Below are 54,654 nucleotides of genomic sequence, written 5' to 3' on the forward strand. Positions count from 1 at the left end.
CCGGGCTGGGGCGAAGCTGTCGGAACATGCCAAGGGCCGGGCCATCGACATCTCGGCCTTCACCCTGAGCAACGGCCGCCAGGTCACGGTGCTGGGCGACTGGGGCAAGGGCAGCCACGGCCGCGCGCTGGCCAAGGCCCATGCCGCGGCCTGTGGCACATTCGGCACCGTGCTGGGGCCGCGCTCGGACGGTTATCACCGCGATCATTTCCACCTGGACACCGCCAATTACCGCTCGGGCGCCTATTGCCGCTGATCCCGGTGCGCCGGACGTCACAGGGGGCGGCGCAATGGGTGTCGTCTGGCCGGGGCGCTGGCCGTCACCTGAGCCGAACCAACGGCCGGTGTTTGGGCCGGCGCAATGACCGTCGTTGAGGTCCTCGCAATGGCTGTTGTCAGGTCGCCGCTCTGAGCGTTGTCGGGGGCGCCCCACCACCTGACCCCGGGGCAGGCAGGGTCAACCTCGTTGACGCCGTCACGACAATCGGGGCCGACCCTGCAGCCGTTCCCTAGACCGACCCGCGGGCCATCCGCCGCCTAGCGCAGGATCAGGCGGGGCGCCGGGCCCAGGGGCAGCGGACCCAGGGCCACGACACCGCCGGTCACGTTGAGCTGCACGTCGATCGCCTCGCGGTTGCCGCCCAGCCCGGCCAGGAAGCCGAGCGCCCGTTCGGCCGATTGCACCGCCGCCTCGGGCAGGGCGCCCGCGGCCTGGGCCATGCGCAGCATCTCGCGCCAGTTCTCGGCCCGGATCGAGATCTTGCCCTTGGGCACGCCGGCCTCGTCGACATCGAACCCGCCGGCCGCCGAAATCCGCAGCGGACCCCAGGCGATTTCGGCCAGGCGCAGGTCCAGCCGGCGCGGCTGGGGCCGGCGCTCTTCCAGCGCGCGGCGGTCCCAGGGCCGGTCAAAGGCCACGTCCATCTGCATTTCCAGCGCGTCGAACGTGTCGGGCAGGTTGTCGCTGCCCATCAGCCGGCGCAGCCGCTCGCCCGGGGCGAAATCGGGGATGTCCAGCGTGATGGCATAGTTCTCGGGCCGCCCGGCATCCTGGGTCATCGCCATGGCCAGCCCGGCCCCGGCGGCCAGCGTGGTCTCGCCGGCAGTCAGGGTCCAGCCGCCCGCGCTCAGCCCCATCGCCCGCAGTTCCAGCGCCAGCCCGGCCTGCAGGTCGAGATCGGCCACCATGTCGGCGGCGGTCAGCACCTGGGTGTTGTCGAAATAGGACAGGTATTGCGGCCCCTCGGCAAAATGCAGGCTCTGGCGGCCGGGCCAGATGGCCGGGCTTTCAAAGCTGATCTGCGGCGCGCTCCAGGCCCGGCCGGTGCGCGGATCGGCCAGCGCCGGCTCGTGCAGCACGGTGACATGGCGCAGGGGAAAGCCGCCGGTCTCGACCCGGGTGTAATCGGCCTGCCAGCCTTCGGCGGCCCGGTCATCGAACCAGCCGGTGATGCCCGTGCGCAACAGGTAGGCCAGCCCACCCCAGGCCAGCGCCCAGAGCACCGCCAGCGTTACCAGAACCTTGATCAGCCGCATGTCACCGCCCCTTTAACTTGGCCCGAGTTTACGGTTTATAGATGCGGATTTGTCAAAGGGTGCAAGATGACGATGTGGGTCTTCGGCTATGCCTCGCTGCTTTGGAACCCCGGCTTTCCGGTTGCCCGCCAGGCGCTGGCCACCTTGCCGGGCTGGCACCGGTCGTTCTGCATGTATTCGATCCACCATCGCGGCACGCAGGATCACCCGGGCCTTGTCCTGGCGCTTGATGCCGCGGCGGGGGCGGCCTGCAAGGGCCAGGCGCTGATGGTCGAACCAGGGACCGAGGCCGCCTCGCTGGCCTATCTGCGCGAACGCGAGCTGGTCTCGTCGGCCTACCTGGAAAAGACCCTTCCGGTGCAGCTGGACAGCGGCGAAACCGTCGAGGCCGTGACCTATGTGATCGACCCCGACCACGTGCAATATTGCGGCCATCTCACGCTTGAGGACCAGGCCCGCATCATTGCCACGGCCCATGGCGGGCGGGGGCCAAACACCGAATATCTCTACAATACGGCCCGTCACCTGGCCGAACTCGGCCTGCCGGATGCAGATCTCGACTGGCTGGCCGAACGCGTTCGCTGCCTTGCGGCATAATATCTTGGATCAAGCCTTGATTTTTCTGTAGGTTCTCCTTCAAGAGCAGTCGACTTCCAGGAGCAGCGCATGGCGCAGCCGGGCCGCGAGGCCAGACCCCATTTCTCGCAACCCATCCGTCAGATCTTCCTGATGCTGATGGTCATCGTCCTGTCCGGTTTCGGCGCCTTCCTCGCGCTGCCCCAGGTGCTTCCGGTCTTCCAGGCCAACCCGTATCTGAACGGCTTCATCGTCTTTGTCTTTGCCATCGGGGTCATCGCCTGTTTCTGGCAGGTGCTGCAGCTGATCGGCTCGGTCCGCTGGATCGAACATTTTGTCTCGGGCGAGATCACCGACACCGTTCGCCCGCCGCGCATCCTGGCGCCCCTGGCCACGATGCTGCGCTCGCGCGAGGCGCGGATGCAGCTGGGGTCGTCGTCGACCCGGTCGATCCTCGATTCGGTGGCCACGCGGATCGACGAACTGCGCGAGATCACCCGCTATATCGTCAACCTGCTGATCTTTTTGGGTCTTCTGGGCACGTTCTATGGGCTGGCCACGACGGTCCCGGCCGTGGTCGACACGATCCGCTCGCTGGCGCCGCAGGAAGGCGAGGCCAGCACCGACATCTTCAACCGGCTGATGACCGGGCTGGAAAGCCAGCTGGGCGGCATGGGCGTGGCCTTTGCCTCGTCGCTGCTGGGCCTGGCCGGGTCGCTGATCGTGGGCCTGCTGGAACTTTTTGCCGGCCATGGCCAGAACCGGTTCTACCGCGAGTTGGAGGAATGGCTCAGCTCGATCACCCGGGTGGGCTTTGCCAGCGATGGCGAGGGCCCGGCCGAGCTGGGCGCGGTGGGGGCCATGCTGGACCAGATGAACGAGAACATGACCACGCTGCAGGAAATGTTCGCCGAATCCGATGCCGGCCGGGCGATTGTCGACGACAAGCTGGGCAACCTGGCCGATGCCATTGCCCGGATGACCGAACGGCTGGACCGGCGCGACCAATCGGCCGAGGCGCTGGCCCGGGTGGCCGATGGCCAGGACCGGCTGGTCGAATTGCTGGCCCAGCAGGGCAGCATGGCCGGCGAGGGCATCGATGCCGAAAGCCGGATGCGGCTGCGGTCGATCGACGTGCAGATGCTGCGCATCCTCGAGGAAATGGCCGCCGGCCGGCAGGAAAGCATGACAGAGCTGCGCCGCGACATCGACATCCTGGTCCGCGAACTGGCCCCCCGCAAACGCGGCGGTGGCGGCGAGGGCAATGCGCAGGCCGCCGGTCCGCGGGCGCTGCGCGCCGGGCGCGGGGCGAAACGGGCCGAAGGGGACGGCTGATCCATGGCCCTGTCGCGCCGCACCGGTCAGCGTTTCCAGGCCTCGATCTGGCCGGGGTTCGTCGATGCCATGACCGGCCTGCTGCTGGTCCTGATGTTCGTGCTGACGATCTTCATGATCGTGCAATTCGTCCTGCGCGAGACGATCACCGGCCAGGAGACCGAGCTGGACCAGCTGTCGTCGCAGGTCGGCGCGCTGGCCCGGTCGCTGGGCCTTGAGGAACGGCGCAACAGCCAGCTCGAAGCGCGGATGGGCGCGCTGAATGCCACGCTGAACGACACCCAGTCCGACCTGTCGCAGGCCGAGGCGGCGTTGCAATCGGCCCAGGCCAATATCGCCGCGCTGACGGCCGAACGCGATGCCCAGGACGAGGCGCTGCAATCGGCGCGCACCGAGATCACCGCGTTCGAGGCCCAGGTCGCCGCGCTGATCGCCAGCCGGGACACGGCGCGTGACCAGGTCGCGGCGCTGGAAGGCGAGCGCGCGGCGTTGGCCGACCGGCAGGCCGAGCTGTTGTCGGAGCAGGAGGCGCTGAACCTGGCGCTGGCCAACAGCCGGACCGAGATCGACGCCCAGGCCGAGGCCGCCCGCCTGGCCGCCGCCAGGCGCGAGGCGCTCGAAGCGCTGGTGGCCGACCTGGAAAGCCGGGCCGAGGACCAGACCGACCGTGTGGCCGATCTCGAGACCCAGTTGAGCGAGGAAGAGGCCGCGCGGCTGGCCGAATCCGAAGCCGCCCGGGCCCTGCGGGCGCGGCTGGAAGACGCTGATGCCGAGCTGACGGCGATGACCATGGCGCTGGAGGCGCAGCGCCGGGATGCCGAGGAGACGCTGACCCTGCTGGCCGCGGCCGAGGCGGCCAGGAAGGATGTCGATGCCCGGCTGGCCGATGCGCTGGGGGCGCTGGATACGGCCTCGACCCGGGCCGAGGAACGTGACGCGCTGGCCGACCGGCTGGCCGTGGTGCTGGCCCAGATGGAGGCCACCCGGAGCGAGAATGCCGATCTTCAGGCCGCCCTGAGCGAGGCGCGGGCCGAAGCGGATGCCGAAGCGGACAGCCAGGCCAGCGTCGAGGCGCGGCTGCTTACGGCGCTGGACGCGCTGGAACGCGCCGAGGCCGCGGCCTCGGATCGCGAGGTTCTGCAATCGCGCCTGATGGCCGCGCTGGCCGCCCAGGCCCGGGCCGAAGAGGCGGCCGAAGAACAGTTGACCCTGGCCGAGCAGCGCCAGGTCCTGCTGGCCACGGCGCGCAAGTCGCTGTCCGAACAGGAGGAGATTTCCGGCGAGGCGCAGCGCCAGACGGAATTGCTGAACCAGCAGGTCGCCGCGCTGCGCACCCAGCTGAACCAATTGCAGGGCCTGCTGGACGAGGCCCGCGACCGCGACGCCGAATCCCAGGTCCAGTTGCAATCTCTGGGCACCGAGCTGAACACCGCTCTGGCCCGGGCCGCCGCCGAAGAGCGCAAGCGCCGGCGGCTGGAGGAAGAGGCCCGGCTGGCCGCCGAGGCCGAGGCCGCGCGCCTGGCCGAGGAGGCCCGGCGGCTGGAAGCGGAAGCGACCGACCTTGAAAAGTACCGGTCGGACTTCTTCGGCCGTCTGCGCGACGTGCTGGGCAGCCAGGAAGGCGTGCAGATCGTCGGCGACCGGTTTGTCTTTTCTTCCGAGGTGCTGTTCCCCTCGGGCGGGGCCGAGCTGACGCCCGAAGGCCGGTTCGAGATTGCCAAGATCGCGCGCATCCTGCGCGACGTGGCGGGCGAGATTCCGCCCGGCATCAACTGGATCATCCGGGTCGACGGCCATACCGACAACGTGCCGATCTCGGGCAGCGGCCAGTTCCGCGACAATTGGGAGCTGAGCCAGGCCCGGGCGCTGTCGGTCGTGCGCTACATGGTCGATTTCCTGGGCATCCCGCCGGAGCGGCTGTCGGCCAACGGCTTTGGCGAGTACCAGCCGCTGAACCCGGAGGACACGCCGCAGGCCCGGGCCCAGAACCGACGGATCGAGCTGAAATTCACCGAGAAATAGGGGCGGTCAGTCGATGCGCAGCTGCGTGGCCATGGTGGCCAGCGGCAGGCCGTCGCGCAGCAGGGTGACCCGGCCGTCATAGGTGCCACGGGGCCAGGCGGGCGCGGTCAGGCGGCGGCCGCTGGCGCGGAACAGCTGGGCCTGGGCGCGGGTCAGCTCGACCTCGCGGGTGTGAAAGGGCTGGCCACCGGGGCCGGTGATATCCAGCCGCAGGACATCGCCGGGCTGGCCGCCATAGGCAAAGCCATAGATCACCACGGCCGGGGCGTCGTCGGGCAGGGTGGCATGGGCCGCGCGCCCGTCCTTGATCGCGTCATACTCGGGCAGGGCGGGGGCGAAACCGACCTGGATCAGCCCGCCGGGCGACAGCGGCGGGGTCCGGGCCCAGAGGTCATCGGCGGACAGGGCCGCGCGCCGGTCCGGCGACCAGGGCGCGTCGGGCTGGCAGGCGTCGGGCGCCTCGGGGGCAAAGGGATCGACCGACCTGCCGTCATGGCGCACGGCGAGATGCAGGTGGGGGAACTGGGTCTGGCCCGACAGGCCGACCTGGCCCAGCCGGTCACCGGGGGCGACCGTGTCGCCGCTGCGCACAGAGACCGAGCCCTGTTTCATGTGGCAATACTGGGTTTCCCAGCCGTCCGCATGGCGGATCACGACGCCGTTGCCGCATTCGCGCCCGTCGATCGCGGCACTCTCGGGATCGTAGAGCACGTCATCCATGCCGTCGCGGATCCCCACGACCTGGCCCGCGGCCGCGGCCAGGACATCAACCCCGGCGCGCATGGCGGCCAGCGAGGGCAAGGCGAAATCGGTGCCGTCATGGCCGTCATAGCTGAGCCCGCCGCAAAGAAAATCGCGGATCTCGGGGCCGGGCGCATGATCGGGCAGGTGCTGGATATGGCAGGTGTCGCCCAGGGTGCAGGCCAAGGGCATCTGCAAAACGACATCGCTCGCCGCGGGGAAGGCGGCGAGCGACAGGAGAGCGGCAAGTGCCGCCCGAAGCATTATTCGGCCGTCAGCAGCGGCGGCTTGTTGCCCGAGATCCGGGGATTGCCGGTGCCTTCGATCCGCAGGTCGATCTCGCCATCCTTGACGCCGACCTTGACCACGCCACCCTTGGCCAGCTTGCCGAAGAGCAGTTCCTCGGCCAGCGGCTTCTTGATGTTCTCCTGGATCACGCGGCCAAGCGGGCGGGCGCCCATCTTGTCGTCGTAACCCTTGTCGCCCAGCCATTGTGCGGCTTCGGGCAGGAGTTCGATGGTCACGTTGCGGTCCAGCAGCTGGGCTTCCAGTTGCAGCACGAATTTCTCGACAACCTGCAGGATCACGCCCTTGGGCAGCGTCGCAAAGGAGATCACGGCGTCCAGCCGGTTGCGGAATTCCGGCGTGAAGGTCCGTTCGATGGCAGCCGTATCCTCGCCCTCGCGGCGGTCGCGGCCAAAGCCGATGGCTTCCTTGGCCTGTTCCGCGGCACCGGCATTCGAGGTCATGATCAGCACGACATTGCGGAAATCCACCGTCCGGCCGTTGTGATCGGTCAGGCGGCCATGGTCCATGACCTGCAGCAGGATGTTGTAGACATCCGGATGCGCCTTTTCCATCTCGTCCAGCAGCAGCACGCAATGCGGATGCTGGTCGACCCCGTCGGTCAGCAGGCCGCCCTGGTCAAAGCCGACATAGCCCGGAGGCGCACCGATCAGGCGCGAGACGGCGTGTTTCTCCATGTATTCCGACATGTCGAACCGCAGCAACTCGACGCCCAGCGTATCGGCCAGCTGCTTGGCCACCTCGGTCTTGCCGACACCCGTGGGCCCGGCAAAGAGGTAGTTGCCGATGGGCTTCTCGGGCTCGCGCAGGCCGGCCCGCGACAGCTTGATCGCCGAGGACAGGGCCTCGATCGCCTTGTCCTGGCCGAAGACCACGCGCTTGAGCGTTGCCTCGAGGTCCTTGAGCACCTCGGCATCGTCCTTGGACACGTTCTTGGGCGGGATGCGGGCGATCTTGGCCACGACGCCTTCGATCTCCTTCACGCCGATGGTCTTGCGCCGCTTCGATTCGGCCAGCAGATGCTGGGCCGCGCCGGCCTCGTCGATGACGTCGATGGCCTTGTCGGGCAGCTTGCGGTCATTGATGTAGCGCGCCGACAATTCGACGGCCGTCTTGATCGCGTCCGAGGTGTATTTCACCGAATGGTGGTCCTCGAAATAGGGTTTGAGGCCCTTCAGGATCTTCACCGCATCCTCGACCGACGGCTCGTTGACGTCGATCTTCTGGAACCGGCGGCTCAGCGCGCGGTCCTTCTCGAAATGCTGGCGGAACTCCTTGTAGGTGGTCGAGCCCATGGTGCGCAGCTTTCCGCCCTGGAGCGCCGGCTTGAGCAGGTTCGACGCATCCATCGCGCCACCCGAGGTGGCGCCGGCACCGATCACGGTGTGGATCTCGTCGATGAAGAGCACCGCGTCGGGATGTTCCTCAAGCTCGGTCACCACGGCCTTGAGCCGTTCCTCGAAATCGCCGCGATAGCGCGTGCCGGCCAGCAGCGCGCCCATGTCGAGCGAATAGATCGTGGTATTGGCCAGCACCTCGGGGGTCTCGCCGGCCACGATCTTGCGGGCCAGCCCCTCGGCGATGGCGGTCTTGCCGACGCCGGGGTCACCCACCAGCAGCGGATTGTTCTTGCGGCGGCGGCAGAGCACCTGGATGCAGCGCTCGACCTCACTGTCACGGCCGATCAACGGATCGACATTGCCTTCGCGCGATTTGGCGTTGAGATCGACGCAATACTTGGCAAGCGCGCTTTCCTTGCCGTCGTCTTCGGGCTGGGCAGACGTCGAAGGTTCCTCCTGCGGGGAATCGGCGCCCTGGACCGGGCGGCTCTCGCCGAAAGCGGGGTTCTTGGCCACGCCATGGGCGATGAAGTTGACGGCGTCGTAGCGGGTCATTTCCTGCTCCTGCAGGAAATAGGCGGCGTTGCTCTCGCGTTCGGCAAAGATGGCGACGAGCACGTTGGCCCCGGTCACCTCGGTGCGGCCGGAGCTTTGGACATGGATGGCCGCGCGCTGGATCACACGCTGAAAGGCCGCGGTGGGCACGGCTTCGGAGCCGTCGACGTCGGTGACCAGGTTGGCCAGCTCTTCGTCGATGAATTCAACAAGGGTCGCCCGCAATTCGTCGAGATCGACGTTGCACGCCTTCATCACGCGCACGGCGTCGGGTTCGTCGAGCAGGGCAAGGAGGAGGTGTTCGAGCGTGGCGAACTCGTGCCGTCGTTCATTGGCGAACGCCAGAGCTGCGTGAATGGCCTGCTCGAGGGAGTTTGAAAAAGATGGCACCTGGCGTGCTCCTCTGATCTGGGCCGGCGGTTGGGGGATGGCTCGGGCAGGTCCCCCAAGACCAACCATGTGCTCATAGAGTTAGAGTTTGGTTGATCAAACGCCGGCTTCAAGTTTTTTCTGCGGTGGCGCGATCACATTTCCCCACCGAAAAGCGGGGGCGAACAGATTTGGGGCGGTGGTGCCGGGCGGTTCGGGGCGTGAAATTCGCCCGGAACGACCGGACCGGCGGCGTTCGAGGGATGGGAGTGTAACGCAGTATATAGGGCGCCGGGCGCGCGGAAACAGGGGGCGCGCCGGATGCCGGGCATGGGCCATTGGTCTCAAAAGCTGTCCTTGCGGCGGCGGATCTCGCCAAAGACCTCGGCCGGATCGGCGCCGGTCATGTCCAGCGAGGCGGCTAGTTCGGGCGCGCGCAGGAACGGGTTGGTGGCCTTTTCCAGCGCCAGCGACGAGGGCACGGTCGGCGTGCCGCTGGCCCGGGCGGCGCGGATGTCGGCCATGCGGGCCTGCAAATCGGGGTTGTCGGGATCAACCGACAGGGCAAAGCGGCCGTTGGCCTCGGTGTACTCGTGGCCGGAATAGACAATCGTGTCGAAGGGCAGGGCGGCCAGTTTCGACAGCGAGGCCCACATCATCGGCATGGTGCCTTCGAACACCCGCCCGCAGCCCAGGGCCATCAGGCTGTCGGCCGTGAAGGCCGCGGCGCTGTCGGGGAAATGATAGGCGATATGGCCGATGGTATGGCCCGACACGTCGATCACCGTGCCGGTCGAGCTGCCGACGGTCACGCTGTCGCCCTCGGCCAGGGCCAGGCCAAGCGGCGGCAGGCGGGCGGCATCGGCGGCATGGCCCACGACCAGCGCGCCGGGATGTGCGGCCAGGATCTCGTCCAGGCCCTGGACATGGTCCGCATGGTGATGGGTGATCAGCACATGGCTGAGGCGCCAGCCCCGGTCGGACAGGGCGGCCAGGATCGGCGCGGCCTCGGGCACGTCGACCAGCGCGGTCTCGCCCGAGACGGGATCATGGGCGAGAAAGGCGTAATTGTCCGTCAGGCAGGGGATGGTGACGATCTGAAGAGGCATGGTCTTTCCCTTTCGCGCTGCTAGTCTTGCACCAAAGAGTGACTGATCGCCGGACGGCCCGCAATGCATCTCGACGTGCAGGACCTGCGCAATTTCTACTATCGCAGCACGCTGGGCCGTGCCGCGCAGCTGTCGCTGCGTGCCCGCCTGCAGGAATACTGGCCCGAGGCCAAGGCCATGACGGTCGCGGGCTTCGGCTTTGCCGTGCCTTTGCTGCGGCCCTACCTCAACGATGCCCGCCGGGTGGTGGCGCTGATGCCCGGGCCGCAGGGCGTGATGCCCTGGCCGGCGGGGCAGCAGAATGTCTCGGTGCTGATCGAGGAAACGCTCTGGCCGCTGGAAACCGGGCTGGTCGACCGCATGGTCATCCTGCACGGGCTGGAAACCTCGGAACATCCCGCCGACCTGCTCGAGGAATGCTGGCGGGTGCTGGGCCCGGGGGGGCGGGCCGTGTTCATCGTGCCCAACCGGGCCGGGCTGTGGTCGCGGTCGGACAAGACGCCTTTCGGCTATGGCCGGCCCTACACGCTGGGCCAGCTGGAAACCCAGCTGAAGAAACACGGCTTCCTGCCCGAACGTCACACCTCGGCGCTCTATCAGCCGCCGACCGAACGGCGGTTCTGGCAGAAATCTGGTCGGCTGATCGAACGCATCGGGCGCAGCATGCCGACCGAGCTGGCCGGAGGGGTGTTCATGGTCGAGGCGACCAAGCGCGTCCATCCGCCGCGGGGCACCGTGGAACGCCGCGCGGTGCGGGCGCCCCTCAACATCTTGGATGGCATGGCCGACCCGGTCGCTAAACCTGTGTGACAGGCCATGCTGCGCCGCAACAGCCTTGCCGAGAATCACGGCTTGGGGCTCAATGCAGGCGGGTTTCAATCCGTGCCGCAGGCGCAAAGAGTCGCACCCCGGCTAAGGCCCTAGGCTACCCCGACTATTGGTCCACGACCATTTCGTTAATGCTTGTTGCGGGGTGGGGGAGGCTCTGCTAGACCCACGCTGATTTTGCTGCCCCGGTGCGAGCCGGGTCGGTCAACATGCCTATGTCCATCGGATCTGCCCGGTGGCCGGGCCCGAATGATCGGAAGGGTGGACGTGTCCGAACCAGCTTCGATTTCCGTCGGCATTGCGGCCCGCTATGCCTCGGCGATCTTCGAGATCGCGAAAGAAGATTCCAACCTCGAAGGCCTTGAAAGCGGCGTCGACGACCTGTCGTCGGCCCTGGCCGAAAGCGAAGATCTGCGGACGCTGATTTCGTCCCCCATGATCTCGCGCGAGGAACAGGGTGCCGCCATCACGGCGATAGCCGACAAGATGGAACTTGCATCGGTGCTGCGCAAGGGCCTGGCCCTGATGGCCCAGAAACGCCGCCTGTTCGTGCTGCCCCAGCTGCTGGCCGCATTGCGCGACAAGCTGGCCGAACATCGCGGCGAGGTGACCGCCGTTGTCACCAGCGCGACCGCCCTGACGGATGCGCAGTCCGAGAAACTGGCGGCCATGCTGCGCGAGAGCGCCGGCAAGGATGTCACGCTGAAGACCACGGTCGATGAGAGCCTCATCGGCGGAATGATTGTCAAGCTGGGCTCGACCATGATCGACACGTCGATCAAGTCGAAGCTCGCCTCCCTCCAGAATGCTATGAAAGAGGTCGGATAAATGGGTATCCAAGCTGCAGAGATTTCTGCGATCCTGAAGGACCAGATCAAGAACTTCGGCCAGGATGCCGAAGTCTCCGAAGTCGGCCGCGTGCTCAGCGTGGGTGACGGGATTGCACGCGTCCACGGCCTCGACAACGTGCAGGCCGGCGAGATGGTCGAATTCCCCGGCGGCATCCGCGGGATGGCCCTGAACCTCGAAAACGACAACGTCGGTGTCGTGATCTTCGGCTCGGACCGGGACATCAAGGAAGGCGACGTGGTCAAGCGGACCAACGCCATCGTGGACGTGCCGGTGGGTGACAACCTGCTGGGCCGCGTGGTCGACGCCCTGGGCAACCCGGTCGACGGCAAGGGCCCGATCGAAGCCGCCGGCCGTTCGGTGGCCGACGTCAAGGCGCCGGGCATCATCCCGCGTAAATCCGTGCACGAGCCGATGGCCACCGGCCTGAAGTCGATCGACGCCATGATCCCGATCGGCCGCGGCCAGCGTGAGCTGATCATCGGCGACCGCCAGACCGGCAAGACCGCCGTGGCGCTCGACACGATCCTGAACCAGAAATCCTACAACGAAGCCGCGGGCGACGACGAAGGCAAGAAGCTGTACTGCATCTATGTCGCCGTCGGCCAGAAGCGCTCGACCGTGGCCCAGCTGGTGAAGAAGCTGGAAGAAAGCGGCGCTATCGAATATTCGATCGTCGTGGCCGCCACCGCATCCGAGCCCGCCCCGATGCAATACCTGGCGCCCTACACCGCAACGGCCATGGCCGAGTATTTCCGCGACAACGGCCGCCACGCGCTGATCATCTACGATGACCTGTCGAAACAGGCCGTGGCCTATCGCCAGATGTCGCTGCTGCTGCGCCGTCCGCCGGGACGTGAAGCATACCCGGGCGACGTGTTCTACCTGCACTCCCGCCTGCTGGAGCGTTCGGCCAAGCTGAACGAAGACAACGGCTCGGGCTCGCTGACGGCTCTGCCGATCATCGAAACCCAGGGCGGCGACGTGTCGGCCTTTATCCCGACCAACGTGATCTCGATCACCGACGGCCAGATCTTCCTGGAAACCGAACTGTTCTACCAGGGTATCCGCCCGGCCGTGAACACCGGTCTGTCGGTGTCGCGGGTTGGTTCGTCGGCCCAGACCTCGGCCATGTCGTCGGTCGCTGGCCCGGTGAAACTGTCGCTCGCCCAGTATCGCGAGATGGCGGCCTTTGCCCAGTTCGGTTCGGACCTCGACGCCGCCACCCAGCAGCTGCTGAACCGTGGTGCGCGCCTGACCGAGCTGATGAAACAGCCGCAATACTCGCCGCTGACGAACGCCGAGATCGTCTGCATCATCTTCGCCGGCACCAACGGCTATCTCGACAAGCTGCCCGTCAACCAGGTCGGCAAGTTCGAAGCCGGTCTGCTGAACTTCCTGCGGACCAAGAAAGCCGACTTCCTGCAGTGGATCACCGACGAGGATCCCAAGTTCAAGGGCGGTGAACCGGTCGAGAAGATGAAGGCAGTGCTCGACGAATTCGCAGCCGACTTCGCATAAGGGAGAGCATCCATGCCTTCCCTCAAGGACCTGAAAATCAGGATCGAGTCGGTCAAGTCGACCCGCAAGATCACCAAGGCCATGCAGATGGTGGCCGCCGCGAAACTGCGGCGGGCACAGGAAGCGGCCGAGGATGCGCGCCCCTATGCCGAGCGGTTCAATGCCGTGATGGCCGGGCTGGCGTCGTCCGTCGGCGGTTCCGATTCCGCGCCCCGACTCCTCTCCGGCACCGGAGAGGACAAGGTGCACCTGCTGGTCGTCATGACGGCGGAACGCGGCCTGTGTGGTGGTTTCAACGCCAACATCGCCAAGCTTGCACGGGCCAAGGTGGCCGAGCTGCGGGCGGCGGGCAAGACGGTCAAGATCCTGACGGTCGGCAAGAAGGGTCGTGATGCCCTGCGCCGCGACCACAAGGATCTCTTCGTCGGTCACGTCGACCTGGGCGAGGTGAAATCCGTCGGCTACGCCAATGCACAGGAGATCGCCCAGGGCGTTCTCGACCGTTTCGACGCGGGCGAGTTCGACGTGGCCACGATCTTCTATGCCAAGTTCGTCAACGTGGTCAGCCAGGTGCCGACCGCCCAGCAGATCATCCCGGCGACCTTCGAGGATGCCGGCGAGGATACGGGCGCCGCGCTCTACGACTACGAGCCCAGCGAAGAGGCCATCCTGGCCGACCTGCTGCCCAAGGGCGTGGCGACGGCGATCTTCTCGGCTCTGCTGGAAAACGGCGCGTCGGAACAGGGGGCCCGGATGTCCGCGATGGACAACGCGACCCGCAACGCCGGCGAGATGATCGACAAGCTGACGATCGAGTACAACCGCTCGCGTCAGGCCGTCATCACCAACGAGCTGATCGAAATCATTTCCGGCGCCGAGGCGCTGTAAAAAGACAACCGGAGACGAAACATGGCTAACGCAAAAGGCAAAGTGACCCAGGTCATCGGCGCCGTTGTCGACGTTCAGTTCGACGACCACCTGCCCGAGATCCTGAACGCGCTGACCACCGACAACAACGGCAAGACGCTGATCCTGGAAGTCGCACAGCACCTGGGCGAAAGCACCGTCCGCACCATCGCCATGGATGCGACCGAAGGGCTGGTGCGCGGCCAGGAAGTGACCGACACCGAAGGGCCGATCTCGGTTCCCGTCGGCAGCGCCACCCTGGGCCGTATCCTCAACGTCGTGGGTGAGCCCGTCGACGAAGGCGGCCCGGTCGAGGCCACCGAATACCGCCCGATCCACGCCACCGCGCCGGAATTCTCCGAGCAGGCGACGGAATCGGAAATCCTGGTCACCGGCATCAAGGTCGTCGACCTGCTGGCGCCCTATTCCAAGGGCGGCAAGATCGGCCTGTTCGGCGGCGCCGGCGTGGGCAAGACCGTTCTGATCATGGAACTCATCAACAACATCGCAAAGGTGCACTCGGGCTTCTCCGTGTTCGCCGGTGTTGGCGAGCGGACCCGTGAAGGGAACGACCTCTACCACGAGATGATCGAATCCAACGTCATCAAGCCCGACAACCTGTCGGAATCGCAGGTTGCCCTGGTCTACGGCCAGATGAACGAGCCTCCGGGAGCCCGTGCCCGTGTTGCCCTGACCGGCCTGACCCTGGCCGAGCAGTTCCGCGACAGCTCGGGGACCGACGTTCTGTTCTTCGTCGACAACATCTTCCGGTTTACCCAGGCGGGTTCGGAAGTGTCGGCCCTGCTGGGTCGTATCCCCTCGGCCGTGGGCTACCAGCCGACGCTGGCCACCGACATGGGCGCCATGCAGGAGCGGATCACCTCGACGAAAGCCGGCTCGATCACCTCGATCCAGGCCGTCTACGTTCCCGCGGACGACCTCACCGACCCCGCGCCTGCCACGACCTTTGCCCACCTCGACGCCACGACCGTTCTGTCGCGTGCGATCTCGGAACTCGGCATCTACCCGGCCGTTGACCCGCTCGACTCGTCGTCGCGGATCCTCGACCCGCAGATCGTCGGTGAAGAGCATTACCAGGTGGCCCGTGACGTGCAGGGCATCCTGCAGCGCTACAAGTCGCTCCAGGACATCATCGCCATCCTCGGGATGGACGAACTGTCGGAAGAGGACAAGCTGACCGTGGCCCGTGCCCGGAAGATCCAGCGTTTCCTCAGCCAGCCCTTCGACGTGGCCAAGGTCTTTACCGGCTCGGACGGCGTCCAGGTGCCGCTGGAAGACACGATCTCGTCGTTCAAGGCGGTTGTCGCCGGCGAATACGACCACCTGCCCGAGGGCGCCTTCTACATGGTTGGCGGCATCGAAGAGGTGATCGCCAAAGCCGAGAAGATGGCGGCGGAAGCTGCGTGAGCCGACGGCGGGGTAAAACCCCGCCCTACACGGCCATGAACCGCCGGGTGTAGGGCGGGGATTTCCCCGCCGCTCCCACACAGGAGAACAATATGGCAGACACGATGCAATTCGACCTCGTCAGCCCGGAACGCCGCCTTGCGTCGCTCCAGGCCAGCGCGGTCCAGATCCCGGGGACGGAAGGCGACATGACGGCCATGCCCGATCATGCCGCGACCATCACCACGCTGCGTCCGGGCATCCTCCGGGCGGAGACGGCCCAAGGCGCGTCGGAATATGTCGTGACCGGCGGCTTTGCCGAAATCGGGGCCGAGGGCATCACCGTGCTGGCCGAAAAGGCGATCCCGGTGGACGAGATGACCAAGGCCCACCTGGACGAGCTTGTCGCCGGCGCCCGCGCCGCGCATGAGCAGGCCGAAAAGGCCAATGGCGACCACAACCTGGTGGCTGATGCCGCCAAGCTGCTGGCCGACATGGAAGCGCTCGGCGACCACATGTCGCTCTGAGTCGCCGGCCCCTCACGGCACGTTTGATCAAGACCCCCCACGCGGGGGTCTTTTTCGTTGATCATCCCCCAAACAGGGGATGCCACTTTTCTGACACCGTGTTTCGTTAACCTTGTTGAACGACCGGTGCCGTGGGGATTGCGGCCCCGTGAGAGCCGGTCGGCCCAACGCAAGCGACGTGCACAAGGCGGTTTTTTCTCCTTCGCCCCGAACGTGCCGCAACGCCGCGGAACCGGTCACTCACCCTATTCTCCGATCGGCGGGCTTTGCTGGCCTGTCCACCCTCGAAAGAGGGTGGACAGCGCGCCTCATGGTTGAAATGATGACCCGGGGACAAGTGTTGGGGGCGCAAGGCGTGGGGATCGCGGCTGGCGGGATCTCGGTTGAAGAGTACGATCGGTTGGTCGCGGCGATCTACCGGGCCGGGCTTGATGCGTCGGCCTGGTCGGATTTTGTCACCGCCCTGGACCGCCAGATCGATGGCGCCTATCTCTCGCTCTACGGCTACGACACCCGCCTGTCCACGACGATGGACCTGATCACCAGCGGCTATACCCCTGACCAGATCGACAGCTACCAGCTCTATTACCACCGCCGGAATCCATTTCTGGCCGGGCTGGCCTCGGCGGCGCCGATGGATGTGCGCACGACCGACGGCTACATCGACCGCGAGACCTTCTTGCAGAGCGAGTTCCTCAACGGCTTCCTGTCGGCCGAGGAACATGTCGGCGCCGGGGCAGGGGGGACGATCCTGAACGATGACGGCCGCATGCTGGTGCTCTGTGGCCACGTGCGCTTCCGCGACGAGGACACCAAGGTGCCCCGGCTGATGGAGCTGATCCGGCTGCTGGGCCCGCATGTGGGCCGGGCCTTTGGCATCGGTCGGCGGCTGGGCAACCAGGCCATCACCGGCGCCGCCTGCGAGGCCGTGCTGGACCGGGTGGGCAATTCGGTCCTGGTGCTGGATGGGCGGGGCCGCCCGCTCTTTGCCAATGCCGCCGCGCGCCAGCGCATGGCCGCAAGCCGGGCCATGGGGCTGGACCGCGACGGCGCGCTGTCCTTCCGCAACACCGCCACCCAGGCCGCCTTTCACGCCGGTCTGGCCCGGCTTCTGCGCGCGGATGACACCCGCCTGCCGGGGCCCTTCGGGGTCGAGCTGGACGATGGCATGCGCGTGGCCGCGACGCTGGATCCGTTCCGCATTGCCGAAACCGACAGCCACCCCTGGACCCATCCGCCCGCCGCCCTGCTCAGCCTGTCCGACCAGAGCCTGGACCGCGTGCGCACCGAACAGCGCCTGGCCGCGCTCTACGGGTTGACGGCTGCCGAGCGGCGCCTGGTGATGCATGTCGCCGAGGACCGCAGCCTGTCGGACGTGTCCGACCTGACCGGGGTCAGCATGCATACGCTGCGCAGCCAGCTAAAATCGGTTTATGGCAAGACCGGAATCAACCGCCAGTCGCAACTGACCGGGCTGGTACACAGAATGGCCGTATGAATTTGATGCAAACGCCATCATTTCGTCGAAGTTTGACGCTTCCACTGCCTGAATTGGGCGGTATAGCTCTTGTTACCGCCACCGGCATTCACTCCACACGGTCGCCATGAAAAGACTACGCAATCACCTGGTCGGCATCGACCAGGGCGACATCAACCTGTTTTCCGACTTCCAGGACGGGGGCCAGATGTGGACCGGCGTCGGTCCACGCGAACGCCGCAGCGCGGTGAGCTTTTCGGCCAGTTTCCGGCATCCTCCGACGGTGCAGGTGTCGGTCTCGTTGTGGGATGTCGACACGGCGTCGCACATGCGCGCCGACCTCTCGGCCGAAGAGGTCACCTGCGAGGGATGCGAAGTGGTCTTCCGCACCTGGGGCGACAGCCGCGTGGCGCGCATCCGGGTGACCTGGATGGCCATCGGCGAACTGGCCCATGACGACGATTGGAACCTGTACTGATCCCGCTGTTGCCGGGGGGAAACGACAAAGCCCCGGCCAATGACCGGGGGCAGGGTGGCCGGGCCGCGGGGGCCCGGATGATCATGACCAGGTGTCAGGAAATGCCCGGGTAGAGCGTTTCGTAGATCGGCGTCAGCGTGTCCTGTTCGAAGAGCGACGAGACCGAGGTGCCGTTCCAGATGTTCAGGATGGCCTGGGCAAAGACCGGGGCCGTGGGCACGATGCGGATGTTGTGCGCGGCCTTGACCGGCTCGGTCGGCTGGATGGAATCGGTGATCACCAGCGACGACATCTGCGACTTGGTGATGCGCTCGACGGCCGGGCCGGACAGCACGCCGTGGCTGATATAGGCATGCACTTCCTGGGCGCCGTGTTCCATCAGCACGTCGGCGGCCTTGCACAGGGTGCCGGCCGTGTCGCACATGTCGTCGACGATCAGGCAGATCTTGCCTTCGACATCCCCGATGACGTTCATTTCGGCCACTTCGCCGGGCTTTTCACGGCGCTTGTCGACGATCGACAGCGGGGCGTTGATGCGCTTGGCCAGTTCGCGGGCGCGGGCCACGCCGCCGACATCCGGCGACACGACCATCATCTCGTCCATCCGGCCCTGGAACCGCGAGATCACGTCCAGTGCAAAGATCGGCGAGGCATAGAGGTTGTCGACGGGGATGTCGAAGAAGCCCTGGATCTGGGCGGCATGCAGGTCCATCGTCAGGATGCGCTCGATCCCGGCGCCGACCAGCATGTTGGCCACCAGCTTGGCGGTGATCGGCGTGCGGGCCTTGGTCCGGCGGTCCTGGCGGGCATAGCCGAAATAGGGGATCACGGCGGTGATCCGGGCGGCGCTGGACCGGCGCAGGGCGTCGGCCATGATCAGCAGTTCCATCAGGTTGTCATTGGCCGGGTTCGAGGTCGATTGCAGCAGGAACATGTCCTCGCCACGGACGTTCTCGAAGACCTCGACGAAGATCTCGGCATCGTTGAACCGTTCGACACGGGCGTCGACCAGCCCGGTGTGGACGCCCCTGTGCATGGTCATGCGCCGGGCGATGGCCTCGGCCAGTGGCAGGTTGGCATTCCCGGCGATGAGCTTGGGTTCGGTCATTTGCGGCATTTAAGGCTGTCCCCCGGCGGCGACGTGAAGTCACGTCCGATTCGCTGTGTTGACACGGAGTATCACGCCCTTACCGTCGCGCAAAGACGAGCGGCGCGGGCGTTGGCCCTGCGTGACGCTGCGGCCATGTCGGGCCAGCGGATGCCATGCTGTGTCCGGGGTGCCGGCCGGGGCCGCCACCGACCAGCGAGGAGCGGAAACGATGAAGGATGTCACCGGGCCGGACGGGCTGCACGTTGTGTCGATGGGCGAGGGCCCGCGCGAGGTGCTGGCCGTGCATTGCACCCTGGCCCAGTCGGGGGCCTGGAAAGGCGTGGCGCGGGGCCTGTCGGGCCAGGCCCGGGTGACGGCCTTTGATCTGCCGGGCCACGGGCGCAGCGCCGATTGGGACGGCCAGGGCGATCTGCCCGATGCCGTGGCGCGGATGGGCTGCGCCCTGCTGGATACCGCCCTGGGCACGGCGCCCCGGATCGACCTCGTGGGCCATTCCTTCGGAGCCATCGTGGCGCTGCGCATGGCGCAGCTGGCCGGGGCCCGCATCCGCACGCTGACCCTGATCGAGCCGGTACTGATGTGCGCGGCCCGGGGCACGGCGGCCCTGGCCGATATCGATGCCCGGGCCCTGCCGATGGAAGACATGATGGCCCGGGGCGACCTGGCCGGTGCCGCCCGCCATTTCAATGCCATGTGGTCCGATGCCCGTGCGCCGGCCTGGACCGATCTCTCCCCGGCCGCCCGGGCGGGCATGATCCGGGCGATCCCGCTGGTCCCGGCCTGCAATGCCGCGCTCTATCACGACAGCCTGGGCTTCCTCGCGCCAGGCGGCCTCGATGCCCTGGCCTGCCCGGTGCAGCTGATCCGGGGCAGCGCGACCGATCCGGTCATCGGCGAGATCAACGACCAGCTGGCCGCACGTCTCCCCGGGGCCGAGAACAAGATCATTGCGGGGGCCGGCCACATGGTGCCGATCACCCATTCCTCGCAGACCGCCGCCGAACTCTCGGCCTTCTTCGCCCGCCACCCGGCCTGACACCACCGCCCCTGCCTGCGGTGGATGTGGGGCGGATATGGCGGTCTGGGATATTTTCAAAGAGAAAGAAGCCCAAATGCGGGGCCGTCCCCGCCCCAGGGCCCCGGCCGAGCGCCGGTGGCCAACGCGCCGACAGGGCAGGTGCGCCGCCTTGCTGCTTCTTTCTCTTCTTAAATATCCGGCCGCCGGCCCGCCCGAGGGCGCTTGTCCGGGTCAGCTGCGCAGCACGTCCAGGAAGCTGTCGATGCTCTCGTCGCTGACCGACCAGTCGCAGACCAGGCGGGCGGTCAACGCCTCTTCGGGGTCGGAACCGTCCAGATCGCCTTCCCAGACGTAATACTGCGCCCCGGCCTCGTGCAGCGCCTTGTGCAGGCGGCGGGGGAAGGACGGGAACAGCATGTTGGCCTGCGGCTCCCACTCAAAGCCCGCGCCGGCCGCTTTGAGCCCCCGGGCCAGGCGCACCGCGCCGTCATTGGCCTTGCGCGCCAGGCGCAGCCACAGGTCATCGGTGACATAGGCCGCCATCTGGGCCGACAGGTAGCGGTGCTTGGAAAACAGATGGGCCCCGCGCTTGCGCCGCAGCTCGAATTCCCAGGCCTGTTTCGGATCGAAGAACACCACCGCCTCGACGCCCATGCAGCCGTTCTTGGTGCCCCCGAAGCTCAGCGCATCGACACCCGCCCGCCAGGTCATCTCGGCCGGGGTGGCATTGGTCGCCACCAGCGCATTGGCAAAACGCGCGCCGTCCAGGTGGACGGGCAGGTCGAACTCGCGGGCCACGGCGCAGAGCGCGGCCACGTCGGACGCCGAATAGACCGTGCCCCGTTCCGTCACGTTGGTGATCGAGACCGGCCCGCGCTGCGGCCCGTGCACGCCCCGGGTTTCCTCGCCCGCGATGGTCGCGCGCAGGGCCTCGGGCGTCATCCGGTCACCGCCGGGCACCAGGGTCAGCTTGGCCCCGCCGGAAAAGAACTCAGGGGCGTTGCATTCGTCTTCCTGGATATGGGCCACCGGCGAACAGAAGACCGTCGACCAGGGATCGCTGAGCGTGGCCAGGGCCAGGGAATTGGCCGCCGTGCCCGTGGCCACCAAGTAGACCGCGGCCTCGGGCGCCTCGAACACCGTGCGGATGCGCTCGCGCACCTCGTCCATCAGCGCATCCGCCCCGTAGCCCGGCGCATAGCCCGTGTTGGCCGCGGCCAGGGCGGCCATGACATCGGGGTGGACGGGGCCGGTATTGTCGGAGGCAAAGAACATCAGATGGGCTCCTCGATGATGTGGTCTTCCCAGTCGTCCTGGTCGATCTCGAATTCCGGCACCGTGCGCAGGCGCATCGATACGCCGGCCGCATGCACGCTGTCAGGATCGCCGGTCAGCAGGGGGTGCCAGTCGGGCAGGCGCTTGCCCTGCCACAGCAGGCGATAGGCGCAGGTTTCGGGCATCCAGTAGGCATGGCTGTCCAGGTTGGACGGCTTCAGCACGATGCATTCGGGCACGAATTGGTGGCGGATCGGGTATTGCGAACAGCGGCAGGTGGTATCGTCGAACAGCCGGCAGGCCACGCGGGTCAGGGCGACCTCGCCGGTGTCCTCGTCTTCCAGCTTGTTCAGGCAGCATTTGCCGCAGCCGTCGCACAGCGCTTCCCATTCGCGGGGCGACATCTTGTCCAGCGGCTTGGTTTCCCAGAAACGCGGGGCCAGGCCCTTGCGGTCGATCGGCTCGCTCATGTGGCGGCCAGGATCCGGCGGGCCCGGGCGCAATCGGCATCCATCTGGGCGATCAGCGCATCAAGTCCGTCAAAGCGTTGTTCCGGGCGCAGGTAATCGACCAGCCCGACCGACAGGGTCGCGCCGTAGAGATCGCCGGAGAAATCGAAGAGGAAGCTTTCCAGGTTGGGCACGTCGCGCCCGAACATCGGGTGCAGGCCCAGGCTGGCCGCGCCGTGGTAGCTGCCGGCATGGGGCCCGTCGAGCACGTCGACCAGCACGGCATAGACCCCCGAGGCCGGGGCATGCAGGCCCTCGATCGAGATATTGGCCGTGGGAAAGCCCAGTTCGCGGCCCTTCTGCTCGCCGCCGACCACGGTACCTTCCATGCGGTGCCAATGGCCCAGCATCTTGGCCGCATCGCGCGGGCGGCCATCGGTCAGGGCCTGGCGGATGGCCGTCGAGGACACGGTCACGCCGGTTTCCTCGACCAGCGGGGCGATGGTGGCGCCAAAGCCCATCTGGCGGCCGAACCGCACGAGATCCTCGGCCGTGCCGGCGCGATCCTTGCCGAAACAGAAATCCGCGCCGACGATGACATGCGACAGGCCGAAGCCCTCGGCGATGACATTGCGGGCGAAATCCTCGGGGCTGAGATTGGCGAGGGCGGCGTTGAAGGTGATCTGGTAAAGCTTCTCGACACCCAGCTTTTCCAGCCGGTGGGCCCGGGCGGCCTCGTTCATCAGGCGGAAGGGCGGGGCGTCGGGGGCAAAATAGCTGCGCGGATGGGGTTCGAAGGTCAGCACGCCCAGGGGCGCATCGGGCGCCGCCGTGCGGGCCAGGTCGATGACCGCCTGGTGGCCCAGGTGGCACCCGTCGAAATTGCCGATCGCGGCCGAGGCGCCGCGATCCTGGGGTTCGACAAACTGATAGTCCCGGATGATCCGCATGGCGCCAGCCGTACCCCCGGCCGCGCGGAGGTTCAAGCGCCGGATGCGGCGGCGCGGCGCCGGGGGTGAACAATGGGCACGCGGGGATCGTTCGGGTGGCCAATGGTTGTCCCCGGGCGGGGCACGTAGGGCGGGGCTTGCCCCGCCGCCCCGGAGGCGGTCAGTCGAACTTGCGAGAGGGGGCCAGCACGGTGGCCTCGCCGACCAGCACCTTGCGCCCGTCGACCAGGCAGGCGCAATCCAGCTTGACCCGGCGCCGGGCCGGATCGATGTCGGTGACGGTGACCTCGGCCCGGACCATGTCGCCGGGCCGGACGGGGGCCAGGAATTTCAGCGACTGGCCCATGTAGACCGTGCCATGGCCGGGCAGCTGTTCGCCGATCACCGCCGAGATCAGCCCGGCGGTCAGCATGCCATGGGCGATGCGGCCCTCGAAGATCGTGTCGCGGGCGTAATCGTCATCCAGGTGCACCGGGTTCCGGTCGGTCGAGACCTGGGCGAACATCTCGATATCCTCGTCGGTGACAACTTTCTGCAGGTGGCGGGACATGCCCATCTCGATGTCTTCGATGCAGATCGTGCCGCGGGGGAGGTTGTCGAGCATTGCCATGGCCTCTTCAATCGGTCCGGTAATTTTAAATCCGATAGCGAGGTGTATAGTGAAATTAAATTACTTTGCAAGCGCAGAAAGATAAGGAGCGACGGAAGTCGTAGGGCGCGGGACAGCCGTACCGGGATGGAAAGGCCTCGGCCGGGGAACGTGACGGGGCGCGCGCAGAAGCGGGGGCGGCGGCATGGGTGGTGCCGCCGCGCCGGGGGCGCTGCCCCCGTCCTCCGTTGGAGGACTCCCCCGGGAATACTTGAAAAGAGAAAGAAGCAGGAGGGGGCGCCGTCCTGCCCAACCGGCCGGACTTAGCGCAGGTGGCCCATCGAGAAGGTCGGCATGCGCTGTTCGCGGGCGAGGAAATCTTCCAGCGCCCGGGGATCGGGCTGGCCGGTGGTGCGGGTGTCTGTGGCGGCCAGCCCGCCGGTGATGAAGAGCGAATCGAGATCCTCGCCCATGGCGCCGGCGACATCGGTGTGGATGCCGTCGCCGATGGCCAGGATCGAACGGTCGGGGATCTCGTGGCCGAGAGCGGCCAGGCGGCGGCGGGCCAGGTCGTAGATCGGCGGATGGGGCTTGCCGAAGTAGAGGCTCTCACCGCCCATCTCGGTATAGAGCCGGGCCAGGGCGCCGGCGCACCATTCACGGACCTCTCCACGGTCAACGACGATGTCGGGATTGGCGCAGAGCAGTTTCAGCCCACGGGTCTTGGCCAGCAGGAACTCGGGCCGGTTGACGTCCGGATCGGCCAGGGCATCGAAGGGCCCGCAGCAGGCGATGCCCTCGGCTTCGTCCAGGGGCACGCGTTCGATGGTCAGCGGATCGTCGAGCAGGGCGGGAACGTCGAAGAACCCGGCATCGCGCTCGGCATCGCCCATGAACCAGACCTTGGTGCCGATCACCCCGGTGAACATGGCCACCCGGGCGCTGTCGCCGCTGGTGGCCACGGCGTCCCAGCAATCGTCGGGCACGCCGAACTGGGTGCGGATCTGGTCTTCGACCCCGGCCCGGGGGCGGGGCGAATTGGTGACCAGGATCACCACGCCGCCCGCCCGGCGATAGGCCTGCAGGGCGGCGACGGCTTCGGGCAGGGCATGCACGCCGTTGTGCAGGCAGCCCCAGAGATCGACGAAAAGCGCGTCGTAATTGGCGGAAACCTCGGAGAGGGCAGAGATGATGCGGGTCATGGGGTGGTTCCTTGGGGACGCGTGGGACGAAGGGCGGCTCAGAGCCGGGGGGTGACGGACCAGGCCGCGCGGTGGCGCGCGCCGGGGGCCAGGACCAGGGCGCCGGGCCGGTCGGCCAGCTGGTTGCCGGTGCCGGGCCGGGCATGCATGCCCTGCCAGGGTTCGATGCACAGGAACGGCGCGCCGGGCTTCTGCCAGATCGCCAGGTGCGGCAGGTTGTCGAAGCGGAAGTCCAGCCGGGGGCCATCGGCCACGCCATAGCTCAGCGCCGGGCCGGCGCCATCGGGAAAGATCATCGCATCGGCCGCGAATTGCGCCGGGTCCAGCGTCAGCCGGCCGGCGCGGAAGGGCGAGGGCAGGCGGGTGTCGGGCAGGCAGGGCCCGTCGATCCGGGCCAGGGCCGGCTCGGCCCCGTTGGCCAGGGTGATCTCGTGGGGTTGGCCCTCGCCGCCGGGCAGGGGCCAGGCAAAGGCCGGGTGAAAGCCCAGCTGGAAGGGAAAGGGCCGGTCGCCGGTGTTGATCACCTCGGCACTGGCCGTCAGCGTCCCCCCGTCGAGGCAATAGCCCAGTTCGAGGCGGAAGGCGAAGGGGAACTGGGCGCGCGTGGCCTCGCTGTCGTTCAGCACCCAGAGGCAGGACAGGTCATCCTGCGCGGCCAGGGTGAAAGGCGATTTCCGCGCCGGCCCGTGCTGGCCCATCTCGGCTTCGAAGTCGCCCACCGAAATGCGCCCGTCCGGGCCCGGCCCGATGATCGGGAACAGGATCGGCGCCCGGCCGCTCCACCAGGCCTGATCGCCCTGCCACAGGATCTCGCGACCCCTGGCCTTCAGGCTCTGCATCTCGCCGCCGGCCGCGGTGGTGGTCACCTCGAGCTGGTCGTTCGACAGGGTCACGGTCATGGCTCTTCTCCCGTAAGAAAAAGGGGCACCCGCAGGCGCCCCTTCCGAATGCCGATCAGGATGGCACCGATCAGACCTTGAGGCTGGGGATGATCTGCTTCTTGCGGCTCATCACGCCGGGCAGGACGACCGTGTCACCGGACACCGTTGCGTCAAAGCTCTTTTCGGCCACGCCCTTGACCAGGTCGTTGGGCACGAAGAGCGTTGCCTCTTCCTTGAGGATGTCGATGACGAAGAGCAGCACCTGGTCGACGCCATCCTCGGCGGCCACGGCGGACATGCTCTCGACCAGCGAGGCCTTGCGGTCGAGGATCACGCCCGGTGCGGTGGTCTCCAGGACCGAAACACGGAATTTCGTGCCGTCGACCTCGTATTCCTTGCTGTCCATGCGCAGCAGCTCGGCATCCGAGAATTCCGACACGTCCGACTTGGCCGCGAACATCTCGGCGGCATAGGACGGGATGTCGATACCCAGGTCGGCGGCCAGTTTCTCGGCCACGGCCTTGTCATGCGGCGTGGTGGTCGGCGAGCGGAATTCCAGCGTGTCGGACAGGATGCAGGTCAGCGCCGCGCCCTTGACGGCCTCGGGCATCTTGGCGGCATCGTCACCGATCAGGTCCAGCATGATCGTCGCGGTGCAGGCCAGCGGGCGCACGGTGATGTCGATCGGGCCCTTGGTTTCCAGCCCGCCGACCAGCTTGTGGTGGTCGATGATCGCCGTGATGTCGGCCGCGTTGATCGACGCCGGCAGCTCGGCCGGGTTGTTGGTGTCGACGATGACCACCGGCGCGCCCTCGGCCACGTCGGTGATGATCTCGGGCTTCTCGAAGCCCCAGCGCTCCAGCATGAAGGCCGCCTCGGTGTTGGGCTCGCCCAGCAGCACGGGCTTGGCCGCGGTGCCCTTCACCTCGTTGAGGTACCAGGCCCAGATGATGGGCGAACCAGTGGAATCGGTATCGGGCGACTTGTGGCCGAAAACTTGCGTGGTCATGCTGAAACGGTCCTTCGGGGTTCAACGGGTAATCAATTCGCGCGCCTTATAGGCACCCCGGCTGGTCTTGTCACCATCGCGTCATTGCCCCCATGCCCGCCTGGCCCGTTTCAGCCATGCGCCTGCCGCAACCCCGCCCGTCGCGGCACCCGCTGCCCGCTTGCACCGCGGGCCCTGCGTCGCGCCACGCCCCTGGCTTCTTCTTGGTCCAAATACCCGGCGCGCCACCGGCCACGGGCGCTCCGCCGATCAAAAGCCCGCCCGTTCCAGCACCCAGCCCTTCCCGGCCAGCAGGTTCAGCAGGCCGGCCTCGCCGGGCAGGTGCGCCCCGCCCACGGCCACCACCAGCACCGCGCCGCCGGTCCGTTCGATCACCGGCAGCCAGGCCCGGTTGCGCGCGTCGATCAGCCGCTCCTGGAACCCGTCCAGCAGCCGGCGCACCTCGGCCCGGGGCACGTCCAGGTCGGCATACATCGTCCAGTCCTGGATCAGCAGACCCTCGGCCAGGCGCTCGTCGAAATAGGCCTCCGACATGGTCACGACCTGGTCGTCGAAATTCATCTCGCTGGTCAGGTCGTATTCCAGGATCCGCGCCTGGTCGCGCAGGGGCTGGGCGGCCAGCGCCTGCAGCCCGGCGGCCGAAGGCTCCAGCGAGCCGATCGGGATGCGCGCCCGCTGGGCCAGCGCCTCGATCCGGTCGTCCAGCCCGCGTATCCGCCCGCCGGTCTCGCTGCAGGGCGACTGGTCCAGGAAGAACCCGGCAAACCAGGGCTGCATCCGCGCCACCTCATCGGGCAGGAACCCGTCGCGGGCCATCCGCGCCGACAGGTAATCCCAGACCGGCGGCGACAGCATGTCGGGCAGATAGGGCGGCCGGTCCAAAAGAAAGACCGAGCGGTCGCGCATGATCCGGTCCATCTCGGCATCGGTCTCGTGCGAGGTCACTTCCAGCAGCACGGCATCGGCCGACAGGACCACCGGCCGCAGCCGTCGCATCACCGGGCCCAGCCGCCGGTCGCCGGTATGCATCGTGCCGATGACATGCAGCTGCCGGCCGGCCTTGCGCGCGATCCAGTGGTTGCCGTGGGCATAGGGCGTGCGGGCCAGCTCGGCCTCCATCCGCGCTTCGGCCGCCGGCGTCAGCATCGGCCGCAGGTCGCGTCCGGTGCACCGGGCCAGGGCCTGGTGCGCGCAAAGCACCAGCAGGGCGGTCAGGATCAGGCGGCATGCCACGATGCGAAGCTCCATATCACTGCCCCGGGCGGGGGCGGTCAAACCGGCGCGGCGCCGGTCGTGCCAGCTTAGGCCGCGGCCTGCGCCCGGGAAAGCCGCAGCGGCGAGGCTTGGCAACAGCCCGCCACAGCTGTGGCCCCCGGGTGCCGCCGTCCCAAGCCTCGCAACTCTTTCCCCCGGCGATGTGGCCACGCAGCCCAGCATGGGGGATCGCACGCCTGCCGCAGCCGCACAGCCCTTTCTCGGGCATTGTCCATGAACGCCCGCAGCCCCAATACCGGTCAGTATCCCTATGGCGGCCGCCTGCGGTATCCCGACACCCCCTGCAGCGCTCGCCCTCCCTGCCACCGTCCGCGTGGCCCCCCGCTTGATCGCCGGGCGGCGGCTGCGTACCAAGGCGGTCATGCAGCGGGAACAGGACCTCTACGCGCCGGTCAAGGCGATGCTCGAACGCCAGGGCTATACCGTCCGGGGCGAGGTCGGCGCGGCCGATGTCATGGCCATGCGCGGCGACGAAGAGCCCCTGATCGTCGAGCTCAAGCTGCGCTTTTCCCTGTCGCTCTACCACCAGGCCCTGGCCCGGCTGAAGGTCACCGACCTGGTCTACCTGGCCGTGCCCCGCCCGACCGGACGCAGCGCCCGGCGCGCGCTGAAGGACAATGTCACCCTCTGCCGCCGGCTGGGCCTGGGCCTGATCACCGTGCGCTCGGACGGGCTGGTCGAGGTGCAATGTGATCCCGGCCCCTATGCCCCGCGCAAATCGGCCAAGGCCCGGGCCCGGTTGCTGCGCGAATTCGACCGGATCGAAGGCGATCCCAATGCCGGCGGCGCCACCCGGCACGGCATCGTCACGGGCTACCGCCAGGACGCCCTGCGCTGCGCCGCCCACCTGGCCGAACACGGGGCCTGTCGCGGAGCCGTCGTGGCCGCGGCCACCGGCGTGGCCCAGGCCACCCGGCTGATGCGCGACAACCATTACGGCTGGTTCGAAAAGGTCTCCACCGGCGTCTATGCCCTGACCGGCGAGGGCAGCGCCGGGCTGGCCCATTGGGCTTACAGCTGGGGGGACGATGCGGGCGATGCCGTGGATGACACCGGTGTTGACGCAGATGCGGGCAAAGACGCGGGTTGATGACGCCGTGGCGGCCGGTGACACGGGTGATGATGCGGTCGCAGGCGATGACAGGCGCAACCACATGGTTGCGGGCGATGAGGCCGGTCGATGCGGCGATAGCGTCGGGCAACACGGCGGATCACGCTGTGGCGGCGATGACCCCGGGCGATGACGTTTCCGCAGGGGACGACACGAGGAATAGCGCAGGTGCTGACATCGACCCCGAAACCGGCACAGCGGCACGAGACGGCTGAGCCGGGCAGGGGATGGCAAGGGACAACGGAGGCCGGCCGAAGCCGCACGATCAGGACCCGGTCTGCTGCGCGGGGTTGAAGCTGCGCAGCCAGGCGGTCATCTGCCAGCGGATCAGCCGGTCTTTCTCGATCGTGTCATAGGTCACCCCGGCCATGGCCGCCGCCGTGCGGATCCGCGTTTCATAGGGCCCGACCCGCCCGTCGGTGTCGATGATCAGGATGCCCGGCCGCTTGCCCGTTAGATGGGCGGCAAAGAGCGCCTGCTGGACGCTGTCCAGCGATGATCGCTTGTCCAGCCCGACCTCGATCACCGCGTCTTCGGTTTCGCAATCGACCCGGATGCGGTGCAGGTCATAGCCCACCGAATAGCCATGCGATTGCTCGGGCATTCCGCCCAGCATCAGCACGCAATAGATCGCTGCCAGCGCAACCTCACCCATCTGTCCCTCCGGCCCCACCCGAAATCGTTACCAGAAGGTTAACGCATCCCGCGTCCCCCGTCAGCCATGTTAACGGATCGGCCGCCTGCCGGGGACGGAAAGGGTACACAGGGTTGCCAGCAAGTTATCTCGCCCCCGCCGGACAGGCAGGATTGCGGAGGTGGGGCAGGGCACGCAGGCCGTCGAGGGAGCTACCGCGCCAGGGCCGTGCAGCGGGCCGATGGGGAGCGCCATCGTGACGTCGGGGTAATAGGGTCTCCAGAGTTACCGCGCCGGGGCCGGACACGCAGGGTCGTTGAGGGGGCTATTGTGCCCGGTCTGGGCGGCGGGCCGCCATCGGGCGGGCAAGGGGCCAACGATGCAGGAACGGCGCATGCCGACTGTCGGAAAAACCTCCTCAGCGGACCGAAAGGCCGGGCCGGGACCATCGGCCGCAGGACCGGGCTACAGCGGCGGGGGGCGGCGCGTTGCACCGCGCGCGGCCTGCCGCCAACGCCGCAAGGCAAAGGGATCAGCCGGGGGACCGGAACGCCCGGGCGGAAATCTGCACGGAATTGCCAGAGGGATCCTTGAGATTGGCAAAAGCATACCCGCCGCCATCCAGCAACGGCCCGACCTCGATCCCCGCGGCCATCAGCGCCGCGCGCCGGGCGGGCACATCGGCCACGTCGAAGACCAGCTTGACCAGCACTTGGCCCATCTTCTGGGCCTTGCCAGCCGGGTGCAGCAACAGCGCCGCCCCGCCGGCCTGAGGGGCCAGCTCGGTGATCCGGTCGGCCGGGTCGCGGCGGATCTGATAGCCGAAATGCGTGGCATAGAACTCGGCCATCTCGTCCATCTTGCGCGTGTAGATGATCAGTCGACCCAGGGTCATGCCACGGCCTCCGGTCAGGACGACGCGCGGCGCAGCCGCTCGCGGTGGACGGTATAAAGCCCCGAGGCCACGATGATCGCACAGCCCAGGATCGTCCAGCTGTCGGGCAGGTCTCCGAAGATCACGAAGCCATAGAACGTGCCCCAGAGGATCATGCTGTAATGCACCGGTGCCAGGACCACGGCCTGGGCGATGTCCAGCGCGCGGATGACCAGCACCTCGCCCAGCCCGGCGCAGATGGCCAGCCCGGCGATGATGCCCCAGGTCGACAGGCTGTCGGGCGTGACCCAGACGAAGGGCAGGGTCAGCGTGATGACCAGCGACGAGGTCAGCGAGGTATAGGCCACGGTTGTCGTCACGCTGTCGGCGCCCGACAGCCAGCGCGACAGGACCTGGCGAAAGGCGAACATGCAGGCGGCGGCGACGATGAACAGGATTGCCGGGTGGAACACGCCCATGCCCGGCCGGATGACGATCAGCATGCCGACAAAGCCCGCGGCCACGGCGGCCCAGCGGCGCGGGCCCACCGGCTCGCGCAGGATCAGCGCGCCCAGGATGGTCACGACGAAGGGCGCGATGAAGGTCACGGCCACGGCATCGGCCAGCGGAACGAAACCCACGCCGACGATGAAACAAGCCGCCGAGACGGCGGCCGTCAGGCCCCGGGCGATCTGCAGCCCCGGCTTGACCGACACCAGCAAAGCGCGGCCGCGGATGGCCAGCAGGGCCAGCACGCCGATCAGCAGGCCGAGCTGGCGGAACCAGACGATCTGGAAGGCCGGCAGTTCGGCCGTGAGCAGCTTGGCCTGCATGTCGCAGGCCGCCAGCGAAAAGAACCCCATGGCCATCAGGACGATGCCCCGCAGGTTCTGGGCCTGCTGGCTGGGCAGGGGCGCGTTGATCGGGGCGGCGGGCAGGGGCATGGGCGGTCTTTCTTGCGGGCGGGGCGCCGGCGGCGCGGCCGATGGGGCGGGCGCGTCGGGCCGGAGCGTTCGTCGGGGGTTTGGGGCGAGGGCGGGCCGTGGCCCGCGTCGTGCCCATCTGGCCCGGCAGGTGCCCGCTTGGCAAGGTCCGCTCTGCCCCGTCCAGCCCCGCCGGCGGCCCGGCGCCCGCGATTGCGTGGCCCGCGGGGCCGCCCGTCGGGGCCGCGCCAGCCCGGCGTTGCCCACCGGGCGCGGCGGCCGTAGATCAGTGCGAGATCGCCACGGCGCGCTGCATGTAGCCCGTGCTGCTTGCCAGCCGGGCCAGCGCGGCGGCCACCTCGGCCCGCCCGATCTTGAGGTTCAGCGCCCGGTCGTTTGGCGGGAAGTCCTCCTTCAGCGGGCCGGGCACCGGGGTGTCGGCAAAGGCCGAGGGCCGCAGGATCGTCCAGTCCAGCCCGCTGGCCCGCACCAGGCTCTCCTGCAATTCGTGATCGCGGAAGACCGGTCGCAACAGGGCGCCGAACATGATACGCTTCCAGAAGAAATTCAGGTTGGACCAGCTTTCGTGGGCGCCCAGCGTCGATTGGCAGACCAGTCGCGTCAGCCCTTCGGCCTGCATCGCGCGGATGATCGTCAGCGTCCCGTCCGAGCGCACCCGGCTCTTGCGCGAGGCCCCGGCGCCCAGGGCCACGATCACCGCGTCATGGCCGGCCAGCGCGCGCCGAACCCCGGCCGGATCGGTGGCATCACCGGCAAAACGGGCCAGGCGGGGATGATCCAGGACCAGCCGGTCGGGCCGGCGGGCAAAGGCGGTGACGGCATGGCCTTCGTCCAGCAGGGCGGCCACGGCCAGCCGGCCGACCGATCCGGTGGCGCCAAAGACGATGATCCGGCGCGGGGCAGGGGATGTTCCAGCGGCGTCCCGGGGCGTGTGCGGATCGGTGGCAGCGTCGGGAGCGGAGGGGGTGTTTTCGGATGATTGGGACGAGGTCCCACGCAGGGCAGGGGCCATACCGGGCGCGGTCGACATGGGCGGTGAGCCCGGGATGCCCGGCGTGGTGGAGTCCGCGGTCCGAGTATTGCTGACGGTGTTTGGCGGGGCGTCTGACCGGCCCGGGGCGTTGCCGGGGGCGCGTGGCTTGGCGGTTGGCAGGGCCGGGGCGGGGCCGGTGCCTGCGCCCGGGGCGGCAGGCGTGGCCTGGGTCTGGACAGGGTGCGAATTGGGGATCTGGTCGTGGGGCATCGAACGGCTCCTCTGGCAGGATGGCAACTTGACACTGTGTAAACTTGACAGCGTGTCAATTGCATGCGACTTGACGCCATGTCAAGCGATAATCCAGACACCCGCCACCGCATTCTCGACACCACCTGGGCGCTGCTCGAAGCGGCCGATCCGGCGCGGCCCGTGCGCATGGCCGACGTGGCCCGGGCGGCGGGGATCAGCCGACAGGCGGTCTATCTACATTTCCCGAACCGGGCCGAGTTGCTCTCGGCGGTCACGCGCCATGTCGATACGGTCAAGGATGTCGACGGCCGGCTGGCTGCCAGCCGCGCGGCGGCTACAGGTCGGGACAGGCTGGCCGCCTTCGTTGCGGCCTGGGGCAATTATATCCCGGAAATTCAAGGCATTGCCCGGGCCCTTCAGGCCATGCGTGACAGCGATGCCGAGGTCCGCGCGGCCTGGGACGACCGGATGGAGGCCGTGCGCCAGGGCTGTGCGGCGGCTGTCTCGGCGCTGGCCCGCGATGGCGATCTGCGTCCCGGGCTGGACGAAGCCACGGCCACCGACCTGCTTTGCGCGCTTCTGACGGTCGAGACATGGCGCCACCTGCGCCAGGGTTGCGGATGGGATCAGGATGCCTACGTGGAGGCCATGCAACGGCTGTGCGCCGCCGCTGTCACCGGCTGAGCCCGGGCCCCTTGCGGGGCGGGGGCCGCCCGGGGCGTGGCGCGGCAGGGCCGGGCACCACCGCACAGGCCGCCCAGGCGGGCGTGAAAGGCCAGGTTCCCATGGCGGACGAACCGAAAAAATCGATCACGACTCGTTGACAGGCGGCCTGCGGACTTCTATCTCCGGCTGCGTTAGCACTCATGCCAGGTGAGTGATAACGCCCTCCGGGGAGCGAGGGCAAAGGACAAACTTTGAGCTTAAGGAGCTGCAAAGATGGCATTCAAACCTCTGCATGACCGGGTGCTTGTTAAGCGCGTCGAAAGCGACGAAAAGACCAAGGGCGGTCTGATCATCCCCGACAGCGCCAAGGAAAAGCCGGCTGAAGGGCTCGTTGTCGCATGCGGCGAAGGCGCCCGCAAGGACAGCGGCGAGCTGATCGCCATGGCCGTGTCGGAAGGCGACAAGGTCCTCTTCGGCAAGTGGTCGGGCACCGAAGTGACCGTCGACGGCGAAGAGCTGCTGATCATGAAGGAAAGCGACATCCTCGGGATCATCGAAGCCGCCTGATCGGCGCCTTTGACCCCAAGTCGATCCGACTTTCCGAAATTCCAACGCAGGAGATAGAAAATGGCTGCTAAGGACGTCAAATTCGATACCGATGCCCGCAACCGCATGCTGAAGGGTGTCAACATCCTCGCCGACGCGGTGAAGGTGACCCTGGGCCCCAAAGGCCGCAACGTGGTGCTCGACAAATCCTTCGGCGCGCCCCGCATCACCAAGGACGGTGTATCGGTCGCCAAGGAAATCGAACTGGAAGACAAGTTCGAGAACATGGGCGCGCAAATGGTCAAGGAAGTGGCCCAGCGTACCAACGACGAAGCAGGTGACGGCACCACGACCGCAACCGTGCTGGCGCAAGCCATCGTCAAGGAAGGCATGAAGGCGGTTGCCGCCGGCATGAACCCGATGGACCTCAAGCGCGGCATCGACCTGGCCACCGCCAAGGTCGTCGACGCGATCAAGTCGGCCGCCCGTGACGTGACCGACAGCGACGAAGTCGCCCAGGTCGGCACCATCTCGGCCAACGGCGAAGCCGAAATCGGCCGCCAGATCGCCGACGCGATGCAGAAAGTCGGCAACGAAGGCGTCATCACCGTCGAAGAGAACAAGGGTCTCGAAACGGAAACCGACGTCGTCGAAGGCATGCAGTTCGACCGCGGCTACCTGTCGCCTTACTTCGTGACCAACGCCGACAAGATGACCGCAGATCTCGAAGACTGCATGATCCTGCTGCACGAGAAGAAACTCTCGTCGCTGCAGCCGATGGTGCCGCTGCTCGAGTCGGTCATCCAGTCGCAGAAGCCGCTGCTGATCATCGCCGAAGACGTCGAGGGCGAAGCCCTGGCGACCCTGGTGGTCAACAAGCTGCGCGGCGGTCTGAAGATCGCAGCCGTCAAGGCACCGGGCTTCGGCGATCGCCGCAAGGCCATGCTGCAGGACATCGCGATCCTGACCGGCGGCCAGGTGATCTCGGAAGACCTGGGCATGAAGCTCGAGAATGTCACCATGGACATGCTCGGCTCGGCCAAGAAGGTTCAGATCACCAAGGACGAGACCACCGTGGTCGACGGTGCCGGCGACAAGGCCGAGATCGAAGCACGTGTTGCCCAGATCCGCACCCAGATCGAGGAAACCACCTCGGACTACGACCGTGAGAAGCTTCAGGAACGTGTGGCCAAGCTGGCGGGCGGCGTTGCCGTCATCCGCGTCGGCGGCATGACCGAAGTCGAAGTGAAAGAGCGCAAGGACCGTGTCGATGACGCGCTGAACGCGACCCGCGCGGCCGTTCAGGAAGGTGTTGTCGTCGGTGGCGGTGTGGCCCTGGTTCAGGGTGGCAAGTCGCTGGACGGCCTGGAAGGCATCAACGCCGACCAGAACGCCGGCATCGCCATCGTGCGCCGCGCCATCGAAGCGCCGCTGCGCCAGATCGCCGAGAACGCCGGCGTCGACGGTGCCGTGGTGGCCGGCAAGGTCCGCGAATCGACCGACCTGACCTTCGGCTTCAACGCCCAGACCGAAGAATATGGCGACATGTTCTCGTTCGGCGTGATCGACCCGGCCAAGGTTGTCCGCACCGCTCTGGAAGACGCGGCTTCGGTCGCCGGCCTGCTGATCACCACCGAAGCGATGGTGGCCGACAAGCCGCAAAAAGACGCCCCGGCAGCCGGTGGCGGCATGCCCGACATGGGCGGCATGGGCGGCATGATGTAAGTCAGCCGATCCATTGCAGGATCAGGAAAGGGGTCGCTTTGGCGGCCCCTTTTCGCGTTTGGGGGGGCGCCAGTTGGCCGATCTGCGGATCTCGTGCTGTCAGTGGGGGCGCAACAGAGGACCGGGCAGATGTATCCCTTCGTGGGGATCAATCAGTCATGCCCGGCTGACCACCCGTCGGCGGCGAGACGGCCGGCCCCCCGGCCCGGCGAGCCTGGCCCGGCACCCGGCATTTTCCGCATCTTCCCCGCTATGTGAGACCTGGTTCACAGAGCCCCACGCCGGTGCGCGCTAGAACCTTCGGCAAGGGGCCGGGGCAAACCGACCGGCCCGCAACAGCCAGAGCGGAACCGACCCAATGCGTGCCTTCATCCTCTTCATCTGCATCTGCCTCACCCTGGCCACGCGCGGCGCGGCCACGCCGGCCGCCTTCGTCGCCCCCCATTGCCCGCCCGAGGCCCCGGCCACCGCCACCCCGGCCATGGGGTGACGGGCCGGACGCCGGATCAGGCGCCGGGCGTCAGGGCAGGTCCTTGGCGTCGGGCCAGGCCTCGGGATCGGTGTCCAGGTCGGGGAACTTCCTTGGGTCGAACACCGGTTTCTTCACCCCGGCCTTCAGCTGGTCGCGGAAATCGGTGATCAGCCGCAGCGCCTGGGGGAACATCATCATCAGCGCCAGCAGGTTGACCACGGCCAGGATGCCCATCAGCGGATCCGAGAAGGAAAACACCGCCGTCGCCCCGGGCGCCGTGGCCCCCAGGAACACGATGCCGATGATGGCCAGCCGCAACACGTGCAGCGCCGCCGGGCTGTCGGTCATGAAGGTCAGGGCGTTTTCGCCCAGGTAGTAATTGTACATGATCGACGAGAAGGAAAAGAGCAGGATCGCGGCGGCCAGGTAATACTGGACCCATTCGCCCACGTGGCCGGCCATGCTGTCCAGCGTCAGCTTGACCCCGTCGATCCCCTCGGCCCCCGGCTGATAGACATCGCCCAGAAGGATGATGAAAGCCGTGCAGGAACAGATCAGGATCGTGTCGATGAAGACCGAGAAGCTCTGGGTGATGCCCTGGCTGACCGGGTGCTTGACATAGGCCGTGGCCGCCACGTTGGGCGCCGAGCCCAGCCCGGCCTCGTTCGAGAACAGCCCCCGGCGCAGGCCCTGGGCGATGGCCGCGCCCATGCCGCCGGCCACGGCCTCGCGCAGGCCAAAGGCATTGGCCACGATGTCCCAGAGCACGGCCGGCAGGTGCACGATGTTGAGCAGGATGATGACCAGGGCCAGGCCGATATACCCCAGCGCCATGACCGGGATGATGACGTCGGCGGCCTTGGCGATGCGGTGGATGCCGCCATAGACGATGAACCCGGTCAGCACGGCCAGAACGGCGCCCGTCCAGACCCGGGGGATGGCCAGCGCATCCAGCGCCGCCCCGGCCACGGTGTTGCCCTGGAAGGCGTTGAACCCGATGGCAAACGAGGCGATCAGGCAGACCGCATAGATCACGGCCAGCCAGCGGTAGTTCTCGCCCAGCCCATGGATGATCGCCCGGGCCGGCCCGCCGCGGTACTCGCCGCCGGGAGCGGTGCGCTTGTAGGCCTGGGCCAGGGTCGATTCGATCAGGGCCGAGCACATGCCGATCAGGGCGATGGCCCACATCCAGAACACCGCGCCCGGTCCGCCCAGGGTGATGGCCACGGCAACGCCGGCGATATTGCCCCCGCCGACGCGCCCGCCGACCGACACGAAGAGCGCCTCGCGGGCGGAAATCTTGGTGGGGTCCGCGCTTTCCTCGTCGCCGGTCAGCACGGCGAACATGCGGCCAAAGAAGCGGAACTGGGCCAGCCCGGTGGCCAGGGTGAAAAAGACGCCAAGGACCACGAGGAAGGGAATAAGCGCCCAACCCCAGGTCAAGTCGTTGATACCGTTGAAGATCGTGTCGAGGAAACCCATCACTGCCCTTTCTGGTCTGGTCATGTGATGGGGTCCAACCTGACACATCCGCGCCGTTTTACAGGAATTTTTTTCCGTGCCGGTCGCAGGGGGCGGCGAATCTGCCACAAAAAGCGGCTTCCCGGTGCCGGTTTTCCGGGCGGATGGCGGGCATTGGTCGGCCTGTCGGGGCTCGCGGAGGCCTGCCATGATATTGGTGGCCCGGCCGAGGCCCGCGCCCGATGGGGGCTTGCCTTCGGGCCGGGCACGAGGCTCTAACCGGGCGGCGGGCCCGGGTGGCCCGCCATGGATGGTTCCGGGGCAGGGGGCGGACAGGGCATGTCGCGCAAGGATCGCCGGGCAGTGATGCCCGTGGCCCTGACCGGGGCCGAACGGCGCTGGCTGCGTGCCCGGGCGCGCGGGCGCAGCCTGGCCGACAGCCTGCGCCGCCTGGTCGAGGCCGCCCTGGCCGACCCGCCGATCCCCGCCCCCGACGTTCCGCCGCCCGACCCGCCCGCTGCTGCGGGCGCCTCCGACCCGGGCCGTGTCGCGGTGCGCCTTGAGGCGCCACCTGTTGCAGGACGCCCCGACCCGGCCCCAGTTGCGCAGCCCCCCGATGGAGCCCTTGTTCCGACGTTCCGCGACCCGACCCTTGGTGTGGCGCCACCCGACCCAATCCTTGCTATGACGGCCTCTGACCCGACTCTTGGCGTGGCGCCCTCTGATCCGGCGCCTGCTGCGGCGGCCTCTGACCCGGCCTCCGATGCGCCGACCCGCCCGCTGCCCCTGCAATTGCCTCGCTCCACGCGGGTGCGGCTGGCCGAACTGGCTGCCGGACGCGGGGTGATGCCGGATACACTGGTGCGCCTCTGCCTGCGCGCGGCCATGGCGCGCGATCCCGGCCCGGGCCGCAGGGCGCCCCCCGATCCTGCGGAGCCAAATGATCCCACGGCCCCCCACGATGGCGTGTGACCCCGCGCAATTCATTGCCCTCACCGGGCGATTGCGGCTAACGGAGGCGGCATGAAACTTGCCCTGCTGACCTGCCTGACCCTGGTGGCCTTTGCCGCGAATTCCATCCTGAACCGCCTGGCCGTCGACAGCGGGGCGATCGGCCCGGGCGCCTTTGCCGCCCTGCGCGTGGCTTCGGGCGCCCTGGTCCTGACCCTGCTGGTGCGCCTGCGTGGTGGGCGGTTGCCGCTCGCCGTGCCCGGGCGCTGGCAGGGGGCGCTGGCGCTGGCCGTCTACATGCTGGGCTTTTCGCTGGCCTATCGCTCGCTCGACGCCGGGCTGGGTGCGCTGATCCTCTTCGGCGTGGTCCAGGTCTCGATGTTCGCCTGGACGGCCGTGACCGGCACGCCGGCCGGCGCCCGCCAGGTGGCCGGGGCGGGCATTGCCTTTGCCGGGCTGGTCACCGTGCTCTGGCCCGGAGGCGGGCTGGCCGTCGATCCGCTGGCGGCCGGGCTGATGGTGGCCGCCGGTCTGGGCTGGGCCGCCTATACCCTGCTGGGCCGGCGCGAGCCGGATGCCCTGGCCGGCACGGCCGCCAATTTCGTGGCCGCCCTGCTGCCCGTGGCCCTGCTGGGCCTGCTGCCCGAAGGCCTGGACGGTCTGGCCGGCATCTCGGGCGCCGGGCTGGCCCTGGCGCTGATCTCGGGCGCGCTGACCTCGGGGCTGGGCTATGCCGCCTGGTATGCCGTGCTGCCCCGGCTCGATACCGGCCTGGCCGCCGTGCTGCAGACCAGCGTGCCGGTCATTGCCCTGGCCGCCGGAGTTGTCCTGCTGGGCGAAACCGCCAGCCTGCGCCTGCTGGGCGGCACGGTTCTGGTGCTGGGCGGCATCGCCCTGGCGATCCGCCGATGACCGGCCCGGCGCTGTCGCTCGACCTGCGGGGCGCGCAGGTCCTTCTGCCCGGCGACGGGCTGGTCGATGCACGGCTGTCGCTGGCCGACGGGCTGATCGCCGACGGCCCGGTGGGCCGGTCGGTCGACCTGGCGGGCTACTGGGTCCTGCCGGGCATCGTCGACGTGCATGGCGACGGGTTCGAACGTCACCTGGCCCCCCGGCGCGGCGCGATGATGGAGCTGGCCACCGGGTTGCAGGCCGTCGATGCCGAGCTGTCGGCCAATGGCATCACCACGGGTGTCCTTGCCCAGTTCATGAGCTGGGAAGGCGGGCTGCGCGGCGTCGATTTCGCCGACAGGGTCTTTCGCGCCATCCGCGCGGCCCGGCCCGACATGCTGACCGACATGCTGCCCCAGCTGCGCTTCGAAACCCACCTGCTCGACGATTACGCCGATCTGCCGGCCCGGCTGCACGACTGGGGCGTGGGCTACCTGGTGTTCAACGACCACCTGCCGCACGACCGGCTGGCCCAGGGGCGCAAGCCTCCGCGCCTGACCGGCCAGGCCCTGAAGGCCGGGCGCAACCCCGACGCCCACCTGGCCCTGATGCAGGCCCTGCACGCCCGCCAGTCCGAGGTGCCCGCCGCGCTCGAAGCCCTTGCCGCCCGGCTGTCGGCCGCGGGCATCCGCATGGGCAGCCACGACGACCGCACCGCCGAGGCCCGGGACGTCTGGGCCGCCCGTGGCGTGCCGGTCTCGGAATTCCCCGAAACCGCCGAGGCCGCCGCCGCCGCCCGGTCCGGGGGCGGAGCCATCGTCTTTGGCGCGCCCAACGTCGTGCGCGGCGGTTCGCACAACGGCAATGTCCCGGCGCTCGACATGGTGGCTGCCGGGCTCTGCGATGCCCTGGCCTCGGATTACCACTACCCCTCGCTCCGCCGGGCGGTGCAACGGCTGGTCGACGACGGCGTCACCGACCTGGCCGGTGCCTGGGCCCTGGTCTCCTCCGGCCCGGCCCGCGTTCTGGGCCTGGCCGATCGCGGCACCCTGCGCCCCGGCCTGCGCGCCGACCTCGTCGTGCTCGATCCCGCCACCTGGCGCATCGGCGCCACCATCACCCGCGGCCGCGTCGCCCACATGGCCGCCCCCGTCGCCCACCGTTTCCTCGCCGCCTGAGGCGCACAGCCGACCGCCCGTTTCTCCTCCCAAACATCCGGCCTCTGCCCATCCACCCGGCGCCTCCCCCGGGCAGGGGATCAAAAAACCCCACCGCCAAACCAAGACAAGGCCGGGCAATCGCCCGACCTTGCTGCTTCTTTCTCTTCTCAAATATCCGGCCGTCCAGGCCCCGCCAGGCGCCGTCCCCGGGCAGGGGCCCCGCCCGTGTCAGCCTGCCCGCTGAATCCGGTTCACATGGCCCATCTTGCGCCCGGCCCGCGTCTCGGCCTTGCCATAGAGATGTACCTGCGTGTCAGCGTTGCGCAACAGTCCCGGCACCCGGTCCATGTCGTCGCCGATCAGGTTCTCCATGATCACGTCCGCATGCCGTTGGCCGTCGCCCAGCGGCAGCCCGGCCACCGCCCGCACATGCTGTTCGAACTGGTCCACCGCACAGCCCGCCTGGGTCCAATGGCCCGAATTATGCACCCGTGGCGCGATCTCGTTGACCACCAGCCCGCTGCCCGTCACGAAAAGCTCGACCCCCATGACACCAACGTAATCCAGCGCGTTCAGGATGCGCCCGGCCAGCAGCACCGCATCGGTCCGCTGGGCCGCGGTGATCGGGGCCGGCACACTTGTCGTGCGCAGGATGCCGTCGCGATGCACGTTGGTTCCCGGGTCAAAGGCCGCCACGCTGCCATCCACGCCCCGAGCCGCGATGACCGAAATCTCCGAGGTGAAGGGCACGAAGCCTTCCAGGATCGCCGGCGCACCTTGCAAGGCGTCGAGCGCCTCGGCCGCCATTTCCGGCCCGTCGATCCGCACCTGGCCCTTGCCGTCATAGCCGAATCGCCGGGTCTTCAGGATCGCCGGCGTGCCGATCTGTGCCAGCGCGGCGTCCAGCGCGGCCAGGTCGGGGCAATCTGCAAAGGGCGCGGTGGTCAGCCCCAGTTCCGTCAGCCAGGTCTTTTCGGTCAGCCGGTCCTGGCTGACCCGCAGCGCCTCGCGCCCGGGCCGGATCGGCCGGAGGTCTTCCAGCAGGTCCAGCGCCGCCGTGGGGATGTTCTCGAATTCATAGGTGATGACATCGACGCTCTCGGCAAAGGCCCGCAGGGCGTCGGCATCGTCATAGGGCGCGGTGGTCACCCATTCGGCCACCTGGCCGGCCGGCGGGTTGGCCGCCGGTTCGTAGACATGACAGCGCAGGCCCAGCCGTGCGGCGGCCATGGCCAGCATGCGGCCCAGCTGGCCACCGCCCAGGATGCCGATGACCGACCCGGGGGCCAGCGGGGCGGCGAGCGTGCGGCGATCACTCATCGACGGGCACCTCGGGGATCGAGGCCGACAGCGCCGCGCGCCAGGCATCCAGCCGTTCGGCCAGGGCCGGATCGGAGGTGGCCAGGATGCCCGCGGCCATCAGCCCGGCATTGGCCGCTCCGGCAGCGCCGATGGCCATGGTCGCCACGGGAAAGCCCTTGGGCATCTGCACGATGGAATAAAGCGAATCGACCCCCGACAGGGCCCGGGTCTGGACCGGCACGCCGATCACCGGCACCCGCGTCTTGGACGCCATCATGCCCGGCAGATGCGCCGCTCCGCCGGCCCCGGCGATGATCGCCTTCAGCCCGCGCCCGGCTGCCGCCCGGCCGTAATCCCACAGCCGATCCGGCGTGCGATGGGCCGACACGATGCGTGCCTCGTAGGGAATCGCCAGGGCGTCCAGGATGTCGGCGGCCTCTTTCATGGTGGGCCAGTCCGACTGGCTGCCCATGATGATTCCCACCTCGATATCGCTCATGTCTCTTGTCCCCGCTGGCGAAAGAGCGCGTACTATAGCGGGATCGTTTCGCTGGGCAATGCGGGATCTGGGGGCATCGGGCCAGGCGGTCCGGGGCCTTGGCCAACGCCCGGCAGACGGCGGACAGAAAGGGGAAAAGATGCTGGAATTGCGCCCGAATTGCGAGCTTTGCGACAAGGACCTGCCGCCCGACAGCGCCGAGGCCCGGATCTGTTCCTACGAATGCACCTATTGCGCCGATTGCGTCGAGACCCGGCTCTGCGATGTCTGCCCGACCTGCGGCGGTGGCTTTGCCCCGCGTCCCATCCGCCCGCGCCGGGCCTGGCGCGCAGACCTGTCGCTGGGGTTGGCCCATCACCCGGCCGGTCAACAGCGCCACCACAGCCGGTTCAGCCCCGAGGACATCGCCGCCCATGTCGCCCGCATCCGCGACATCGCGCCCGGGGACCGCTGACCGGCGGTCTTGCCGGGGCGTATGATGGGATAAACGGCGGGCCGGTGGCGGCCGGATCAGGCGATGATGTCGGGGGTCAGCCGGTCTTCGATCAGCGAGATCTTGTCCTTGAGCAGCAGTTTCTGCTTTTTCAGCCGGCGGATGGTCAGCTGGTCACCGGTGCCCCTTTCCTCCAGCGCCGAAATGGCCTGGTCGAGATCGCGGTGCTGGCGACGGAAGACTTCGAGTTCGACGCGCAGCACCTCGTCGGTTTTCATCGAAAGATCTGACTGCACGTTCATTCGGGCCGCATGATTCCGATCAAGGGGGTTCCCGAACTATAGGTCGCGGCGGGGCCTGGTGCCAGTCTTTGTTAACGGCACGTGGTTAATGGCCCATGGATCACGGGCCGTTTTGGGCGGAACATGGGCCGCGAAAAGGGCCGGGGGGCAGGATGGGGGAGGGGAGGCGGACCGGGCCTTGCCGTCAGAGAGCGGCAGTCCCTCATGCTCTGTATGGGGCGGCCCTTATGCCCGATGACCCGCGTCATGCCCGGTGAAACCCAGGGTGCCCATTGCTGCCAGCGGTGTCGAGCGTTGCCCCTGATGCCCGGCCACGCCGGGGGCAAAGGTGATGTGGTGCGATCACGGCGCGGTCACGGGCCGGCATGCGGGGCCTTGTTGCGTTCCGGCGCGGACCCCATATTCTGGGTCAGGGGCCGCCACAACGGGGCCCGTACCACCCGTCGCTTTCGATCAAAGGACGTGTCGATGACGAAACTCACACTGGGCTCCTACCCCCATCTCCTGGGGTTCGAGCAACTGGAACGGCTTCTGGAACGGACGGCAAAGTCCGAAAACGGGGGCTATCCGCCCTTCAATATCGAACAGACCTCGGACCATTCCTATCGCATCACCCTGGCCGTGGCGGGGTTTCGCGAAGAGGACCTGGCCATCACCGTCGAGGACCGCCAGCTGGTCATCCGCGGCCGCCAGGTCGATGACGAGGCGGACGGGCGGATCTTTCTGCACCGCGGCATCGCGGCGCGGCAGTTCCAGAGGGTTTTCGTGCTGGCCGACGGTGTCGAGGTCGGCGAGGCACGGATGGAAAACGGTTTGCTGCATGTCGATCTGACCCGGGCCGTGCCCGAGCCGGTGGTGCAGACGATCCGCATCAGGAAAGGGTAAGTCATGAACGAGAAATACGAATTCGAAGCCGGCGAACACCCCATCGTCTATGTCAAGACGGTCGAAGTGGCCGACCTGCCCGAAGAGGTGCAAGCCGAGGCCGAGGGGCTGGACCTGCTCTATGCCGTGCACGATTCCGAGGGCCAGCAGCTGGCCCTGGTGGCCGACCGGCGCATGGCCTTTGCCCTGGCGCGCCAGAACGACTACGCCCCCGTCTCGCTGCACTGAGCCGGCCATGAAACGCTATGCCTTCGACTGGGTCGACGCCTTTACCGACCGGGCCTTCGGGGGCAATGGCTGTGCCGTTGTCCATGACGGTGCGGCGCTGGATGCCGCGACCTGCAAGGCCTTCGTGCGGGAAACCTCGCTGGTGGAATGCACCTTTACCGGCCCGTCCGACGTGGCCGACGTGCGGGTGCGCTATTTCCTGGCCACGGGCGAGATTCCCTTCGCCGGTCATCCGACCATTGCCACGGTCTCGGCCCTGCTGGCCCGGGGTTTTGCCCGGGGCGACCGGCTGACGCTGGAAACCGGGGCCGGGGTGGTGCCGATCACCATCGAGGGCGACCTAATCGAGATGACCCAGGCCGCGCCTCAGTTCGGCATCATGCCGGGCCGGGCGGTGGTGGCCGGGGCGGCGGGGCTGCCGGTCGATGCCATCCTGGGCGAGCCACAGGTCGTGTCGACGGGGCTGCCCTTCTGCATTGCCGTCCTGCGCGACCACGATGCGCTGCGCGCCGCTAGGCTGGACCCCGAGGCCATGGCCAGTTTCAAGGCGGCCTGCGGCGTGGCCGTTGACGACGTGCTCGAGCCTTTCCTCGTGACGCTGCAAGGCGCGACGGAGCGGGGCGATACCTTCTCGCGGCTGCTGCTGCCGCCGCCGATGCCGCCCGAGGACCCCTTTACCGGCTCGGCCACGGGGGCCATGGCGGCCTATCTCTGGGCCAACGGGCTTATGGATCATGCCGGGTTCACGGCCGAGCAGGGCCACTGGATGGGCCGGCCCGGGCTGGCCCGGGTGACCCGCGTCGGCACGCCCGACGCCATGAGCGGGGTCAAGGTGGCCGGGCGGGGCTATGTGCTGATGCAGGGCGATGTCATCCTGCCGGCCTCGGCCGAGGTCTAGCGCGGCGATAATTTTCGGATGGAAATTATCGGGCTGAGGTCGCCGGGCAGGGATCTGCGCGCGGCCCGAGATTTTCCTGCGAAAAATCTGTCACAGACCCGCCCCAAGCCCTCGCCACAAACCATCCCGCCCATGAAAAACGGCCCGGAGATCGCTCTCCGGGCCGCTTGCGTTCCTGGCTGATGCTGCCGATCAGACGGCGGCGATCAGGCCCATGCTTTCCAGCTTCAGGATCACCTGGTGTGCGCAATTGTCGACATCGACATTCTCGGTGTCGAGGCGCAGCTCGGGGCTTTCCGGCACGTCGTAGGGGTCGGAGATCCCGGTGAATTCCTTGATCTTGCCTTCGCGCGCCAGCTTGTAGAGCCCCTTGCGGTCACGGCGTTCGCATTCCTCGATCGTGGTCGCGACATGGACTTCGACAAAGGCGCCGTATTGCTCGATATCCTCGCGCACGGCCCGGCGGGTCGTGGCATAGGGCGCGATCGGGGCACAGATGGCGATACCGCCGTTCTTGGTGATTTCCGATGCGACATAGCCGATGCGGCGGATGTTCAGGTCACGGTGCTCTTTCGAGAAGCCCAGCTCGGAGCTGAGGTTTTTCCGCACGATGTCACCATCCAGAAGGGTAACCGGACGGCCGCCCATTTCCATCAGCTTGACCATGAGCGCGTTGGCGATCGTCGACTTGCCCGAACCCGAGAAGCCCGTGAAGAAGACGGTGAAGCCCTGCTTGGCCCGCGGCGGCTTGGTCTTGCGCAGCTCGTTGACGACCTCGGGGAAGGAGAACCATTCGGGGATCTCCAGGCCTTCGGCCAGGCGGCGGCGCAGCTCGGTGCCCGAGATGTTCAGGATGGTGACCTGATCCTTGTCGGCGATCTCGTCGTTGGGCTCGTACTGGGCGCGTTCCTGCACGTAGACCATGTGTTTGAAATCGACCATCTCGATGCCCATTTCCTCGGCATGCTCGCGGAAGAGATCCTGGGCGTCGTAGGGGCCGTAGAAATCTTCACCGGCCGAGTTCTTGCCGGGGCCGGCGTGGTCGCGGCCGACGATGAAATGGGTGCAGCCGTAGTTCTTGCGGATCAGCCCGTGCCAGACGGCCTCGCGGGGGCCGGCCATGCGCATCGCCAGCGGCAGCAGCGACATGGTGGTCGTCGAGCCCGGGTACTTGTCCAGGACGGCCTCGTAGCAGCGCACGCGGGTGAAGTGATCGACGTCGCCGGGCTTGGTCATGCCGACCACCGGGTGGATCAGCAGGTTGGCCTGGGCTTCCTTGGCGGCGCGGAAGGTCAGTTCCTGGTGCGCGCGGTGCAGCGGGTTCCGGGTCTGGAAGGCCACGATGCGGCGCCAGCCCAGCTTGCGGAAATAGGCGCGCAGCTCGTTGGGCGTGTCGCGGCGGGCGCGGAAATCATAGTGGATCGGCTGCTGGATGCCGGTGACCGGGCCACCGAGATAGACCTTGCCGGCATGGTTGTGCAGGTAGTTGACGGCCGGGTGGGCATCGTCGTCGGCGCCAAAGACCTTTTCGGCTTCCTTCGACTTGTTCGGCACCCAGCGGTCGGTGACCGTCATGGTGGCCAGGATGACGCCTTCCTGGTCGCGCAGGGCGATGTCTTCACCGATTTCCAGCGTTTCGGCGAATTTCTCCGACACATCCAGGGTGATCGGGATCGGCCACAGGGTGCCGTCGGTAGTGCGCATGTTCTCGACGACGCCGTCATAGTCTTCCTCGGACAGGAAGCCCTTGAGCGGGGCAAAGCCGCCGTTCATCAGCAGTTCGAGATCGCAGATCTGGCGCGGGGTCAGGTCGTGGCTCTTGTAATTGCCGGCCTCGACCTTGAGTTTTTCGGCACTGTCATAAGAAACGTAAAGTTCAGGGATTGGGGCCAGATTGCTAAGCACTGTCATTTCAAATCTCTCGATGTTTCGTGCACAGGGCGACGGTAATGCCGTCCGGTCGGCTGCGGCATAAACTGGGCAGCGCTCGAAAGTCTAGCGCCGGATGGCCGATTTCGGGCCGATGTGCCCAATTATCCCACCCGAACCGGCGGGAATCGGCGATTTTGGGTGGGTTCTTGCCGGTCGAACAGGCGCTGGCCGCCGCTCATCCGGAAGCTGCAGGGCCGGGGGCGGCCAGGGCAGCATCGAGTCGGGCCGCCCGGGCCACGGGCAGGGCGTCGAGCGGGCGGTCGCGGCCGCGCAGGTCGAGCGAGACCAGGGGCAGGGGGGCGGTGTCGTGGCCGGCCACCTGCAACAGCGGGGCCGAGACCAGCAATTCGACGCCCAGGGTCTTGGTCTCGCCTTCCAGCCGGCTGGCGGCATTGACCGTGTCGCCGATGATCGTGCGCGGGGCGTGGCCGGCGGCGCCGATCTCGCCCATGACCAGCTCGCCCAGGTGCAGGCCGATGCCGATATGGACAGGCGCCGCGCCCTCGGCCTTGAGCGTGGTGTTGAACGTGTCCAGGGCCGAGCCGATGCCCTGCGCGGCGACCAGCGCGTTGCGGGCCGAGGTGGCCGGGTCGCGGGCGTCGAAGACGGCCAGCAGACCGTCGCCCAGGTACTTGTCGACACTGCCGCCGGCGCCGGTGATCTGGGGCACGATGGCATCGAAGAACCGGTTGAGCAGGAAGACGACGTCATAGGGGAACTGCCCGGCGGTGCGCGCGGTGAAGCCGCGGATGTCGAGGAACAGGATGGCCAGCCGGCGCTCCTCGCCTTCGCTGGCATGGGCCCGGTTGTGGCGGCCGTCGCCGCGGAAGACACGAAAGACGGTCAGCGGTTCGGTCGGCCGGATCTGGCAGGCCAGGCGGGCGTCGGGCGGGGCATTGACCGCGGCCAGGGTGCGGGCCTCGGCCTCGGACGGGGCGGGCAGCTGGTCGCCGCCCTCCTCGACGATGACCCGGCAGGTCGAACAGCGCCCGCGCCCGCCGCAGAGCGCGGCATGGGAAATTCCGTTGGCCCGGCTGATTTCCAGCAGGGTCGGGCCGCGCGGGCTGGTGACCTGGGGGCCGCCGACATAGGTTACGCGGAAGGTGCCGCGCCGGGCCAGCAGCCGGCGCAGGCCCAAGGCCAGGGCCGTGGCGGCCAGGGCGGCATAAAAGGCGGCCAGGGTAGCGTGGCGGATGTCGATCAGCGTGGCAAAGGTCGCGGCATCGGGCCAGTTGTAGCCGGCCCTGGCCAGCGGGGCGGTGGCCGGATCGGCCAGCAGGGCGGTGATCCGGCGGGCTTCGGCGACATAACCGGCCATGGCCCAGGTCGGCACGAAGACGGCAAGGCCGGCCATGACCGGTTCCCAGCGCTGCCACCAGTTGGTCATGCGCAGCCACATGTGCAGGCCGATGCAACCATGGACCCAGACAAAGATCAGCAGCAGCGCCTGTTTCCAGCCGTCGGGCGTGTCCCAGATCAGGCCGGCGATGAAGCCGATCTGGACGTTGACGCCGAACTCCTGGTCGGCCAGCCGGGCAAAGGTGAAATGCGGGATCAGCAGGATCGGGATGGCCAGGCCGAACAGGTATTGCACCCAGGCCGACAGCGGCATGCGGAACCGGCGCATCCCGGCCAGCCGGGCCAGGGCCAGCACCACGTGGCTCAGCAGCGCACCGTAAAGCACCAGGGAGCCCGGCGGCGAATGCTGGATGGCCTCGCGCACCTCCTGCATGGCCGCGGCCGCCTCGACCGAGACAAGCACCAGGCCCAGGTTGATGAAATGGAAGAGGGCATGGGTGAACAGCACCAGCCCGCTGGCGATCCTCAGCTTCGCCACGCGGCTGCCCCGCCAGAGGGCGCTCATTCCCGGATCCGGTCTGGGTGCATCATGGGCGCACCTTGGGCGGGGCGTCGGCCGGGGTCAATGTGCATGCCGGTTCGCGTTATGGAATGGCCCGCCCTTTGGCCGGCCGGACGAATGGATACTTGGAAAGAGAAAGAAGCAGCAAGCGCCGCGCTCCTGCTTCTTTCTCTTTGAAAATATTCCCCGCCGGAGGCACCGCGCCCCTGGGGGCGCGGTTCGGAGCGCTTACTCGGCCGCCGCCGCCACGGTGGCATCCTGCGCGGCCAGGAACCGCTCGGCGTCCAGCGCGGCCATGCAGCCCATGCCGGCGCTGGTCACCGCCTGGCGATAGACATGGTCGGTCAGGTCGCCGGCCGCAAAGACGCCGGGGATCGAGGTCCGCGTGGTGCCCGGATCGACCTTGACGTAACCGCCGTGGTGGGTCTCCAGCTGGTCCTTGACCAGCTCGCTGGCCGGCGCATGGCCGATGGCGATGAACACCCCCTTGGCCGGGATCTCGGTGATCTCGCCGGTGCGCACGTCGCGGGCCCGCACGGCCTCGACGCCCTTGGGATTGTCCTCGCCCACCACTTCGGCCAGTTCGTGGAACCACAGCGGCTGGATCTTGGGATTCTTCAGCAGCCGGTCCTGCAGGATCTTCTCGGCCCGCAGCTCGTCGCGCCGGTGGATCAGCGTGACCTTGGACGCGAAATTGGTCAGGAACAGCGCCTCTTCCACCGCCGTGTTGCCCCCGCCGACAACCACGATTTCCTGCCCCCGGTAGAAGAACCCGTCACAGGTCGCACAGGCCGAGACGCCAAAGCCCTTGAAGGCCTCCTCGCTGTCGAGCCCCAGCCATTTCGCCCGGGCGCCTGTGGCCAGGATCACGGCATCGGCCGTGTAGGTCGTGCCGCTGTCGCCCTTCGCCGTGAAGGGCCGCTGCGACAGGTCGAGATCGGTGATGATGTCGCCGATGATCTCGGTGCCCACGGCCTTGGCATGGGCCTCCATGCGCACCATGAGGTCGGGGCCCTGGATCTCGGTCTCGCCGGGCCAGTTCTCGACCTCGGTCGTCGTGGTCAGCTGGCCGCCGGGCTCCAGCCCCTGGACCAGCAGCGGTTCCAGCATGGCGCGGCTGGCATAGACGGCGGCCGTGTAACCGGCCGGGCCGGAGCCGATGATCAGGACCTTGGTGTGGCGCGTGTCGCTCATGTCGTCTCTCCCGGAAGGGCTGTGGTGGGGCGCGGGGCGTGTCGGGTGCAGGCAGGTGCAGGACAAGGGATATAGGGCCTGGGGCCAGCGGGTGGAACCCCCGAACCGGCCGCTTGCACGAGCCCCGGTCGGCTGTGACGCAAGGGCCCGGGCCCGCGCAGATGCCGCCAAGCCGGGCCCTGCGCCTTTGCCGCCGAGCCGGGTCCCGTGCCCGAACCGCCCGACCGGGTCCTGCTTCGTTGCCGCCATGCACGATCCTGCGCCGTTGTCGCCATCCCCGGCCCTGCGCCGGGGTTGCCATGTCCGGCACCGCGCCGTTGCCGCCACGCCCGGCACCGCGCCGGGGTGGCCGAGCCTGGCCGGCGCCGATTGACCGGGGCAGGGCGCGCTGCTATGGCCGGGCCGGGCGCCGGACCCCTGCCGCCTGCAGGCCGCATGGCCATGGTGAAGTCCGGCCGGATCTTGTCCCGACCCAACGGTTCTTGCGCCGCCGGGCAATGCAGGCCCCCGATGCCAGGCGCCTTGCCGGAGCCCAGATCCATGTCCGCCACGCACCCCGCCGCATCGTCACACCCCGCCGCATCCTCCGCCACCTCTCCCGGCGATGCCGCGAACAGCCCCGCCGCCAGCCCCTACCTGGTCGCCCCGCCCGGGGCCATATTGGCCCGGACGGCCGCGCCAATCATCCTGGTCATGACCTTGTCGGGCTCGCTCAACATCGTCGATGCTGCCTTCCTGGGCTGGTATGTCGGCCCTTCGGCCGTGGCCGCCGTCAGCGCCATATTCCCGGTCTTCGCTCTGCTCATCGCCCTGTCGACAATGGTCGGCTCGGGCATGGCCAGCCTGCTGGCCCGCCGCCTGGGCGCCGGCGACGTCACCGGGGCCCGCGCCCTGCTGGCCAGTGCCCATGGCCTGGCCCTTGCCCTGTCGCTGGTCCTGGCTGCCGGCTTTGCCCTGGCCGGCGCCGGGCTGACCCGGGGCTTGGCCGGCGGCGCGGGGCCGGTCGCCGACATGGCCTGGCGCTACCTGGCCATCCTGGTCGGCGCCGCGCCGGTGATGTTCTGGCTGGGCCTGCAGGTCGATGCCCTGCGCAGCGAAGGCCGGGCCATGCTGATGGCCGGGCTGAGCGTGCTGGTCACCCTGGTCAACCTGGCCCTGAACTACGTGCTCATCGCCCGGCTGGGCCTGGGCGTGGCGGGGTCGGCCATTGGCACCGCCGCGGCCCAGACCCTGGCGCTTGGCCTGGCCCTGGCCGCCCGTGGGCGGATCGACACGCCGCTGCCGCTGGCCGCCCTGCTGGCCCATCGCTGGTGGGGCGGCTGGCCCCGCATCCTGGCCCTTGGCGCCCCGCTCAGCCTCAATTTCCTGGGCCTGGCCCTGGTCGCCACGGTGATCATCACCACGCTGCAGGCAACAGATGCCCCGGATTACGTCACCACCCTTGCCGCCTACGGGCTGGTCACCCGGCTGATGGGCTTTGTCTTCCTTCCCCTGATGGGCCTGGCCCAGGCCATGCAATCGATCACCGGCAACAATGTCGGGGCCGGGTTGCCGGCCCGGTCCGACCGCGTCCTGGGCCTCAGCCTGGCCGCCGGGCTGGCCTATGGCCTGGGGGTCGAAGCCGCCTTCCTTGGCCTGGCCCCGGCGATTGGCGGGATGTTCACCGGCGATCCGGCCATCATCGCCGAGCTTGGCCGCATCCTGCGCCCGATGATGGCCCTATATGCCCTTTCCGCGCCCATCCTGTTGCTGGCCCTCTATTTCCAGGCCGTGGGCCAGGCCGGGCGGGCAGCCCTGCTGACCCTGTCCAAGCCCTACCTGTTGCAGCCCCCGCTGATCGTCGCCCTGGGCTGGGCGCTTGGCCCGCAGGCCATCTGGTACGCCCTGCCGCTGGCCGATGCCCTGCTCATCGCCCTGGCTCTCGGCACCTGGTGGCGCCTGCGCCGGCCGGGCCGGCCGGGCTTTGCCCTGGCCACCGGCCCATGACCGACCTGCCTGATCGCGCGGCCCTCAAGGCCCGGGCCCGGGCCCTGCGTGCGGCCCTGGCCCGGCGCGGCCAGGTCATCGCCCATGGCCAGGCCCTGGACCTGGTCGCCCGGCAGATGGGCGCGCGCGACTGGAACACCCTCTCGGCCCGGCTGGCCACCTCGGCCGGCCCGGCCCTGCATCCCGGCGCGCGGGTGGCCGGCCGGTTCCTCGGCCGGTCCTTCACCGGGCGCATCCTGCAGGCCCTGCCGCTGCCGGACGGCAAGCTGCGCCTGTCCCTGCGCTTTGACCGGCCGGTCGACACCGTGCGATTCGCCGGATTTTCCAACCTGCGCCACCGGGTCACCGCCGATGTCGACGCCCGCGGCCGGAGCCTGCGCCTGACCTCGGACGGCATGCCCCATCTTGTCGTGACCGGCCCGGCCCGCCCGCCGCGCCCGCCCCGCCGCCGCAAACCCGGCGGCTTGGCCTTGCAAACGGGCGGCAGCCGGGCCAAAAGCGCGGCGTCCGGAAAATCGTGAGAATTTTCACATTTAGGGGCTGTACTGCGGCGCGGCGAAAGATTATTGCGCAATCGACGCGCGCTGCTATAAGAAATGCAAAACGGAGGTGAGCACGATGGCAACGACCCGCCTCGACCCGATCGATCGCAAGATTCTGGCCGAACTGCAAGCGGATGGCCGCATGACCAATGTCGAACTGGCCCGCAGGGTCGGCATTTCGGCACCCCCCTGCCTGCGCCGGGTCCGCACCCTGGAAGAGGCCGGCTATATCCGCGGCTACCATGCCGAGGTCGACGCCCGCGAACTGGGCTTCGAAGTCCAGGTCTTTGCCATGGTCGGCCTGTCGAGCCAGGCCGAGGCCGATCTCTCGGCCTTCGAGGACCGCTGCCGCCACTGGCCGCTGGTCCGCGAATGCCACATGCTCAACGGCGAGGTCGATTTCATGCTGAAATGCGTGGCCCCCGACCTGTCGACCTTTCAATCCTTCCTGACCGACGAATTGCTGAAACATCCCACCGTTGCCAGCGTCAAGACATCGCTGGTCATCCGGGGGGCCAAGGATGAACCGGGCGTGCCCTTCGACATCCTCGAGGAACGGCTCAGCCGCAGCGCCTGAGCCGCCTCTCGGCGCCCCCGCTCGACAGGGGCGCTTCTGCTGCTTCTTTCTCTTTGAAAATATCCCGGCCCGGCCTCTCCACCGGGCGGGCCGTCAGACCGCTTCGGCCAGGCCGAAAGGCGCGCGCTTGTAGGCCGGGCGTCCGAAATCCTCCAGCCCTCCGATCCCCGGAAACAAGGCCATGAAGGCCGGGCGCAGGCTCTGGCCCACCCGCCGGGCGGCATCGGCCCCGGGGTGATAGGTTTCGAACTCCATGCCGCCGACCCGGATCACCGCATGGCGCGCCAGGCACATGTGGAACAGCTCGACCGGCGCGGGCGGGGCGGTTTCGATCACGCTGATCCCGTCGACAAAGCCCTGCACCGGGGTCAGCATCCCCTCGCTGCCCCCCTGCAACAGCCGCGCGGCCGGGCCGGTCAGCAGGCAGGCCGAGGGCCGGGCCAGGCCGAAACTGTCGGCCATGATCCGCGTCAGGTGCAGGTTGCGCGCCTTGTGGCTGGCATGGCCCGGCACGTAGATCGTCGACCCGATCCAGCGGATCTCCATCGCCCCGCCGTCGCGGGTCATCACCCGGTCGCCGGGCAAGAGGTCCTCGACGGCCATCGGGCCCATGTCGGTCTCGACGGTCGAGCCCCGGGCAAAGGCCGAAAAGGCCTCTTCGAAGAGCGGCAGGGCCGGAGCCAGCTGGAAGCTCTCGGTGATGTCGCCCCGCGCGTCCAGCGTGCGGATGCGATAGCGGCGCACCTGCGGGCGCAGCGGCGAAACGGGAGACGATCCGGGATGTGTCGCAGTGTGTGGTGCGGGCAGGCCGGCACGGCCGGGCCCGGAAACGGGAGTGGCAGCGGGGGAATCGCCCTGCTCTGACCGCGGTGTGAAAGCCGCGATGGGACGGAAGTTCGACATGTTAAAAACGGCCCTGGTTAGGGTCGCATCTGCGCCGGCCCCCACCGACAACGACAGAAGGACACTGAGTGAATGTGACAACTTCTGCGACCAGACTTGGGGCTTCGCCGGATTTTGTCAAAAATTCGTCGCAAATCTCCGGCGGACATGATCAATCCCCGCGCAGGTCCGGGCATTGTTGCCCGTGTTCGGGCCTTTCGCGCCACATTTCCGCGCAGGCCGCGGGAATCGCGGCGGGACTTTGGCGGCTGCCGCCGCGCGCGGGGCGGTCCCGAAAACGAAAACCGCCCGCCCCGGGACGGGGGCGGGCGACTTTCCGGTCGAAACACGAGCAGCTGTTCCGACCGGTGCCGGGGCGCGGCGTTGCAGGCGCGCGCGAAAACCCCGGAGGGATCTCAGAAATGTGCCGCGCGGCGCGTCGGCGCGGGCGGGCCGGATGGGCCGGGCAGGGGGCCGCGCGCCGCACCGGCCGGGCGCGCCGGCAGCGACCGGGCCTGCAGGGGCGCGGTGAAACGGTGATGCATCCTGGGGGCTCCTCCCTTGGGGCCGCGCAGGTCATGGCCATGCGTCGGGCAAGGGTCAGGATGTCCGCGAATTCGGGCGGCGATAAGGCCGGGGCATGTCGCGAGAATGTCCGTTTACGGGAATTTCCACGACCGCCCGCGGGGGCCGGGGCCTAAAGCCGGATGGCCGACAGCAGCCGGCCGTAATCGGCCTCGCGGGCATGGGTCGACCGGCGGTAGGAATAGAACCGCTCGGCATCGTCATAGGTGCAATGGCGCGTCCATTCCGCATGGCCCACCCCGGCGCT

The 54,654-nt window shown here is 68.1% G+C and carries 54 protein-coding genes (2 of these 54 only partly in view); 28 read left to right on the forward strand and 26 right to left on the reverse strand.

Translation table 11 applies throughout. The features are described from left to right. Positions 1–256, forward strand: the 3' portion of a protein-coding gene (locus ACK3BB_RS08115; protein ID WP_428928216.1) for an extensin family protein. Its footprint begins 743 nt before the window's first position; 256 of the gene's 999 nt are visible here — the last part of the coding sequence; its start codon lies off the left edge, out of view; its stop codon occupies positions 254–256. A 281-nt stretch (positions 257–537) separates the two neighbouring features. Here the strand turns inward: ACK3BB_RS08115 and ACK3BB_RS08120 are convergent, their stop codons facing one another. Continuing rightward, complete coding sequence (locus tag ACK3BB_RS08120) at positions 538–1,536, reverse strand: DUF2125 domain-containing protein (RefSeq protein ID WP_428928217.1); 999 nt, start codon at positions 1,534–1,536, stop codon at positions 538–540. Positions 1,537–1,602: 66 nt separating this feature from the next. Between ACK3BB_RS08120 and ACK3BB_RS08125 the strand changes: the two genes are divergently transcribed. The 3 genes from ACK3BB_RS08125 (at position 1,603) to ACK3BB_RS08135 (ending at position 5,469) form a co-directional block, all read left to right on the forward strand. Then, positions 1,603–2,133, forward strand: coding sequence for a gamma-glutamylcyclotransferase (locus ACK3BB_RS08125; RefSeq protein WP_428928218.1), 531 nt, complete (start codon positions 1,603–1,605; stop codon positions 2,131–2,133). Positions 2,134–2,202: 69 nt separating this feature from the next. Beyond that, the gene (locus ACK3BB_RS08130) at positions 2,203–3,447 is read left to right on the forward strand and encodes a biopolymer transporter ExbB (protein WP_428928219.1); all 1,245 of its coding nucleotides are present in this window, start codon (positions 2,203–2,205) and stop codon (positions 3,445–3,447) included. 3 nt (positions 3,448–3,450) lie between these two features. Then, positions 3,451–5,469 carry a peptidoglycan -binding protein gene (locus tag ACK3BB_RS08135; protein ID WP_428928220.1) on the forward strand — a complete coding sequence of 673 codons (2,019 nt, stop codon included), beginning with the start codon at positions 3,451–3,453 and terminating at the stop codon, positions 5,467–5,469. A gap of 6 nt (positions 5,470–5,475) precedes the next feature. On the opposite strand, the gene ACK3BB_RS08140 is transcribed toward ACK3BB_RS08135, so the two are convergent. From ACK3BB_RS08140 to gloB, 3 genes are all read right to left on the reverse strand, one after another. Continuing rightward, positions 5,476–6,402 carry a M23 family metallopeptidase gene (locus tag ACK3BB_RS08140; protein WP_428928221.1) on the reverse strand — a complete coding sequence of 309 codons (927 nt, stop codon included), beginning with the start codon at positions 6,400–6,402 and terminating at the stop codon, positions 5,476–5,478. Positions 6,403–6,473: 71 nt separating this feature from the next. Further along, positions 6,474–8,801 (reverse strand): ATP-dependent Clp protease ATP-binding subunit ClpA, encoded by a 2,328-nt coding sequence (gene clpA, locus ACK3BB_RS08145; protein WP_428928222.1) that lies wholly within the window; start codon positions 8,799–8,801, stop codon positions 6,474–6,476. A 323-nt stretch (positions 8,802–9,124) separates the two neighbouring features. Further along, positions 9,125–9,889: a hydroxyacylglutathione hydrolase gene (gloB, locus tag ACK3BB_RS08150; protein WP_428928223.1), complete on the reverse strand. Its 765-nt coding sequence runs from the start codon at positions 9,887–9,889 to the stop codon at positions 9,125–9,127. A 63-nt stretch (positions 9,890–9,952) separates the two neighbouring features. Here gloB and ACK3BB_RS08155 point away from each other — a divergent pair, with 63 nt between their 5' ends. The 8 genes from ACK3BB_RS08155 to ACK3BB_RS08190 all read left to right on the forward strand — a co-directional run bounded on the left by ACK3BB_RS08155 (position 9,953) and on the right by ACK3BB_RS08190 (position 17,882). After that, positions 9,953–10,699: a methyltransferase domain-containing protein gene (locus ACK3BB_RS08155; RefSeq protein ID WP_428928224.1), complete on the forward strand. Its 747-nt coding sequence runs from the start codon at positions 9,953–9,955 to the stop codon at positions 10,697–10,699. A gap of 285 nt (positions 10,700–10,984) precedes the next feature. Further along, a complete protein-coding gene (locus ACK3BB_RS08160; protein ID WP_428928225.1) occupies positions 10,985–11,545 on the forward strand; it encodes a F0F1 ATP synthase subunit delta in 561 nt (186 codons plus the stop codon). Then, positions 11,546–13,087, forward strand: coding sequence for a F0F1 ATP synthase subunit alpha (gene atpA, locus ACK3BB_RS08165; RefSeq protein ID WP_428928226.1), 1,542 nt, complete (start codon positions 11,546–11,548; stop codon positions 13,085–13,087). A gap of 12 nt (positions 13,088–13,099) precedes the next feature. Beyond that, positions 13,100–13,975, forward strand: a complete 876-nt coding sequence (locus ACK3BB_RS08170; RefSeq protein ID WP_428928227.1) for a F0F1 ATP synthase subunit gamma — start codon at positions 13,100–13,102, stop codon at positions 13,973–13,975. Between the two features lie 21 nt (positions 13,976–13,996). Continuing rightward, positions 13,997–15,421 (forward strand): F0F1 ATP synthase subunit beta, encoded by a 1,425-nt coding sequence (gene atpD, locus ACK3BB_RS08175; RefSeq protein WP_428928228.1) that lies wholly within the window; start codon positions 13,997–13,999, stop codon positions 15,419–15,421. 92 nt (positions 15,422–15,513) lie between these two features. Next, positions 15,514–15,927: a F0F1 ATP synthase subunit epsilon gene (locus ACK3BB_RS08180; RefSeq protein WP_428928229.1), complete on the forward strand. Its 414-nt coding sequence runs from the start codon at positions 15,514–15,516 to the stop codon at positions 15,925–15,927. A 310-nt stretch (positions 15,928–16,237) separates the two neighbouring features. Then, positions 16,238–17,425 (forward strand): helix-turn-helix transcriptional regulator, encoded by a 1,188-nt coding sequence (locus tag ACK3BB_RS08185; RefSeq protein ID WP_428928230.1) that lies wholly within the window; start codon positions 16,238–16,240, stop codon positions 17,423–17,425. 106 nt (positions 17,426–17,531) lie between these two features. Beyond that, positions 17,532–17,882, forward strand: coding sequence for an H-type lectin domain-containing protein (locus ACK3BB_RS08190; protein ID WP_428928231.1), 351 nt, complete (start codon positions 17,532–17,534; stop codon positions 17,880–17,882). Positions 17,883–17,976: 94 nt separating this feature from the next. Here the strand turns inward: ACK3BB_RS08190 and ACK3BB_RS08195 are convergent, their stop codons facing one another. Then, complete coding sequence (locus tag ACK3BB_RS08195; protein ID WP_428928232.1) at positions 17,977–18,999, reverse strand: ribose-phosphate pyrophosphokinase; 1,023 nt, start codon at positions 18,997–18,999, stop codon at positions 17,977–17,979. A gap of 202 nt (positions 19,000–19,201) precedes the next feature. Between ACK3BB_RS08195 and ACK3BB_RS08200 the strand changes: the two genes are divergently transcribed. Continuing rightward, positions 19,202–20,029, forward strand: a complete 828-nt coding sequence (locus tag ACK3BB_RS08200; protein WP_428928233.1) for an alpha/beta fold hydrolase — start codon at positions 19,202–19,204, stop codon at positions 20,027–20,029. A gap of 213 nt (positions 20,030–20,242) precedes the next feature. Here the strand turns inward: ACK3BB_RS08200 and ACK3BB_RS08205 are convergent, their stop codons facing one another. The 8 genes from ACK3BB_RS08205 to ACK3BB_RS08240 form a co-directional block, all read right to left on the reverse strand. Next, positions 20,243–21,286: a threonine aldolase family protein gene (locus tag ACK3BB_RS08205; RefSeq protein ID WP_428928234.1), complete on the reverse strand. Its 1,044-nt coding sequence runs from the start codon at positions 21,284–21,286 to the stop codon at positions 20,243–20,245. Continuing rightward, on the reverse strand, positions 21,286–21,756 hold the full coding sequence (locus ACK3BB_RS08210; RefSeq protein WP_428928235.1) for a YcgN family cysteine cluster protein: 471 nt from the start codon (positions 21,754–21,756) through the stop codon (positions 21,286–21,288). The genes ACK3BB_RS08205 and ACK3BB_RS08210 overlap by 1 nt, the downstream gene beginning before the upstream one ends. After that, positions 21,753–22,685, reverse strand: a complete 933-nt coding sequence (locus ACK3BB_RS08215; protein ID WP_428928236.1) for a bifunctional riboflavin kinase/FAD synthetase — start codon at positions 22,683–22,685, stop codon at positions 21,753–21,755. The genes ACK3BB_RS08210 and ACK3BB_RS08215 overlap by 4 nt, the downstream gene beginning before the upstream one ends. Positions 22,686–22,845: 160 nt before the next feature. Then, complete coding sequence (locus ACK3BB_RS08220; RefSeq protein ID WP_428928237.1) at positions 22,846–23,289, reverse strand: MaoC family dehydratase; 444 nt, start codon at positions 23,287–23,289, stop codon at positions 22,846–22,848. 308 nt (positions 23,290–23,597) lie between these two features. Next, on the reverse strand, positions 23,598–24,476 hold the full coding sequence (locus ACK3BB_RS08225) for an HAD family hydrolase (RefSeq protein WP_428928238.1): 879 nt from the start codon (positions 24,474–24,476) through the stop codon (positions 23,598–23,600). A 38-nt stretch (positions 24,477–24,514) separates the two neighbouring features. Beyond that, complete coding sequence (locus ACK3BB_RS08230) at positions 24,515–25,375, reverse strand: aldose 1-epimerase family protein (protein WP_428928239.1); 861 nt, start codon at positions 25,373–25,375, stop codon at positions 24,515–24,517. Positions 25,376–25,445: 70 nt separating this feature from the next. Continuing rightward, positions 25,446–26,366: a manganese-dependent inorganic pyrophosphatase gene (locus ACK3BB_RS08235; protein ID WP_428928240.1), complete on the reverse strand. Its 921-nt coding sequence runs from the start codon at positions 26,364–26,366 to the stop codon at positions 25,446–25,448. Between the two features lie 249 nt (positions 26,367–26,615). Then, positions 26,616–27,614 (reverse strand): TraB/GumN family protein, encoded by a 999-nt coding sequence (locus ACK3BB_RS08240; RefSeq protein ID WP_428928241.1) that lies wholly within the window; start codon positions 27,612–27,614, stop codon positions 26,616–26,618. A gap of 388 nt (positions 27,615–28,002) precedes the next feature. Here ACK3BB_RS08240 and ACK3BB_RS08245 point away from each other — a divergent pair, with 388 nt between their 5' ends. Further along, a complete protein-coding gene (locus ACK3BB_RS08245; RefSeq protein WP_428928242.1) occupies positions 28,003–28,731 on the forward strand; it encodes a DUF2161 domain-containing phosphodiesterase in 729 nt (242 codons plus the stop codon). A gap of 286 nt (positions 28,732–29,017) precedes the next feature. Here the strand turns inward: ACK3BB_RS08245 and ACK3BB_RS08250 are convergent, their stop codons facing one another. From ACK3BB_RS08250 to ACK3BB_RS08265, 4 genes are all read right to left on the reverse strand, one after another. Beyond that, a complete protein-coding gene (locus tag ACK3BB_RS08250) occupies positions 29,018–29,407 on the reverse strand; it encodes a hypothetical protein (protein WP_428928243.1) in 390 nt (129 codons plus the stop codon). A gap of 511 nt (positions 29,408–29,918) precedes the next feature. Next, complete coding sequence (locus tag ACK3BB_RS08255; RefSeq protein WP_428928244.1) at positions 29,919–30,281, reverse strand: VOC family protein; 363 nt, start codon at positions 30,279–30,281, stop codon at positions 29,919–29,921. Positions 30,282–30,295: 14 nt separating this feature from the next. Beyond that, positions 30,296–31,204: a DMT family transporter gene (locus tag ACK3BB_RS08260; RefSeq protein ID WP_428928245.1), complete on the reverse strand. Its 909-nt coding sequence runs from the start codon at positions 31,202–31,204 to the stop codon at positions 30,296–30,298. 265 nt (positions 31,205–31,469) lie between these two features. Next, the gene (locus ACK3BB_RS08265) at positions 31,470–32,234 is read right to left on the reverse strand and encodes an NAD(P)-dependent oxidoreductase (protein WP_428928246.1); all 765 of its coding nucleotides are present in this window, start codon (positions 32,232–32,234) and stop codon (positions 31,470–31,472) included. A 291-nt stretch (positions 32,235–32,525) separates the two neighbouring features. Between ACK3BB_RS08265 and ACK3BB_RS08270 the strand changes: the two genes are divergently transcribed. The 4 genes from ACK3BB_RS08270 to ACK3BB_RS08285 all read left to right on the forward strand — a co-directional run bounded on the left by ACK3BB_RS08270 (position 32,526) and on the right by ACK3BB_RS08285 (position 35,856). Beyond that, complete coding sequence (locus ACK3BB_RS08270) at positions 32,526–33,113, forward strand: TetR/AcrR family transcriptional regulator (protein WP_428928247.1); 588 nt, start codon at positions 32,526–32,528, stop codon at positions 33,111–33,113. A gap of 255 nt (positions 33,114–33,368) precedes the next feature. After that, entirely contained in the window at positions 33,369–33,662 is a 294-nt protein-coding gene (locus tag ACK3BB_RS08275; RefSeq protein WP_428928248.1) for a co-chaperone GroES, read from the forward strand. 60 nt (positions 33,663–33,722) lie between these two features. Beyond that, a complete protein-coding gene (groL, locus tag ACK3BB_RS08280; protein ID WP_428928249.1) occupies positions 33,723–35,366 on the forward strand; it encodes a chaperonin GroEL in 1,644 nt (547 codons plus the stop codon). Positions 35,367–35,724: 358 nt separating this feature from the next. Beyond that, positions 35,725–35,856, forward strand: a complete 132-nt coding sequence (locus ACK3BB_RS08285; protein WP_428928250.1) for a hypothetical protein — start codon at positions 35,725–35,727, stop codon at positions 35,854–35,856. Between the two features lie 30 nt (positions 35,857–35,886). Here ACK3BB_RS08285 and ACK3BB_RS08290 read toward each other — a convergent pair whose 3' ends face one another. After that, positions 35,887–37,344 carry an alanine/glycine:cation symporter family protein gene (locus ACK3BB_RS08290; protein ID WP_428928251.1) on the reverse strand — a complete coding sequence of 486 codons (1,458 nt, stop codon included), beginning with the start codon at positions 37,342–37,344 and terminating at the stop codon, positions 35,887–35,889. Between the two features lie 294 nt (positions 37,345–37,638). Here ACK3BB_RS08290 and ACK3BB_RS08295 point away from each other — a divergent pair, with 294 nt between their 5' ends. The 3 genes from ACK3BB_RS08295 to ACK3BB_RS08305 are packed head-to-tail and all read left to right on the forward strand — an operon-like array spanning position 37,639 to position 40,319. Beyond that, the gene (locus ACK3BB_RS08295) at positions 37,639–38,271 is read left to right on the forward strand and encodes a hypothetical protein (protein WP_428928252.1); all 633 of its coding nucleotides are present in this window, start codon (positions 37,639–37,641) and stop codon (positions 38,269–38,271) included. A 51-nt stretch (positions 38,272–38,322) separates the two neighbouring features. Continuing rightward, a complete protein-coding gene (locus tag ACK3BB_RS08300; protein ID WP_428928253.1) occupies positions 38,323–39,162 on the forward strand; it encodes a DMT family transporter in 840 nt (279 codons plus the stop codon). Then, positions 39,159–40,319, forward strand: a complete 1,161-nt coding sequence (locus ACK3BB_RS08305) for an alpha-D-ribose 1-methylphosphonate 5-triphosphate diphosphatase (protein WP_428928254.1) — start codon at positions 39,159–39,161, stop codon at positions 40,317–40,319. The genes ACK3BB_RS08300 and ACK3BB_RS08305 overlap by 4 nt, the downstream gene beginning before the upstream one ends. 210 nt (positions 40,320–40,529) lie before the next feature. Here the strand turns inward: ACK3BB_RS08305 and ACK3BB_RS08310 are convergent, their stop codons facing one another. After that, positions 40,530–41,621, reverse strand: coding sequence for a 5-(carboxyamino)imidazole ribonucleotide synthase (locus ACK3BB_RS08310; protein ID WP_428928255.1), 1,092 nt, complete (start codon positions 41,619–41,621; stop codon positions 40,530–40,532). Further along, the gene (purE, locus tag ACK3BB_RS08315) at positions 41,614–42,102 is read right to left on the reverse strand and encodes a 5-(carboxyamino)imidazole ribonucleotide mutase (protein WP_428928256.1); all 489 of its coding nucleotides are present in this window, start codon (positions 42,100–42,102) and stop codon (positions 41,614–41,616) included. Before purE ends, ACK3BB_RS08310 begins: the two co-directional genes overlap by 8 nt. A gap of 139 nt (positions 42,103–42,241) precedes the next feature. Between purE and ACK3BB_RS08320 the strand changes: the two genes are divergently transcribed. After that, the gene (locus tag ACK3BB_RS08320; protein ID WP_428928257.1) at positions 42,242–42,556 is read left to right on the forward strand and encodes a DUF1272 domain-containing protein; all 315 of its coding nucleotides are present in this window, start codon (positions 42,242–42,244) and stop codon (positions 42,554–42,556) included. A 56-nt stretch (positions 42,557–42,612) separates the two neighbouring features. Here ACK3BB_RS08320 and ACK3BB_RS08325 read toward each other — a convergent pair whose 3' ends face one another. Then, positions 42,613–42,837 carry a YdcH family protein gene (locus ACK3BB_RS08325; RefSeq protein WP_428928258.1) on the reverse strand — a complete coding sequence of 75 codons (225 nt, stop codon included), beginning with the start codon at positions 42,835–42,837 and terminating at the stop codon, positions 42,613–42,615. A gap of 468 nt (positions 42,838–43,305) precedes the next feature. On the opposite strand from ACK3BB_RS08325, the gene ACK3BB_RS08330 reads away from it, so the two are divergent. The 3 genes from ACK3BB_RS08330 to ACK3BB_RS08340 are packed head-to-tail and all read left to right on the forward strand — an operon-like array spanning position 43,306 to position 44,848. After that, on the forward strand, positions 43,306–43,722 hold the full coding sequence (locus tag ACK3BB_RS08330) for an Hsp20 family protein (protein WP_428928259.1): 417 nt from the start codon (positions 43,306–43,308) through the stop codon (positions 43,720–43,722). Between the two features lie 3 nt (positions 43,723–43,725). Further along, entirely contained in the window at positions 43,726–43,950 is a 225-nt protein-coding gene (locus ACK3BB_RS08335; protein ID WP_428928260.1) for a DUF1150 family protein, read from the forward strand. Between the two features lie 7 nt (positions 43,951–43,957). After that, a complete protein-coding gene (locus ACK3BB_RS08340) occupies positions 43,958–44,848 on the forward strand; it encodes a PhzF family phenazine biosynthesis protein (RefSeq protein ID WP_428928261.1) in 891 nt (296 codons plus the stop codon). A 192-nt stretch (positions 44,849–45,040) separates the two neighbouring features. Here the strand turns inward: ACK3BB_RS08340 and ACK3BB_RS08345 are convergent, their stop codons facing one another. The 3 genes from ACK3BB_RS08345 to trxB form a co-directional block, all read right to left on the reverse strand. Beyond that, positions 45,041–46,759, reverse strand: a complete 1,719-nt coding sequence (locus ACK3BB_RS08345) for a bifunctional sulfate adenylyltransferase/adenylylsulfate kinase (protein WP_428928262.1) — start codon at positions 46,757–46,759, stop codon at positions 45,041–45,043. 196 nt (positions 46,760–46,955) lie between these two features. Then, positions 46,956–48,644, reverse strand: a complete 1,689-nt coding sequence (locus tag ACK3BB_RS08350; protein ID WP_428928263.1) for an adenylate/guanylate cyclase domain-containing protein — start codon at positions 48,642–48,644, stop codon at positions 46,956–46,958. 225 nt (positions 48,645–48,869) lie between these two features. Further along, entirely contained in the window at positions 48,870–49,835 is a 966-nt protein-coding gene (gene trxB, locus ACK3BB_RS08355) for a thioredoxin-disulfide reductase (RefSeq protein ID WP_428928264.1), read from the reverse strand. A gap of 540 nt (positions 49,836–50,375) precedes the next feature. On the opposite strand from trxB, the gene ACK3BB_RS08360 reads away from it, so the two are divergent. From ACK3BB_RS08360 to ACK3BB_RS08370, 3 genes are all read left to right on the forward strand, one after another. Next, positions 50,376–51,821, forward strand: coding sequence for an MATE family efflux transporter (locus ACK3BB_RS08360; protein ID WP_428928265.1), 1,446 nt, complete (start codon positions 50,376–50,378; stop codon positions 51,819–51,821). Next, complete coding sequence (locus tag ACK3BB_RS08365) at positions 51,818–52,342, forward strand: glyoxalase superfamily protein (RefSeq protein ID WP_428928266.1); 525 nt, start codon at positions 51,818–51,820, stop codon at positions 52,340–52,342. The genes ACK3BB_RS08360 and ACK3BB_RS08365 overlap by 4 nt, the downstream gene beginning before the upstream one ends. 97 nt (positions 52,343–52,439) lie before the next feature. Then, positions 52,440–52,940: an Lrp/AsnC family transcriptional regulator gene (locus ACK3BB_RS08370; protein ID WP_428928267.1), complete on the forward strand. Its 501-nt coding sequence runs from the start codon at positions 52,440–52,442 to the stop codon at positions 52,938–52,940. 93 nt (positions 52,941–53,033) lie between these two features. On the opposite strand, the gene ACK3BB_RS08375 is transcribed toward ACK3BB_RS08370, so the two are convergent. After that, complete coding sequence (locus ACK3BB_RS08375) at positions 53,034–53,684, reverse strand: Hint domain-containing protein (protein WP_428928268.1); 651 nt, start codon at positions 53,682–53,684, stop codon at positions 53,034–53,036. 835 nt (positions 53,685–54,519) lie between these two features. Beyond that, positions 54,520–54,654, reverse strand: the final stretch of a protein-coding gene (pgeF, locus tag ACK3BB_RS08380) for a peptidoglycan editing factor PgeF (protein ID WP_428928269.1). 621 nt of this gene lie beyond the right edge of the window; 135 of the gene's 756 nt are visible here — the last part of the coding sequence; the start codon falls outside the window, past its right edge; its stop codon occupies positions 54,520–54,522.

The sequence above is a fragment of the Marinibacterium sp. SX1 genome, assembly GCF_050389775.1.
Taxonomy (GTDB): Bacteria; Pseudomonadota; Alphaproteobacteria; order Rhodobacterales; family Rhodobacteraceae; genus Marinibacterium.

Excerpts from the sequence above, each read along its gene's own strand:
- ACK3BB_RS08345 (WP_428928262.1), bottom strand. The coding sequence starts at position 46,759 with ATGACAGTGCTTAGCAATCTGGCCCCAATCCCTGAACTTTACGTTTCT.
- ACK3BB_RS08135 (WP_428928220.1), top strand. The coding sequence starts at position 3,451 with ATGGCCCTGTCGCGCCGCACCGGTCAGCGTTTCCAGGCCTCGATCTGG.
- ACK3BB_RS08335 (WP_428928260.1), top strand. The coding sequence starts at position 43,726 with ATGAACGAGAAATACGAATTCGAAGCCGGCGAACACCCCATCGTCTAT.
- ACK3BB_RS08230 (WP_428928239.1), bottom strand. The coding sequence starts at position 25,375 with ATGACCGTGACCCTGTCGAACGACCAGCTCGAGGTGACCACCACCGCG.
- ACK3BB_RS08265 (WP_428928246.1), bottom strand. The coding sequence starts at position 32,234 with ATGTCGACCGCGCCCGGTATGGCCCCTGCCCTGCGTGGGACCTCGTCC.
- ACK3BB_RS08350 (WP_428928263.1), bottom strand. The coding sequence starts at position 48,644 with ATGAGCGCCCTCTGGCGGGGCAGCCGCGTGGCGAAGCTGAGGATCGCC.
- purE (WP_428928256.1), bottom strand. The coding sequence starts at position 42,102 with ATGAGCGATATCGAGGTGGGAATCATCATGGGCAGCCAGTCGGACTGG.
- ACK3BB_RS08195 (WP_428928232.1), bottom strand. The coding sequence starts at position 18,999 with ATGCCGCAAATGACCGAACCCAAGCTCATCGCCGGGAATGCCAACCTG.
- ACK3BB_RS08285 (WP_428928250.1), top strand. The coding sequence starts at position 35,725 with ATGCGTGCCTTCATCCTCTTCATCTGCATCTGCCTCACCCTGGCCACG.
- trxB (WP_428928264.1), bottom strand. The coding sequence starts at position 49,835 with ATGAGCGACACGCGCCACACCAAGGTCCTGATCATCGGCTCCGGCCCG.
- atpD (WP_428928228.1), top strand. The coding sequence starts at position 13,997 with ATGGCTAACGCAAAAGGCAAAGTGACCCAGGTCATCGGCGCCGTTGTC.
- ACK3BB_RS08220 (WP_428928237.1), bottom strand. The coding sequence starts at position 23,289 with ATGCTCGACAACCTCCCCCGCGGCACGATCTGCATCGAAGACATCGAG.
- atpA (WP_428928226.1), top strand. The coding sequence starts at position 11,546 with ATGGGTATCCAAGCTGCAGAGATTTCTGCGATCCTGAAGGACCAGATC.
- ACK3BB_RS08330 (WP_428928259.1), top strand. The coding sequence starts at position 43,306 with ATGACGAAACTCACACTGGGCTCCTACCCCCATCTCCTGGGGTTCGAG.
- ACK3BB_RS08245 (WP_428928242.1), top strand. The coding sequence starts at position 28,003 with ATGCAGCGGGAACAGGACCTCTACGCGCCGGTCAAGGCGATGCTCGAA.
- ACK3BB_RS08240 (WP_428928241.1), bottom strand. The coding sequence starts at position 27,614 with ATGGAGCTTCGCATCGTGGCATGCCGCCTGATCCTGACCGCCCTGCTG.
- ACK3BB_RS08190 (WP_428928231.1), top strand. The coding sequence starts at position 17,532 with ATGAAAAGACTACGCAATCACCTGGTCGGCATCGACCAGGGCGACATC.
- ACK3BB_RS08185 (WP_428928230.1), top strand. The coding sequence starts at position 16,238 with ATGGTTGAAATGATGACCCGGGGACAAGTGTTGGGGGCGCAAGGCGTG.
- ACK3BB_RS08170 (WP_428928227.1), top strand. The coding sequence starts at position 13,100 with ATGCCTTCCCTCAAGGACCTGAAAATCAGGATCGAGTCGGTCAAGTCG.
- ACK3BB_RS08365 (WP_428928266.1), top strand. The coding sequence starts at position 51,818 with ATGACCGACCTGCCTGATCGCGCGGCCCTCAAGGCCCGGGCCCGGGCC.
- ACK3BB_RS08270 (WP_428928247.1), top strand. The coding sequence starts at position 32,526 with ATGTCAAGCGATAATCCAGACACCCGCCACCGCATTCTCGACACCACC.
- ACK3BB_RS08200 (WP_428928233.1), top strand. The coding sequence starts at position 19,202 with ATGAAGGATGTCACCGGGCCGGACGGGCTGCACGTTGTGTCGATGGGC.
- ACK3BB_RS08325 (WP_428928258.1), bottom strand. The coding sequence starts at position 42,837 with ATGAACGTGCAGTCAGATCTTTCGATGAAAACCGACGAGGTGCTGCGC.
- ACK3BB_RS08300 (WP_428928253.1), top strand. The coding sequence starts at position 38,323 with ATGAAACTTGCCCTGCTGACCTGCCTGACCCTGGTGGCCTTTGCCGCG.
- ACK3BB_RS08310 (WP_428928255.1), bottom strand. The coding sequence starts at position 41,621 with ATGAGTGATCGCCGCACGCTCGCCGCCCCGCTGGCCCCCGGGTCGGTC.
- ACK3BB_RS08305 (WP_428928254.1), top strand. The coding sequence starts at position 39,159 with ATGACCGGCCCGGCGCTGTCGCTCGACCTGCGGGGCGCGCAGGTCCTT.
- groL (WP_428928249.1), top strand. The coding sequence starts at position 33,723 with ATGGCTGCTAAGGACGTCAAATTCGATACCGATGCCCGCAACCGCATG.
- ACK3BB_RS08260 (WP_428928245.1), bottom strand. The coding sequence starts at position 31,204 with ATGCCCCTGCCCGCCGCCCCGATCAACGCGCCCCTGCCCAGCCAGCAG.
- ACK3BB_RS08155 (WP_428928224.1), top strand. The coding sequence starts at position 9,953 with ATGCATCTCGACGTGCAGGACCTGCGCAATTTCTACTATCGCAGCACG.
- ACK3BB_RS08290 (WP_428928251.1), bottom strand. The coding sequence starts at position 37,344 with ATGACCAGACCAGAAAGGGCAGTGATGGGTTTCCTCGACACGATCTTC.
- ACK3BB_RS08340 (WP_428928261.1), top strand. The coding sequence starts at position 43,958 with ATGAAACGCTATGCCTTCGACTGGGTCGACGCCTTTACCGACCGGGCC.
- ACK3BB_RS08125 (WP_428928218.1), top strand. The coding sequence starts at position 1,603 with ATGACGATGTGGGTCTTCGGCTATGCCTCGCTGCTTTGGAACCCCGGC.
- ACK3BB_RS08360 (WP_428928265.1), top strand. The coding sequence starts at position 50,376 with ATGTCCGCCACGCACCCCGCCGCATCGTCACACCCCGCCGCATCCTCC.
- ACK3BB_RS08320 (WP_428928257.1), top strand. The coding sequence starts at position 42,242 with ATGCTGGAATTGCGCCCGAATTGCGAGCTTTGCGACAAGGACCTGCCG.
- ACK3BB_RS08255 (WP_428928244.1), bottom strand. The coding sequence starts at position 30,281 with ATGACCCTGGGTCGACTGATCATCTACACGCGCAAGATGGACGAGATG.
- ACK3BB_RS08140 (WP_428928221.1), bottom strand. The coding sequence starts at position 6,402 with ATGCCCTTGGCCTGCACCCTGGGCGACACCTGCCATATCCAGCACCTG.
- ACK3BB_RS08120 (WP_428928217.1), bottom strand. The coding sequence starts at position 1,536 with ATGCGGCTGATCAAGGTTCTGGTAACGCTGGCGGTGCTCTGGGCGCTG.
- gloB (WP_428928223.1), bottom strand. The coding sequence starts at position 9,889 with ATGCCTCTTCAGATCGTCACCATCCCCTGCCTGACGGACAATTACGCC.
- ACK3BB_RS08130 (WP_428928219.1), top strand. The coding sequence starts at position 2,203 with ATGGCGCAGCCGGGCCGCGAGGCCAGACCCCATTTCTCGCAACCCATC.
- ACK3BB_RS08370 (WP_428928267.1), top strand. The coding sequence starts at position 52,440 with ATGGCAACGACCCGCCTCGACCCGATCGATCGCAAGATTCTGGCCGAA.
- ACK3BB_RS08235 (WP_428928240.1), bottom strand. The coding sequence starts at position 26,366 with ATGACCACGCAAGTTTTCGGCCACAAGTCGCCCGATACCGATTCCACT.
- ACK3BB_RS08210 (WP_428928235.1), bottom strand. The coding sequence starts at position 21,756 with ATGAGCGAGCCGATCGACCGCAAGGGCCTGGCCCCGCGTTTCTGGGAA.
- ACK3BB_RS08225 (WP_428928238.1), bottom strand. The coding sequence starts at position 24,476 with ATGACCCGCATCATCTCTGCCCTCTCCGAGGTTTCCGCCAATTACGAC.
- ACK3BB_RS08180 (WP_428928229.1), top strand. The coding sequence starts at position 15,514 with ATGGCAGACACGATGCAATTCGACCTCGTCAGCCCGGAACGCCGCCTT.
- ACK3BB_RS08295 (WP_428928252.1), top strand. The coding sequence starts at position 37,639 with ATGTCGCGCAAGGATCGCCGGGCAGTGATGCCCGTGGCCCTGACCGGG.
- ACK3BB_RS08205 (WP_428928234.1), bottom strand. The coding sequence starts at position 21,286 with ATGTTCTTTGCCTCCGACAATACCGGCCCCGTCCACCCCGATGTCATG.
- ACK3BB_RS08215 (WP_428928236.1), bottom strand. The coding sequence starts at position 22,685 with ATGCGGATCATCCGGGACTATCAGTTTGTCGAACCCCAGGATCGCGGC.
- ACK3BB_RS08250 (WP_428928243.1), bottom strand. The coding sequence starts at position 29,407 with ATGGGTGAGGTTGCGCTGGCAGCGATCTATTGCGTGCTGATGCTGGGC.
- ACK3BB_RS08275 (WP_428928248.1), top strand. The coding sequence starts at position 33,369 with ATGGCATTCAAACCTCTGCATGACCGGGTGCTTGTTAAGCGCGTCGAA.